Source organism: Rathayibacter sp. AY1F4, assembly GCF_002931775.1.
Lineage (GTDB): Bacteria > Actinomycetota > Actinomycetes > Actinomycetales > Microbacteriaceae > Rathayibacter.
In genome coordinates this window covers 1-55424 of the sequence record NZ_PSVE01000026.1, presented here as the reverse complement: position 1 = coordinate 55424, position 55424 = coordinate 1, and the positions used below count along the sequence as shown (strand labels likewise).

Below are 55424 nucleotides of genomic sequence, written 5' to 3'. Positions count from 1 at the left end.
GGCGAACGCCGCCTGCTCGATCTGCGCGAAGTAGTTCTCGGGGTTCCGGTCGAGCGTCATGGTTCCGACCTCGATCAGCGGGTAGTCGGCGTGGGGCCAGACCTTGGTGAGGTCGAACGGGTTGAACCGGTAGCTCTTCGCGTCCTCGTACGGCATGACCTGCACGGACAGCGTCCACGAGGGGAAGTCGCCGCGGTCGATCGCGGAGGACAGGTCGCGGATGTGGAAGTCCGCGTCCTCACCGGCGATTTGGTCGGCTTGCTCCTGGCTCAGGATCTCGACGCCCTGGTCGGTCGTGAAGTGGTACTTGACCCAGAAGCGCTCGCCGGCGGCGTTGATCCACTGGTAGGTGTGCGAGCCGAAGCCGTCCATGTGCCGCCACGAGGAGGGGAGGCCGCGGTCGCCCATGAGCCACGTGACCTGGTGGGCCGACTCGGGCGAGAGGGTCCAGAAGTCCCACTGCATGTCGTGGTCGCGCAGGTGGCTGCCGGGCAGGCGCTTCTGCGAGCGGATGAAGTCGGGGAACTTGATGCCGTCGCGGATGAAGAAGACGGGGGTGTTGTTGCCGACGAGGTCGTAGTTGCCCTCGCTCGTGTAGAACTTCAGCGCGAAGCCGCGGGGGTCGCGCCAGGTGTCGGGCGAGCCCTGCTCGCCGGCGACCGTGGAGAACCGCGCGAGCATCTCGGTCTCGACTCCGGGCTGGAAGAGCGCGGCACGCGTGTAGGCGCTGACGTCGGCGGTGGTGGTGAAGCGTCCGAAGGCTCCGCCGCCCTTGGCGTGGACGACCCGCTCCGGGATGCGCTCACGGTTGAACTGGGCCAGCTTCTCGACGAGGTAGTGGTCGTGGAGCGCGAGGGGTCCGTCGGCTCCGACGCTCAGCGAGTGGTCGTCACTCGCGACCGGTGCTCCGGAGTTCGTGGTGGTGAATCGTTCCTCGGTCATGTTCCTCCTGTCGGCGAGGGGCACGGAGCCCGCCGCTGCGGTGTAGCGGATGTCGGTCAGTGGGCCAGGGCCAGGCAGTCGGGGCAGGTGCCCCAGAACGTGACGTCGGCGGTGTCCACGGCGAAGCCGCTCGCGGTCTGCGGATGCAGGCACGGCGCCTCCCCGACGACGCAGTCGACGTCGGCCACGTCCCCGCAGCGCCGGCACACCACGTGGTGGTGGTTGTCGCCGACCCGCAGCTCGAACCGGCGGGGGTGGCCCTCCGGCTCGATGCGGCGGACGATCCCGGCGTCGGTGAACGCCGAGAGCACTCCGTAGACCGCCTGGGCCGAAGCCTCGGGGAGGCCCTCGCGCACTCGGGCCAGGACCGCGTCCACCCCGGAGTGCGGGTGCTCCTCGAGAGCGAGGAGCACCGCGCGCCGGGTGGCGGTGACCTTGAGCCCGGAGGCTCGGAGCCGCTCGTCCACTGTCGTCATGCCGAGGACACTACCCGAGTTGTCTTGAGCGGATCAAAACAACGGGCGGCGTGGCGCGCTCATCCGGGTGAACGGCCGGGAACGCTCCGGCGGCCACGCGGAGGCTCCGATCAGGCGACCGGACCCTCGACCAGCACGACCTGGGCGGAGCGGGCGGCGCCCGCGGAGTCGGTCCACGAGATCGTCACCGACTCCCCGGGCTCGCGCTGCGCGAGCGAGGCGGACAGCTGGTCGGCCGAGGCGACGGCGACCCCGTCGACCGCGGTGACGACGTCCCCCGCCTCGAGGCCCGCCTGCGCGGCCGGCCCGCCCTCGACGACTCCGCCGATCACGGCGCCGGACGCGGTGGTCGCGAGCGCGCGCGAAGTCGGCGACGCGGTGCCGGAGGAGAGGGAGACGCCGAGGAAGGCCGGGTAGCCGATCTCGACGGTGGCCGTGTCGGCGCCCGCCTCGATGGTGGCGACGATGTCCAGGGCCTTCGAAATCGGGATCGCGAAGCCGGTGATGTCGGCCGTCCCGCTGGAGGCGGCGGTGTCCATCCCCACGACGCGGCCGGCGGAGTCGACGAGCGGGCCGCCGGAATCGCCCGAGACGATGTCGGCATCGGTCTGGATCAGCCCGGTCAGCGTCTCGGCGGAGATCCCCGACTCGGAGCGGGTGGTGATCTGCTGATCGAGACCCGTGACCGTGCCGGTGGCGGCGACCAGGTCGCCCGTCCCTCCCGCGTTGCCGACGGCGGTCACGGCGTCGCCCAGAGTGACCCCGTCCGTGTCGAGCGAGGCGGGAGTGAGGCCGGAGGCGTCCTCCAGCTGAAGGACGGCGACGTCGTTCGTCGCGTCGGTGCCGACGACGCGGGCGGTGTAGCTGCGGCCCGTCGACTCCACCGTGACCGAGATCGCGGTGGCGCCCTCGACGACGTGGTTGTTGGTGAGGATCATGCCGTCGGAGGTGAGGATCATGCCGGTGCCGGCCGAGCGGGCGCCCTGGTAGGTGAGCTCGGAGGTGATCGTGACGACGCCGGCGGTCTGCGCGGTGCTCGCGGCCACGGCGTCGGTCGCGCCGGTGGCCGGCTCGGAGGCGGAGGAGCCGCCCTGCATCGAGCCGTACGGGGAGGAGCCGCCCTGCGTCGAGCCACCCCAGGAGGGGACGATCACGTACCCGCCGCCGAAGGATCCGCGCGAGCCGCCGGGGTAGGCGATCGTGGTGGCGCCTGCCGAGGCGGAGGAGGCCGCCTCGGTGCGGCCGGCGGTGGCGACTCCGCCTGCTGTCACTCCGATCAGCACGGCGAGGCCGAGGCCGCCGGCGATCAGCGCCCGACGACGACGACGGCGGTCGTCCGCGCGCAGCGCGCGCACCTCGTCGGCGCCCGTGGCCTTGGTGGTGGCGGGCTGGTCGGTGAGCTCTCGCTCGTCGGATTCGTGTCGCTCGTTCATGGTGTCGTCCTCGTGCCGGGGCCGCCCCTGACGGCGACCGGTTCCCATTCCACGCCCGGCCTCCCGGCGCCGCCTGGATGTCGCTTATGCGGTTCCTATGAGCGCTCACCTCCCGAAAGGTTGTAGCTTCAACCAAAAGCAGGTAGCGTCTTTGCCGTGACCACCTCCTCCCCCGACCTGCTCGCTCCCGACACCGCGATGGGCGCGGTGACCCTCCGCGTCGCCGACCTCGACGGGATGATCGCCTACTACCGCGACGCCGTGACGCTCGAGCTGCTCTCGCACGACGGACCGGTCGCGGTGCTCGGCCGCGGCGGAGTGCCGGCCGTGATCCTCCAGCACGCGCCCGAGCTGGTGCACGCCTCGCCGCGCAGCGCCGGCCTCTTCCACACGGCGATCCTCTTCGAATCGGAGGCGGCGCTCGCCGCGGCCGTGTACAGCGTCGCGACCCGGCACCCCGGCTCCTTCACCGGCAGCTCCGACCACCTGGTCAGCAAGGCCTTCTACTTCGACGACCCCGAGCACAATGGCGTCGAGCTCTACTGGGACCGCGACCGCACGCAGTGGTCGTGGACGCACGGGCGGATCGAGATGAGCACGCTCTTCCTCGACCCGAACGCGTTCCTGCAGGAGCACCTCACCGAGGAGTCGATCGCGCAGCCGCGCCTCGGCGGCGCCTCCGTCGGCCACGTGCACCTGAGCGTGGGCGACGTCGCCACCGCGAAGGAGTTCTACGTCGACCGGCTCGGCTTCGAGACGACGATCGCGTACGGCGGGCAGGCGCTCTTCGTCTCGGCGGGCGGCTACCACCACCACATGGCGATGAACACCTGGAACTCGGCGGGCGCCGGACGCCGGCAGCAGGCCCTCGGCCTCGGACAGGTCGAGATCGTGGTGCCCGGCGCCGACGACCTCGGCGCGCTCGGCGAGCGGCTGGCCCGCTCCGGAGTCGCCACCCGCGACGACGGCCGCACCCTCGCCTTCGAGGACCCCTGGGCGAACGCGATCCGCGTCACGACCTCCTGAGCGCCGCCGACCGCGGGGACCCCCGCGGGTACGATGGTCGCGCGGAAGACCGCACTCCCTCGAGACTCCGGAGAACACGGTGCCCACGATCGTCGTTGAAGTCATGCCCAAGGCCGAGCTGCTCGACCCGCAGGGGAAGGCCGTCGCCGGCGCGCTCGCGCGACTGGGCCACTCCGCCCTCCACGGCGTGCGGGTGGGCAAGCGCTTCGAGATCACCGTCGACGAGGTGACCGACGAGGTGCGCGCCTCGGTGCAGCGCATCGCCGACGAGATGCTCTCGAACTCGGTGATCGAGGACGTCGTCGGGATCCACTACCCGGCGGAGGCCGCCCGATGAGGATCGGCGTCATCACCTTCCCCGGCTCGCTCGACGACCGCGACGCCCAGCGCGCAGTCCGGTTCGCGGGTGCGGAGCCGGTCGCGCTGTGGCACGGCGACCACGACCTCGACGGCGTCGACGCGATCGTCCTGCCGGGGGGCTTCTCCTACGGCGACTACCTGCGCTGCGGCGCCATCGCCTCCCACTCCCCGATCATGCGCGAGGTCGTCGACGCGGCGAACGCCGGGACCCCGGTCCTCGGCATCTGCAACGGCTTCCAGATGCTCACCGAGGCGCACCTGCTGCCCGGCGGCCTGATCGCGAACGACATCGGATCCTTCGTCTGCCGCGACCAGCGCCTGATGGTCGCGAGCACCGAGACCGCCTGGACGAACGGCTTCGAGCCCGGCCAGGAGATCACGATCCCGCTGAAGAACGGCGAGGGCGGCTACATCGCCTCGGCCGACACGCTGCTCGAGCTCGAGGCGGAGGGACGCGTCGTCGTCCGCTACCTCGGCCACAACCCGAACGGCTCGATGAACGACATCGCCGGCATCAGCAACCGCCGCGGCAACGTGGTGGGGCTCATGCCGCACCCGGAGCACGCCGTCGAGGAGGGCTTCGGGCCCGACACGGCCGCCGCGATGCGCTCGGGCGTCGACGGGCTGACCTTCTTCACGTCCGCGCTGCGGTCGCTGCTCGCCTCCGCCTGACGCAACCGGTCCGGGCGGCTCCGCCCGCCCGCTACGCACGAGACCCCCGGTTCCGGCCGGGGGTCTCGTGCGTGATGGGCGATGTTCGCGGCGCCGCTCAGGGCCCGGTCAGGACCTCGGGCTCGGGGGTCATCGAGATGGTGGGGATCGAGGCGGTGATCACGGTGCCGTCGGAGCGGCGGGTGCCCTCGATGTCGGACGTGGTCGGCGCGCCGTGCAGGCGGCGGCCCTGGTGCGTGAGCGCGACGCGCACCGGGCTGCCGGCGGCGACGTGCACGCGCTCGTCGCGGACGGTGATCGCGGCGGAGTCGCCGGTCTCGACCGTCAGCAGGACCTCGGTCTGCGTCACCTCGACGCGCACGCGCGTGCCGTGGAGGGTGATGCGGAAGGCGAGGCGGTCCCAGTCGTCGGGCAGGCGCGGATCGAGCGTGATCCGGCCGCCGTGGTCGCGCATCCCGCCGAAGCCGTAGACGAGGGCGCTCCAGACGCCGCCCGTCGAGGCGACGTGGATGCCGTCCGCGGTGTTGCGGTGCAGGTCGGCGAGGTCGACGAACAGCGCCGACAGGAAGTAGTGGCGGGCCAGGTCGCTGTAGCCGACCTCGGCGGCGATGATCGACTGCACGACGGCCGAGAGGGTCGAGTCGCCGGTGGTCAGCGCGTCGTAGTACTCGAAGTCGGCGCGCTTCTGCTCGGCGGTGAACTCGTTGCCCTGCAGCAGCAGCGCGAGCACGACGTCGGCCTGCTTGAGCACCTGGAAGCGGTAGATCACCAGCGGGTGGAAGTGCAGCAGCAGCGGGCGCTTGCTCGCGGGGGTGTTCTCGAGGTCCCACAGCTCCTTCTCGAGGAAGGCCGCGTCCTGCGGGTGGATGCCCGCCCGCGCGTCGAAGGGGATGTGCATCTTCTCGGCGGCGCGCGCCCACTCGAGCACCTCGCCCTCGTCGAGAGCGAGGCGGTCGGCCATCCGCTCGTACGCGGCGGGCTCGACGGCCTTCAGCAGCTCGACGGCGCGGGCGGCCGAGCGGAGGTTCGCCCGGGCCATGACGTTCGTGTACAGGTTGTCGTTGACGACGGTCGTGTACTCGTCCGGCCCCGTCACTCCGTGGATGTGGAAGTGGTCGTCGCCGTTGCTGCGCCAGAAGCCCAGATCGGCCCACATCCGCGCGGTCTCGACGAGGATGTCGATCGCTCCGCGGGCGAGGAAGTCGTCGTCGCCCGTGGCACCCACGTACTGCATGAGCGCGTAGGAGATGTCGGCGTCGATGTGGTACTGAGCGGTGCCTGCGGCGTAGTACGCCGACGACTCCTGACCGTTGATGGTGCGCCAGGGGAAGAGCGCGCCGCGCTGGTTGAGCTCGGAGGCGCGCGCCCGGGCGGCCTCGAGCATGTTCTGCCGGAAGCGCAGGGCGTTCCGGGCCACGAGGGGCGCCGTGTAACTGAGGAACGGGAGGACGTAGACCTCGGTGTCCCAGAAGTAGTGGCCGCCGTAGCCGGAGCCCGAGACGCCCTTCGCCGCGACTCCGCCGCCGTCGGTGCGGGCGGTGGACTGGGCGAGCTGGAAGAGGTTCCAGCGGGTGGCCTGCTGGATCGCGGGCTGGCCGTCCAGCTGCACGTCGGAGCGGGTCCAGAAGTCGTCCAGCCACTCGCGCTGCTTGACGAACTGCTCCTCGACCGGCGTCTCGCGGGCGCGGTCGAGCGTGCGGTCGCAGCGGTCGGCGAGCTCGCGCACGGGCACGCCGCGGGAAGTGTGGTAGGTCAGCGTCTTGACCAGGCGGACCGGCCGGCCGGCCTTGGCCTTCACGCGGTAGACGTGCTTGGCGAGGTCGTCGTCGATCTGGGAGGTCTGGTCCCACTCGTTCTCGGTCTCGAGCTGGTGCTCGGCGCCGCAGGCGACGGTCATCTGGGAGTTGGTGGTCCGGTAGCCGAGGAGGTAGCGGGTGCCGCTGACGCGCTTGAGGCGCGGCTGGAGCACGCGGTCCTCGAACGACTCCGCCTTGCGCGGGTCGAAGCCGGCCCCCTCGCTGCCGGAGGGGGCGTGGTACTCGTCGACGCCGTCCTGGCGGTTGAGGATCTGGCTCGAGATCAGCACGGACGCGTCGTGGTCGAGCATCTCGACCTCGTAGTCGAGGATCGCGAGGTGCCGGTCGGTGAAGGAGACCAGGCGGCGCGAGCGGATCAGGACGCGCTTGCCGGAGGGGGTGCGCCACTCCAGCTCGCGGGTGAGCACGCCGTTCGCGAAGTCGAGGCGGCGCGAGTAGGCGAGGACGTCGGCCTCGCTCAGCACGAAGGGCTCGTCGTCGACGTAGAGGCGGATGATCTTGGCGTCCGGCACGTTGACGATGGTCTGGCCGACGCGGGCGAAGCCGAACGCCTCCTCCGCGTGGCGGATGGGCCAGGTCTCGTGGAACCCGTTGATGAAGGTGCCGTAGGCGTAGCCGTCGCGCCCCTCCTCCACGTTGCCGCGGAGGCCGAGGTAGCCGTTGCCGGTGGCGAAGAGCGTCTCGGTGCGGCCCTGCAGCTCGGAGGCGAACTCGGTCTCGACGAGGGCCCACTCGTCGATCGGGAAGCGGTTCCGGTCGAGCGGGTCGGAGGTGATGGGGTTCATGCGGCGTCCTCGGGGGCGGGAGCGGTGGGGAGGAAGGGGAGCAGCTCGGCCAGGTCGTCCACGACCAGGTCGGCGCCGTGCTCGAGCAGGGTGTCGGCCCCGACTCCGCGGTCGACGCCGACGACGAGGCCGAAGCCGCCCGCGCGGCCTGCCGCGACTCCGGAGTGCGCGTCCTCGAGGACGGCGCACTCGGCGGCCGGGAGGCCGAGGAGCTCGGCCGCGTAGAGGTAGGTGTCGGGCGCGGGCTTGCCGGCGATCGACCGCTCGGCGGCGAGGAGCCCGTCCACGACGACCTCGAAGCGGTCGCGGAGGCCGGCCGCCTCGAGCACCGGCACGCCGTTGCGGGAGGAGGTGACGACGGCGACCTGCACGCCCGCGGCGATCGCGGCGTCGACGAAGCGGAGCGATCCCGGGTAGGGAGCGACGCCGGTCTCGGCGAGGGTGCGGTTGAAGGCGTCGTTCTTGCGGTTGCCGAGCCCGCAGACGGTCTCGAGCGACGGGTCGTCCTCGGGCGCGCCCTCGGGGAGGGTGATGCCGCGCGAGGCGAGGAGCGCCCGGACGCCGTCGTACCGCGGGCGTCCGTCGATGTACCGGAAGTAGTCGGCGTCGGTGTAGCCCTCGGCGATCCCGCGCGAGGAGAGGTACTCCGTGAACAGCCGCGACCAGGCCTGCATGTGGACGTCGGCGGTCGGCGTGAGCACGCCGTCGAGGTCGAACAGGAGCGCGCGGACGCCGCGGAGGGCGGAGGCGTCGGGGCGCGTCGGGGATGCAGTCACGGCGGGGAGGACCTCTGATCGGGGGCAGGCGTTCGGCGGTTCCGCCGATGACGGTCGTCCGCCGCGGACTGCAGGTATCGTATACGCCCCCCGGCCGCCGTGTGGAACCGTTTACACGTCCGTCATCTGCGCGCCGCCGGGGGCGTCGATCCGCTCGGGGGCGAGGCGGTGCCGCCCGAGGGGGAGCATCAGCGGAGTGCCCGAGGTCGGGTCGGTGATGATGCGGCTGTCGAGGCCGAACACGGCGAGCACCGTCTCCTCGGTGAGCACCGCGGCCGGGGTGCCGGAGGCGTGCACCGCGCCGTGCGCGATGGCCACGAGGTGGTCGGCGTAGCGGGCGGCCATGTTGAGGTCGTGCAGCACCATCACCACCGTCGTCCCGCGGGTGCGGTTGAGGTCGACGAGCAGGTCGAGCACCTCGATCTGGTGGCTGACGTCGAGGAAGGTGGTCGGCTCGTCCAGCAGCAGCACGTCGGTCTCCTGCGCGAGGGCCATCGCGATCCAGACGCGCTGGCGCTGCCCGCCGCTGAGCTCGTCGACGGAGCGGTCGGCCAGGGCGGCGGTGTCGGTCGCGTCGAGCGCGGTCGCGACGGCCTCGTCGTCGTGGGCGCTCCAGCGGCTCAGCATCCCCTGGTGCGGATGGCGGCCGCGGCCGACGAGATCCGCGACGGTGATGCCCTCCGGGGCGATCGGCGACTGCGGGAGGAGGCCGAGCGTGCGGGCGAGCTGCTTCGCCGGCGTCCGGTGCACGGCCCTGCCGTCGAGCAGCACGGCGCCGGAGCGGGGCGCGAGCAGGCGCGACATCGAGCGCAGGAGCGTCGACTTGCCGCAGGCGTTCGCTCCGACGATCGCGGTGATGCGGCCGGGCGGGACGACGAGGTCGAGGCCGTCGACGACCGTCCGGTCGCCGTAGCCGAGGGTGACCCCCTCGGCCGTCAGGGTGTGCGCGGTGGTCACAGTGAGCCTCCCGCTCTGTTGCTACGGACGATGAGGTAGACGAGGTACGGCGCCCCGAGGACGCCGGTGACCACTCCGACCGGGTAGCGCAGGCCCAGCCCGAACTGCCCGACGAAGTCGGCGACGAGCACGAGCAGCGCGCCGACGAGGGCCGAGGGGATGAGGAGCGACGCGCCGGGCCCGATCAGGCGGGCGGCGATCGGACCGGAGAGGAAGGCCACGAACGCGATCGGGCCGGCGGCGGCGGTCGCGAAGGCGATCAGCCCGACCGCCGCGACGATCACGACGAGGCGGGTGGCGGTCACGCGGATGCCGAGCGCGGAGGCGGTGTCGTCGCCGAGCTGCGTGGCGGAGAGGTCGCGCGAGCGCGAGAGCAGGACGGGGGTGAGGACGACGACCGCGGCGAGGACCGGCACGACCTCGCTCCAGCTCGCGCCGTTGAGGCTCCCGGTGAGCCAGCGGGACGCCTCCTGCAGGTCCCACGCGGCGGCCTGCGAGAGCACGTAGGCGGTGAGGGAGTCGAGCATCGCGGCGACCCCGATGCCGATCAGGATCAGCCGGGTGCCGGCGACTCCGCTGCGGTAGGACAGGGCGTAGACGAGCAGGGCGACCACGAGTCCCGCGACGATCGCGAGGGCCGAGACCTGCGCGGCCCCGAGCGAGAGCGTCACGATCGCGAAGGCCGCGGCGGCGCTCGCCCCGGCGCTGATCCCGATGATGTCGGGGCTGGCGAGCGGGTTGCGGAGCATGGTCTGGAAGCTCACTCCGCCGAGCCCGAAGCACAGGCCCACCAGCAGGGCGAGGACGGCGCGCGGGAGGCGGAGGCGCCCGACGGTGAAGCTCGCCCCGGGGACCTGCTCGCCGAGGATCACGCGCAGCACCTCGTCGGGCGAGTAGACGGTCTGGCCGACCAGCAGGGAGACGGCGAGGACGGCCGCGATCAGGATCGCGAGCACGGCGACGACGATCCGGCGGCGGGCCCCGCGGCGGCGGCGGCCGGCGGCGACGGCGCGGGCGGTGGCGGAGGGCGCCTCGAGCAGCGCGGTCACAGCTCGCGCACCTTCTGGCGGCGGACGATCGCGATGAACACCGGGGCGCCGACCAGCGCGGTGACGATGCCCACGTCGATCTCGCTCGGGCGCGCGACGACGCGGCCGACGATGTCGGCGCCGATCAGGAGCACGGCGCCGGTCACCGCCGAGAACGGCAGCAGCCAGCGGTGGTCGACGCCGACGAGGAGGCGGCAGGCGTGCGGGACGACCAGGCCGACGAAGCCGATGGGCCCCGTGACCGCGGTCGTCGCTCCGCAGAGCACGACCGCGCCCAGGGCGGCCCCGCCGCGCGCGAGGGCGACCCGCTCCCCCAGGCCCGCCGCGAGCTCGTCGCCGAGCGCGAGGGTGTTGAGGCTCTTGGCCGAGAGCACGCAGAGGACGAGGCCGGCCAGGAGGAAGGGGACCACCTGCGCGATGCTCGCGGACGTCGCGCCGCCCACTCCGCCGATCTGCCAGGAGCGGATGCCGCCCGCGATGTCGGCGCGCGGCAGGACGATCGCGCTGATCACCGAGACCAGCGCGGCCGAGGTGGCGGCCCCGGCCAGGGCGAGCTTGAGCGGAGTCGCGCCGCCGCGCCCGAGCGACCCGACCGTGTAGACGAAGACCGCGGCGACCGCGGCCCCGCCGATCGCGACCCAGACGTAGGCGGCGGAGCTCGTCAGCCCGAAGAAGACGATGCCCGTCACGACCGCGAGCGAGGCTCCGGTGTTCACCCCGAGGATGCCGGGGTCGGCCAGCGGATTGCGGGTCACCCCCTGCATCAGCACGCCGGCGACGCCGAGGGCCGCGCCCGCGATCGCGGCGAGCACGGTGCGCGGGATGCGCTTGGCGACCGCGGCCTGCGCGAACCCGTCCGTGGACCCGCCGAACGCGGCGACCACGTCGCTCCACGCCACCTCCCGCGACCCCACCAGCACCGAGACCACGGCGGCGGCGAGCAGCACGGCCACGGCCGCGACCAGCCAGAGGGCGCGCAGCCGCCTCGGGCGGCGCACGGCGGCGACGCCCGAGGCGGCGGGAGGAGCGGCGAGGGTCACGCGGGTCGGATCCCGGCTCAGGCGGCCGGAGTGCTCTGCGCGGCCTTGGCGGCGGCCTCGTCGAGCAGGTCCAGGTAGTCGTCGAGGACCCACGAGATCGAGAGCGGCGTCGGGTTGGCGGCGGTGCCGAGCGGGGTGGAGGGCAGGCGCACGATGGCGTCGTCGGCGACCGCGGGGATCTGCGAGAGCAGCGGGTCGGCCTTGAGGGTGCTCACGAGCTCGTCGTCGCCGTAGGTGACGATCACGTCGACGTCGCTGAAGGCGTCGGCCTGCTCAGCGCTCTGCGTGAGCGAGAACTTGTCGGTCGCGGCGGAGGCGGTGGCGATGCTGCCCGGGGTCGCCATGCCGAGGTCCTCGAAGAACGCGGGGCGGGTGTCGTGCGAGGTGTAGAAGCTGACCTGGCTGAGGTCCGTCGGGTCGACGTGGGTGAGGAACATCGCCGAGGTGCCGGCCAGCTGCGGGTGCGCGGCGACCTTCTCCTCGATCTCGCCCTCGAGCTCGGTGATCAGGGCGGCGCCCTCGTCGGCCCTGCCCATCGCCTCGCTGTTCAGCGTGATCATGTCGCGCCAGGAGGTGCCCCAGGCGGTCTCGGGGTAGGCGACGACGGGGGCGATCTCGCTCAGGGTGTCGTAGTCCTCCTGCGTGAGGCCGGAGTAGGCGGCGAGGATGACGTCCGGGTCGGTGTCCGAGACGGCCTCGAAGTCGATGCCGTCGGTCTCGTCGAAGAGGACGGGGGTCTCGGCGCCGAGCTCGTCGAGCTTCTCGCTCACCCAGGGGAGGAGCCCGTCGCCGTCGTCGTCGCCGAAGTTGGCGGCGGCCATGCCCACGGGGACGACACCCAGCGCGAGCGGGACCTCGTGGTTGGCCCAGTTGACGGTCGCCACGCGCTCGGGCGCCGACTCGATGGTGGTGGTGCCGAGAGCGTGCTCGATCGTGATCGGCGCGAAGCCGCTGTCGGCGGCGGCGTCGTCTCCGGCGGCCGAGCCGCTGCAGCCGGCGAGGCCGATCGTCAGCGCGGTGGCGGCGAGCAGGGCGAGGGGCGTGGTGGCGCGGTGCATGGGTCCCTTTCGAGAGGCTGTGCGGGAGGCGGCGCAGGGTCCGAGTGGACCGGCACTAAGGACAGCCTAACCAAAGAATGTGCGTGCTCTCAGCCCCGATTCCTCGCCTCCCGAGGTCGGAGGCGCCCCGAGGTGCCGCTCGCGGAGCCCGGAGGCGGCCCCGCCACGGCGGCGAGCGTCACGCCGTCGCGAGCCTCTCGACGGTGCGCAGGTTCCGGGTCGTCGTGGTGGAGCGGTAGGCGGATCGGGCGAGGATCCGTGCGACCGGCGTGTCCGTCGAGGAGCCGCGCGGGCAGCGCCAGTAGAGGACGCCGGCACCCCGGGCGACGAGCTCGACCGCCGGATCCGGCTCGCCGATCGCGGCCTGCGCGGCGTCGAGCGCCTCCTCGTCCGAGCCGAAGACGACGTACGGATGCGCCTCCTCGTCGATCCGCGGGAACGGGTAGGCGGCGAGCGCCGCGGCGAGCGCCTCCTGCGTCACGAGCACGATCCAGGCGTCGTAGCCGAACCGCTCGGCGAGAGCCGCCTCGAGCGCGGGCTTCAGCTCGGCGGCCGGGCGATCGGAGTCGAAGGCCGCGTTGCCGCTCGCGAGGACCGTCCGCACCCGGTCCACGCCGATCCCGGCGACCGTCTCGGCGAGCTCGGCGCTGCGGACGGTGCGGCCGTTGACGTTCACTCCGCGGAGGAGGGCGAGGAACCGGGTCATGCGGCCGACGGTAGCGTGACGGCATGGCGCGCGGAAGCGGACGACGACGACCCCGGCGGACCCTCGAGGAGGAGATCCTGCGGGCGAGCGAGCGCGGACCCGGGGCGAGGACGCGGGCGGAGACCGTCCCTCCCTCCGGACGCCGGCTGGTGGCGCCGCCCGCCTCGGGCACCCTGCTCCACCTCGACGTGGACGCGCTGGTGGCGCTCGCCGCGCGGGAGGACCTGCTGATCGCGCTGGAGCGGCGGATCGGCGAGCACGCGGTGGCCGCGACTCCCGTGCTCTCGTGGTGGTCGGCGACTCCGTCGGTCCCGGGCGAGGAGGAGGAGCGCCGGCTCGACGCGCTCGTGCTGCGGACGGTGGAGCTCGGGGCGGGGCCGGCCGAGGACGTGGACTCGCGGCTGCGGGAGCTGGCGCACGAGGGCGATCTGGACGAGCTGGGCGCCGCGCTGGCGCTGCTCGCCCGGATCCCGGATCCGCCGGCGGCGTTCCAGGATCCGGACGGGTTCCTGCGCGTGACGGTCCCGGAGTCGCCGTTCGAGCGGCGGCTCGAGGTCCTCGCGGAGGCGCAGGGCCGGGCGGGCGAGCTGCTGGTGCTGCTGCGCGACTGCGCGTTCACCGCGACCCTGCCGCGGCGACGCTCGGCGATCGCAGCGATGAGCGGGCGGATCCGGGCGGCCGCGGACCCGGGGCGCCTCGACTCCCGGCGGCTGGACGAGCTCGCGGAGGCGGTGGACGCGGCGCTCGAGAAGCGGTGGACCGTGCTCTGACGGCGGTCCGCGTTACGGGCGCGCCCGTCGCGGTGACCGTTCGCGCACCGGTTCAGCCCCCGCGCACCCCGGGTGAATAGGCTGGACGGATGCCTCTCACCGGTCTCGACCTCCGCCGCTTCCCCGCCGCCCTGAACGACGAGGGCGGTCCCGACGCCGCCACCGCCGCGTGGGCCACCGCGATCAACGCGGGCTTCCACGAGAAGGAGTTCACGCCGGAGAAGCTGCGCGACTGGGCCGAGCACATGGTCGCCGACCAGCGCGTGCTGACCGCGGTCGTCGACTCCTCCGCCCCCGAGGGACTCGACGGCGCGGGCGTGCCGGTCGGCACCTACGCGGCGTTCCCCGGGGCCCTGCAGGTCGGCGGCGGACGCGAGCTGCCGGCGCACCTGGTGTCGCAGGTGACCGTGCGGCCCACGCACCGGCGCCGCGGCATCCTGCGCGCGATGATCACCGAGGACCTGCGCCTGGCGAAGGAGGCCGGCACCCCGGTCGCCGCGCTCACGGCGAGCGAGGCCTCCATCTACCGCCGGTTCGGCTTCGGCCGCTCGGCCTTCACGCGCTCCATCCGCGTCGACACCGGGCCGCGCTTCGGCCTGCAGACCGAGCCCGCCGGCCGCGTCGAGGTGGTCGCGACGAGCTGGCTGCAGCCGCGCATCCCCGCGGTGTTCGCCGCGTTCCAGGCGTCGACCCCCGGCTCGCTCACCCGGCAGTCGCGCTACGAGGCGAACTCCGTCGGCACCGCGTCCGGCGAGACCACGCCCGGCCTCGACGTCCGCTCGGCCGTCCACCTCGACGAGGAGGGGACGCTCGACGGCTTCGTGACCTACCGCGCGGTCGGGCCCGAGGACGACAAGACCCTCGAGATCGTCGACCTCGTCGCCCCCGGCGCCGACGCCTACCTCGCGCTCTGGGGCTACCTCGGCGCGGTCGACCTCGCCTCCGCGGTGACCTGGGACATGGCGCCGGTGGACGATCCGCTGACCTGGGCGCTCCGCGACGCGCGCGTGGTGCAGGTGAGCCACGTGGGCGACCTGATCTGGCTGCGGATCCTCGACGTCGCCGCCGCGTTCTCGGCCCGGCCGTGGACCGCTGACGGCTCGGTCGTGGTCGAGGTGGCCGACGGGCTCGGGCTCGCCGACGGCCGCTACCGCCTCACCGCCTCGGGCGGCTCCGCCACCGTGGAGCGCACCGGGGACGAGGCCGAGCTCGCGCTGGACGTGGCCGACCTGGGCTCGCTGCTGCTGGGTTCGGTGCGGCCGTCGATCCTGGCGAAGGCCGGGCTGGCGCGCGTCACGGGCGAGGCGGGGCGGATGGACCGCCTGTTCGCGCCGATCGCGACGCCGTACTGCATCTCGTTCTTCTAGGGGGCACCGCCCGCTCGGCTGCAGCGCCCGGCCGGCGGCAGCGCGCTGCCGGCGGTGTCCGGCTCCCGCGCCGCCGCCGCCGTCCCGCGCACCTCAGCCGCCGCGGACTGCCAGCCGCCTCCGGGCGTCCGCGCATCCCGCGTCGGTCATGCTGGAGGACCCGTCCCCGACACCGGCAGGAGTTCCGCGTGGGTGCATCCGTGATCGTCGACGTCATCGTCGTGCTGAGCCTCATCGGCGCGCTCGTCGACGGTCTGCGGCGCGGCCTGCTCCGGACCCTCGGCGGTCTCGCGGGGATCGTCGCGGGCGCGATCGGCGCCTCGTTCGCCGTGCCCGCCGTCTCGTCGTGGACGGCCGGCAGCGAGTGGCGCCTGCTCGCCGTGATCGGCACCGCCGTGCTGCTGCTCGGCGTCGGCTACGCGATCGGAGCGACGCTCGGCGCGGTCATCGGCCGCGGAGCCGACCGGGTGAAGCTCGGCCTGCTCGACCGGCTCGCGGGCGGCGTCGCCGGCGTCGCGATCTCCGGCCTGGTCTGGATCGCCGTCACCTCGGCCGCCTCCCTCCTCGGCGTCCCCCTCGTCACGACCTCGGTCGCCGGCTCGACGGTCATCCGCACGATCGACGACCTCACCCCCTCCCCCGTCCGCGCCTTCCTCGCCCAGCTGCAGTCGACCGTGGTCGACGAGGGCACGTCCTGGGTCGTCGAGGCGCTCGACGCACCGACCCAGGCGCCCGCGATCCCGGACGTCTCGACCGACGACCCGGAGGTCGCCGCCGCCACCCGCTCGGTCGTGCGCGTCTCCGGCACGGCCTGGGCCTGCGACGTCGGAGTGACGGGCAGCGGCTTCGTCGTCTCGGACGACCGAGTGATCACCAACGCGCACGTGGTCGGCGGAGTCTCGCAGCCGGTCGTCGAGGCGCCGGGCGAGGCCCCGCGCACCGGCCGAGTCGTCTACCTGGACCCGGCCGCCGACCTCGCCGTGATCGCCGTCGACGGGCTCGACGCCTCCCCGCTCCCGCTCGACGACGCCGTCGCCGCCGGGGACGACGCGGTGGTCGCGGGCTACCCCTTCGGCGGCCCGCTGACCCTCGGCTCGGCCGAGATCTCCTCCGACGCCACGGTCTCGCTGATGGTCGACGGAGCACCGACCTCACGGGAGGTGCTGACCCTCGCCGCCGTCGTCAACCAGGGCAACTCGGGCGGCCCGCTGCTCTCTCTCGAGGGCACCGTGTCGGGCGTCGTCTTCGGCAAGGCCGCCTCCGTCGACAACGTCGGCTACGCCATCCCGCTCTCGGTCCTCACTCCCGTGGTCGAGCAGGCCGCCTCGCTGACGGACGCCGTGGATCCGGGGGCCTGCCGCTCGAAGTGAGCGGTCACGGCAGCGGTCCGTCGACCAGCACGAGGGTGAGGTCGTCGAGCCGCACCGTCTCGGGCCGCGCCGACTCGAGGTAGGCGGACACGCGCGGATCGACGGGGAAGCGCGCCGACCGCTCGATCGCGATGGCGACGATCCCGGCGGACGTCGGATCGGTCGTCACCCGGTCGCCGATGTAGGGCACGTAGACGCCCGAGGACATGCCCTGCGCGAGGACCAGACCGCCGTCGAGGCCGCGCTCGCGCAGCACATCTGCCACCCGCGCGATCCCGGTCGGCCGCTCCTGGGCGATCCCCGCCGAGGTGGCGATCGCGATCACGAGGGAGGCGGCCAGCAGCGCCGCGCCGACGCCGCGGGCGAGGGGCGCGGGCAGCACGATCCCGCCGCGCAGCGCCTCCGCGATGCCGATGCCCGCCAGCGCGCAGAGGAGCCACGCCCACGCCGCGTAGTAGTGCGGCAGCGCGACCGAGCTGATCGCCAGGTGGAACACGAGGAGGAGCAGCGTCGCGGCACCCAGGTAGAGCACCAGCGCGCGGCACCGCGGAGCGAGCAGGGCCAGCAGGGTCCCGAGGAGCAGCACGGCGAGCGCCGCCGGCCCGATGCCGACGAGCATGAACCAGAGGTTCGCCCACCACGGAGGGAAGACGTACGCGGTCCCGGCGACCTCGATCAGGTGGCCGTCGGCGTTGTGCTCGGACTGGAACTCGAGCAGGTACCGGACCGCCTCGACCGGGTGCACCGGCAGGTAGGCGAGCACCCCGGTGACGACGAACGCGACGGAGAGGGCGAGGCCGCCCCGCAGAGCCCGGGCCCTGCTCCCCGACCACAGCAGCGGCAGCAGGAGCACGGGCGCGAGGACCGCGGTGGTCAGCTTCGAGGTGACCGACAGCGCCAGCAGCGCACCGGCCAGTGCGATCAGCCAGCCGCTCCGCCTGCCCGGCGAGGCGCGCGACCAGGTCCACGCCGCCGCCATCGCCGCGACGGCGAAGAGCACCATGAACGGCTCCAGGAGCGCGAGGCGGTCGATCCGGGTGCCGGCGCCCACGGCGGTGCGCGGGAGGAGGAGGAACAGGCCGGCCGGGACGAGCGCGAGGGTCGGGCCGAGCTCGCGCCGGAACCAGAGCCAGAGCATCAGCCCGGTGAGGAACGCGGCCGCGCCGGCGGCGATCCTGCCCGCGAGCAGCCCCTCGCCGAGCAGCACCTGCGCGAGCCCGATCAGGTACTTCGCCGTCGGCGGATGCTCGAGGTTCGCGCTCACGTCGCCGTGCAGGTAGTCCCACCCCGCGGCGAGGTACACGGGCTCGTCCGACGAGATGTTCGCCGCTCCGAGGTTCCCGAAGCACTGGTAGAGCCCCCACAGCACGGTCCCGATCAGAGCCGCCCGCTTCACCCGCCCGATCCTAGGCGCCGGTGCCCGCACCGCTCCACCGGAGGGCCCGGGCCGCGGCGACCGCGGCGGGTAGGATCGACGCGCATCCCGTCCCCCTCCCCTGGAGCCTCCAGCACATGGCAGACAGCCGCACCGCCGTTCCCGACACCACTGCGAACGCGGAGGCGACGCCCGAGCGGGAGCAGCCCTACGCGGCCCTCGGACTCAAGCCCGACGAGTACGCGAGCATCCGCGAGATCCTCGGCCGCCGCCCCACGAGCGGCGAGCTCGCGATGTACTCGGTGATGTGGAGCGAGCACTGCTCCTACAAGTCGTCGAAGATGTACCTCCGCCAGTTCGGGCAGAAGGTCTCCCCCGCCATGAAGAAGAACCTCATGGTCGGCATGGGCGAGAACGCCGGAGTGGTCGACGTCGGCGAGGGCTGGGCCGTGACCTTCAAGATCGAGAGCCACAACCACCCGAGCTACATCGAGCCCTTCCAGGGTGCGGCGACGGGGGTCGGCGGCATCGTCCGCGACATCATCTCGATGGGCGCCCGGCCGGTCGCGGTCATGGACGCGCTGCGCTTCGGGGCGATCGACGACCCCGACACCGCGCGCGTGGTGCACGGCGTCGTGGCCGGCATCTCCTTCTACGGCAACTGCCTCGGCCTGCCGAACATCGGCGGCGAGACCTACTTCGACTCGGTCTACCAGGGCAACCCGCTCGTCAACGCGCTGGCCGTCGGCGTCCTCCGCCACGAGGACCTGCACCTCGCGAACGCCCGCGGCGTCGGCAACAAGGTCGTGCTGTTCGGGGCGCGCACCGGAGGCGACGGCATCGGCGGCGCGTCGATCCTCGCCTCCGACACCTTCGCCGACGGCGGACCGACCAAGCGTCCCGCGGTGCAGGTCGGCGACCCGTTCGCCGAGAAGGTGCTCATCGAGTGCTGCCTCGAGCTGTTCCGCAAGGACCTCGTCGAGGGCATCCAGGACCTGGGCGCCGCGGGCATCTCGTGCGCCACCTCGGAGCTGGCCTCCAACGGCGACGGCGGCATGTTCATCGAGCTCGACTCGGTGCTGCTGCGCGACCCCTCGCTCACGGCGGAGGAGATCCTCATGTCGGAGTCGCAGGAGCGGATGATGGCCGTCGTCACGCCCGAGAAGCTCGACGCGTTCCTCGAGGTCGTCGGCAAGTGGGACGTCGAGACCAGCGTGCTCGGCGAGGTCACCGACTCCGGCCGCCTCATCATCAACTGGCACGGCGAGGAGATCGTCAACGTCGACCCGCGCACCGTCGCGGTCGACGGCCCGGTCTACGAGCGCCCGATCGAGTACCCCTCCTGGCTCGACGCGCTGCAGGCCGACTCCTCCTCCCGCCTGCCCCGCTCGACCGGCGGCGACGCGCTGCGCGCCGAGACCCTGGCGCTGCTGGGCTCGGCGAACCTCGCCGACAAGAGCTGGATCACCTCGCAGTACGACCGCTACGTGCTCGGCAACACCGCGCTCAGCTACCCCGACGACGGGGGCATGGTCCGCGTCGACGAGGAGTCGGGCCTCGGCTTCGCGGTCGCGACCGACGCGAACGGGCGCTGGTGCCAGCTCGACCCGGCGCAGGGCGCCCGCCTGGCGCTGGCCGAGGCGTTCCGCAACGTCGCCGTCACCGGAGCGACCCCGGTCGCCGTCTCGGACTGCCTCAACTTCGGCAGCCCCGAGAACCCCGAGGTGATGTGGCAGTTCCGCGAGGCCGTGGGCGCGCTCGCCGACGCCTGCTTCGAGCTCGAGATCCCCGTCACCGGCGGCAACGTCTCGTTCTACAACCAGACCGGCGACGTGCCGATCTTCCCGACCCCGGTCGTCGGCGTCCTCGGCGTGATCGACGACGTCGCGCGCCGCATCCCCTCCGGCTGGCAGGACGAGGGCGACAACCTCTACCTCCTCGGCACCACCCGCGACGAGCTCGACGGCTCCGCGTGGGCCGGCACCATCCACGACCACCTCGGCGGGCTGCCCCCGCAGCTCGACCTGGCCGCCGAGCGCGCGCTGGCCGAGCTGATCTCGGCGGGCGCGAAGGAGTCGCTCATCGCCTCCGCCCACGACCTCGCCGACGGCGGGCTCGTGGTGGCGCTGGCCGAGTCCGCGCTGCGCTTCGGCGTCGGGGCGCGCATCTGGCTCGACGAGCTGATGGAGCGCGACGGCGTCGACGCGACGGCCGCGCTGTTCTCGGAGTCGACCGGCCGCGTGCTCGTGTCGGTGCCGCGCGAGGACGACGTGAAGTTCCGCGGGCTCTGCGAGGGCCGGGGCTACCCGGTGCTGCGCATCGGCGTGACCGACGCGGCGACCCCCGCGGTCGAGGTGCAGGGCCTCTTCACGCTGCCGCTGGACGAGCTGCGCTCGGTGAACGGCGCCGTGCTGCCGCGCCACTTCGGCTGAGCCTCCGGGCGATCCGAATCCGCAGGAGTCGCGGTGGTCGAGCTGGACCACCGCGACTTCTGCGGTATCGGCTCCGCTCCGAAGTTCCGTGATTACGGAATATTTGCAATAGTGGAGGCATGACATCCTCCCGAGACCTCGCCGGCGAGGTCGACGAGCTCCGAGCGCGGCTGGACCGCCTCGAGCGCGCCGACACCCCCGCCGCGCCCGCCGCCGACGATCCGCTCTGGGCCCTGACCGCTCTCCGCGAGCGCCTGCCCTCTCCCGGCGGAGTCGTCTTCGCCGGCTCGGTCGCCACTCCGGCCGGCCCCGTCGAGTGGCAGTACGGCCTCAGCACCGACGCATTCTTCGAGCGCGACTGGGGAGCGAGCCCCGGGCCGACCGCCCTCGCCGCGGTGGGCAGCCCCGTGCGCCTGCGGTTCCTGCAGGCGGTGGCCGGCGGAGTCGAGACCGTCGCCCAGCTCGCCGAGAGCGAGGGCGCGGGCACCACCGGGCAGATCTACCACCACGTCAACCAGCTGGTCGCCGCCGGCTGGCTGGAGGCGCGCGGCCGCGGCCGCTACGGCGTCCCGCCGGAGCGCCTCGTCCCCCTGCTCGTGATCCTGCTCGCCTCCGAAGGACCCCGATGACCCGCCGCCGCCTCGCCCTCGCCGCCGCCTCCGCCGCGGCCGTCGTCCTGCTCGGCGGAGTGCTGCTCCGCCCCTCCGCTCCCACCCTCTCGACCGAGGTGACGGGCGACGCCGAGATCGCCGAGTGGCTCCGGACCGACGTCGGAGACGGGGCGCGGAACCACCTCGTCGCCGCCGTGATCACGCCCGACGGCGTGCGCTACGGCGGACTCGGAGCCGACGAGCGGACCGAGGTCGAGATCGGATCGGTCACGAAGACGATGACCGCGCTCCTCCTCGCCCGGAGCGCCACCGAGGGGACCATCGGGCTCGAGGACCCCGCCGCGGAGCACGCCGACGTCGGCGGCTTCACCGGGACGCTCGAGGAGCTGGCGACCCATCGCTCCGGCCTGCCGCGACTCCCCACCGGTATCGGCGACCTCGCCTCGACGCTCGTCGCCCAGCTGCGCGGCACGGACCCCTACGCGGGCTGGTCGGCCGACGACGTCCTCCGGCAGGCCGCAGAGGCGGACCAGGGCGAGCACGTGCACGCCTACTCGAACCTCGGTGCAGCGGTGCTGGGCCAGACGCTCGCCCGCGCCGAGGGCCGCGACTACGCCGACCTCCTCCGCGAGCGCGTCCTCGATCCGCTCGGGATGACCGCGACCTCCGTCCCGGAGACCGCGGACGCCCTCCCCGCCGACGCGCCGACCGGCTTCTCGGCGAGCGGGCGGTCCGTCGACGCGTGGACGATGGCGGGATACGCACCGGCGGGCGGCGTCCGCTCCACGGCGGAGGACATGGCCCGCTACGCGCAGGCTCTCCTCACCGACGATCCCGCGCTGGGGGTGCCCGCGGCGAGCGTCCTGGATCCCCGGTTCGACGCCGACGGGGCGCGGATCGGCCTCGGCTGGTTCACCTCGGAGTCGGAGGACGGCGGATCCGTCACCTGGCACAACGGAGGGACCTCCGGCTACTCGACGATGCTCGCGATGGACCGGGAGCGCGGCGTTGCCGTGTTCGTCAACGGGGACACGGCGAGCTCGGTCGACGAGCTCGGCCTGCGCCTGCTGGAGCGCGCCGGGGAGGAGTCGTGATGATCGCCTCGATCCTCGTCCTGCTCGTCGTCGCGTTCACCGTCGGCCGCTTCGCCCTGGGGAGTATCCCCCGGCGCCGGGCGGCCGGGTTCCTCGACCGCGACCGCGTCCGGACGCTCGCCCGCGGCATCGAGGCCGTCGCCGTGCTGCTGCTCGGGCGGGCGCTCGTCGACTGGTCGGCGCTGACGCTGCTCCCCTGGGCCGTGCTGGTGGCTCTCACCGCGGCCGGGGCGGCCGGCGCCGTGCTGCGCTGGGACGGGCTGCCGTGGTTCGAGGACCCGGCGCGCCGCCGCTCGCGGACGACCGGGCTCGCGGCGACCGTCGCCGTGTCCGCGGTCCTGATCGGCGTCCTGGGCTGAGTACCGCGCACGTGCCGTCGGATCCGCGCCTTCCGCGGTGGTCGCGTGCTGCTGCGAGGCGGGAGGAGTGGCGGCGGGCGCGGGCGGAAGCGGCGTCAGCCGGTCTGCGCGGGGAGGTCGTCGGGCTCGGCGTTGTCGAGGACGCGGCCGTTCTGGTCGCCGACGCTCAGGACGGTCGTCGGGCGGAGGTTGAGGGTGTCGCCGCCGTAGAGGCTGTCGAGGTCGACGCCGTCGCGGCGCACCGAGTTCAGCGCGGAGAGGTAGTCGGAGCTGATGCAGAACCGGTCCGCGATCCGCTCGCTGATGTCGCCCGCTGCCACCAGGTAGGAGGCCGGGGCGCCGTCGGAGGCGGTGCTCGCCGTCCCGGTCGCGCCGACGCGGGTGCCGCGGTCGCGCACGCGCTCGAGGTCGACGCCGTCGAGCGTCCCCTCGTCGAGCGCCTGGACGACGCACTCGCCCGAGACGTCCTCGACGGGTGCGGGAGTGGTCGAGACGCTCGGCACCGGCCGCGGCGTGGACTCGGCTCCGGCGGCGGGCGGTGCGGTCGAGGCGGTCGGCTCGGCGGGTGCGGCGGCGGGGCTCGTCGCCTCCGCCGTGCAGCCGGCGAGCAGGACCACGGCGGAGAGGGCGATCACGAGGCGCTGCGTCGTCCGGACCATTCCGCGACTCTAACCCGGCACCCGGGCGGCCGGGCGCCACCGCGCCCAGCGGGCTGCGGGCGATCCGGTCGAGGCCGCTGGACCCGGCCGACGCGCAGGCCCGACCGAGGCGGGGCTCGGGCGGCCCCTGGACGGCGCGCCCCCGATTGACCTCCCCCGTCGATCGCACCCATGCCGAGCACCTGTTGGACACGCGGCCCGAACCGGAGTCGACTGGGACCATGCAGTACACGCACCTCGGTCGCACCGGCCTGTCCGTCTCCCGCACCGTCCTCGGCACCATGAACTTCGGCATGCAGACCGAGGAGTCCGACTCGTTCGCGATCATGGACCGCGCGCACGAGCTCGGCGTCAACTTCTTCGACACCGCCAACGTCTACGGAGGCGAGGCCGGCCGCGGCGCCACCGAGGAGATCGTGGGCCGCTGGTTCGCGCAGGGCGGCGAGCGCCGCGAGCGCACCGTCCTCGCGACCAAGGTCTTCGGCGACATGGGCGAGTTCGCCGCTCCCGGAGCCGAGCGCGGCCGCGACTCCTGGCCCAACGGCGGCCGCCTCTCGGCGCTCACCCTGCGCCGCGCGCTCGACGAGAGCCTCCGCCGCCTGCAGACGGACCACATCGACCTCTACCAGTTCCACCACGTCGACCGGACGACTCCCTGGGACGAGATCTGGCAGGCGATGGAGGTCGCCGTCCAGCAGGGCAAGGTCCTCTACGTCGGCTCCAGCAACTTCGCCGGCTGGCACCTCGCCCAGGCGCAGGAGGCGGCGCGCGCCCGCCACTTCACCGGCCTCGCCTCCGAGCAGTCGATCTACAACCTGCTCGTCCGCGACGTCGAGCGCGAGGTCCTGCCCGCCGCGCTGCACTACGGGCTCGGCGTCATCCCCTGGTCGCCGCTGCAGGGCGGGCTGCTGGGCGGCGTCCTCGAGAAGACCGCGGAGGGCGGGCGCCGCTCCTCCGAGCGCACCCTCGCCGCGATCGAGGAGCACCGTCCCGCGCTGGAGCAGTGGGAGGCGTTCGCCCGCGAGCGCGGCGAGGCGCCCGGCGAGCTGGCGCTGGCGTGGCTCCTCCACCAGCCCGCCGTCACCGGTCCGATCACCGGGCCGCGGACGCTCGAGCAGCTCGAGAGCGCCGTCGCCGCCGTCGACATCACCCTCGACGCCGAGGCCCTCGCGCGCCTCGACGAGATCTTCCCCGGTCACCGGACAGCCCCCGAGGACTACGCCTGGTGACCACCCACCCCACTGCGAAGGAGCATTCATGAAGCAGCGCACTCTCGGCGACCTCCAGGTCGGCGCGATCGGACTCGGCGGCATGCCGATGTCGATCGAGGGCCGCCCGGACCGCGAGCGCTCGATCGCCACGATCCACGCCGCCCTCGACGCCGGCGTGACCCTGATCGACACGGCCGACGCCTACCACCTCGCCACCCAGGACGACCTCGGCCACAACGAGCTGCTGATCGCGGAGGCGCTGCGCAGCTACGGCGGCGACACCTCCGCCGTGCTCGTCGCCACCAAGGGCGGCCACCTGCGCCGCGAGCCCGGCCCCTGGGATCAGGACGGCCGCCCCGAGTACCTCAAGGAGGCGGCTCGCGCGTCCGCGAAGCGCCTCGGCGTCGACGCGATCGGCCTCTACCAGTACCACCGGCCCGACCCGGCGGTCCCCTACGCCGACTCGATCGGAGCGCTGGCCGAGCTGCTCGACGAGGGCGTCGTCCTCCGCGCGGGCATCTCGAACGCCGACCCGGACCAGATCCGCGAGGCGCACGGCATCCTCGGCGAGCGCCTGGTCTCGGTGCAGAACCAGTTCTCGCCGTCGTTCCGCTCCAGCGAGCCGGAGCTCGAGCTCTGCGCCGAGCTCGGACTGGCGTTCCTGCCGTGGAGCCCGCTCGGCGGCATCTCCTCGGCGGGCGAGCTCGGCTCGCGCTACTCCGCGTTCGCGGCGGTCGCCGAGGCCCGCGGCGTGACGCCGCAGGTCGTCTGCCTCGCCTGGGAGCTGGCGAAGGCCCCGGTCGTGCTGCCGATCCCGGGCGCCTCCCGCCCCGAGAGCATCCGCGACTCCGCCACGGCGGCCGACCTGGAGCTCACGCCCGAGGAGCTGGCCTCGCTCGACTGAGCCCGTTCAGGACGGAGGAGGGATCCGGTCGAGGCACCGGTCCGACGCGGATCGCGGGATCTCGGTGCTGGTCCCTCCTCCGTTGCGAGCGCGTTCCGACTCAGACCGCGTCCTGCAGCGGCTGCGGGAGGGCCGAGACGAACGCGCGGGCCGCGGCGCTCGGCCGTTCCGGCACCGCCACCATCGTCCGCCACACCAGGAGCGGATCGGCGAGCGCCACCGCCCGCAGCCCGGCCGGGCGCTTCTCGGCGAAGTGCGCCGGCACGACCGCGATCCCCATGCCGTACTCGACCAGGTCGAGCAGCGTGTGCACGTCGTTCACCTCGAGCTCGACCTCGAACGCGAGGCCGTGCGCCGCGAACGCCCGCGCGGCGAGGTGACTCGCCGCCCAGTGCTCCTGCAGCCCCACGATCGTCTCGCCCGCCAGGTCCGGGATGCGGCAGCCGACGCGGCTCGCGAGCGGGTGACCCGGGCGCACGAGCACCGCGAAGCCCTCGCTCGCCAGCGGCATCGTCCGCACGCCGCCCGGCACGGCTCCGATGTCGGCGACCAGCGCCAGGTCGAGGCGGCCGGCGGCGACGGAGTCGAGCAGCGTGCCGGACCCCTCGTGGATCAGCCGGAGCGCGACTCCCGGGTGCTGCTCGCGGAAGGTCGCGAGCTCGCGCGGCAGGTGCACGCCGCCGAGGCACTCCTCCGTGCCGACCGCGAGGCTCCCGCGGAGCACCCCCTGCACGGCGAGAACCGCGTCGCGGGCGGCGAGCGCGCTGGCGACCGAGCGCTCCGACTCCGCGAGCATCGCCCGGCCGGCCGGCGTCAGCTCGACCCGGCGCGTGCTGCGGGTGAAGAGGGGGCTGCCCAGCTCGCTCTCGAGCGCGCGGATCGACGCTGAGAGGCCCGACTGCGAGATCTGCAGGGCGCTCGCGGCGCGGGTGAAGTGCTGCTCCTTCGCGACGGCGAGGAAGTGTTCGAGCTGTCGCAGTTCCATGGGTCCATCCTCGTCGCGCGGGCGGAGGAGCGGGGACCGGACCCGGCACTCCCCAGCGGCCGCTCGGCCGCCGGGTGCGGAGCCGGCCGTCGGGCACGGCGGCCGCCGTCGCGAGAGCCGGCCCGGCTCAGGCGTCGGCGGACGAGATCGCGAGGACGATCGCCGTCAGCGTCGCCCGGAGGCGCTCGAGCGACTCGGGCTCCGACTCGTCCTCGAGGATCGACTGCTTGACCGCGTCGTCGTAGCCCGCCACCAGCAGGCGCACGGCGGTCGTCGGCTCGAGGGAGAACTCGCGGCGCACCTGGCGCAGCGCCCCGTGCACGATCTGCACGAGCGAGGCGTCGAAGCCGGCGCGGAAGTCGCGGTACTGCGGAGCGATCCGCGGGTCGCGGAGCGCGAGCAGCTCGAACTCCGACTCGACCACGCACCAGCGGCGGTTGTCGGTGGCAGGACCCTGGAGGAAGTCGAGGATGACCACGGCCAGCGTCTCGGCCGTCAGCGGCTCGTCGACCGAGACGACGCGCGGGATCGTGCGGTCCATCTGCTCGACGAGGGCGGTCACCCGGGCGCCGTTCTCCCGCTCCATGAGCGCGAAGAACAGCTCCTCCTTGCTGGAGAAGTTGGAGTAGAAGGCGCCGCGCGAGAACCCGGCGCGCTCGCAGATCTGCTCGACGGACGCGCTGTGCACGCCGGTCTCGGCGAAGACGTCGTAGGCCGCGTCGAGCAGGCGCTCGCGGGTGCGGCCGCGGCGGGAGGTCTCGGGAGGGGTGGAGTCGATCGCCGTCATCACCAGCCTCCTGCCCGCCCTGTCAACACCTTCGACGCCGTTCACCTTATCCGATACATTCACGTATCGAATACGGTCCTGTATCGGATACGCTCGTGTATCGGAGCCCGGCTCCGCCCTGGTACAGAGACGTATCGCCATCCTCCCCACCCATCGTCAGGAGACCGCGTGTCGTCGCTGCTCTACCGTCTCGGTCGTCGCGTGTACCGCGCCCACCGCCTCGTCGCCGTCCTGTGGCTGCTGATCGTGGTCGCGGGCGGAGGAGGGGCGCTGCTGCTCAACCAGGGCACCGACAACACGTTCTCCATCCCGGGCACGCAGTCGCAGACCGCCCTCGACCAGCTCGAGCGCACCTTCCCCCAGGTCAGCGGCACGTCCGCGCGGTACGTGGTCGTCGCGCCCGACGGAGGCAGCGTCCAGGACGCCGACGTGAAGGGCCCCGTCAGTGACGCGGTCGCCGCGCTCGGCGACGTCGACGAGGTCGCGGCCGTCACGGACCCCTACTCCGACAGCGTCTCCGGCACGATCTCCGACGCCGGGAACGCCCTCGTCATCACCGCCCAGATGGACGGCTCCGCCACCACCACGAGCCCCGAGAGCCGCGACGCGCTGAAGGCCGAGGCGACGACCCTCCAGGACGCGCTGCCCGCCGGCTCCGTGGTCTCGCTCGGCGGCGACCTCTTCGCCCAGAACCTCCCCGGCGTGACCATCACGGAGGCGATCGGCCTCGTGGTCGCCCTCGTCGTCCTCGTGCTCACCTTCGGCTCGTTCCTGGCCGCCGGCATGCCGCTGGTCACCGCGCTGCTCGGCGTCGCCCTCTCGATGTCGGCCATCTTCATCGCCACCCGCTTCGCCTCGATCTCCTCGACCACGCCGCTCCTGGCGCTGATGCTGGGCCTGGCGGTCGGCATCGACTACGCCCTCTTCATCATCAGCCGCCACCAGGACCAGCTGAAGCAGGGCATGGACCCGGAGGAGTCGACCGCGCGGGCGACCGCGACCGCGGGCTCCGCCGTCGTCTTCGCGGGCCTGACCGTGATCATCGCGCTCGTCGGCCTCTCGGTCGCGGGCATCCCGTTCCTCACCACGATGGGCGTCGCAGCGGCGGGCGGAGTCGCGATCGCCGTGGTCATCGCGCTCACCCTGACCCCCGCCCTCCTCGGCTTCGCCGGCGCGCGGCTGCGCCCCAAGGAGCGCCGGGCCAAGAAGAAGGCCGCGAAGGCCGCCGCCGCCGCGGGCACCCACGTCGACACCGAGGCGCACGAGGAGGCGGCGACCGCCTCCCCCGGCGGCCACGTGCACGCCGAGGTCCCGCGCGGGTTCTTCCGCGGCTGGGTCCGGGTCGTCACGCGCTTCCCGATCGTGACGATCATCGCGGTGATCGGCGTGCTCGGCGTCGCGAGCATCCCGGCGCTCAGCCTCCGCCTCGCTCTGCCGGACGCCGGCTACCAGGCCGAGGGCACTCCCGCGCGCACCACCTACGACCTGCTCGCCGAGAACTTCGGCGCCGGCTACAACGGCCCGCTCATCGTCACCGGCACGATCATCGGCTCGACCGATCCGCTCGGCCTGATGGACGACCTCAAGGGCGAGATCGAGAAGCTCGACGGAGTCGCCTCGGTGCCGCTCGCGACGCCCAACGAGACCGCCGACACCGGCATCATCCAGGTGATCCCGGAGGGCGGCCCCGATTCCGAGGCCACCAAGGCGCTGGTCGCCGAGATCCGCGACAAGCACGGCTACTTCCAGCAGGAGTACGGCGTCGACCTCGCGGTGACCGGCCAGACCGCGGTCGGGATCGACATCTCGGACACGCTCGCCAAAGCCCTCCTGCCGTTCGGCCTGCTCGTCGTGGGCCTGTCGCTGGTGCTGCTGACGATGGTGTTCCGCTCGCTCTGGGTGCCGATCAAGGCGACGCTGGGCTACCTGCTGTCGGTCGGCGCGTCCTTCGGCGCCGTGGCGGCGGTGTTCGAGTGGGGATGGTTCTCGGACGCTCTGCACGTCGACAAGACGGGCCCGATCATCAGCTTCATGCCGATCATCCTGATGGGCGTGCTCTTCGGCCTCGCGATGGACTACGAGGTGTTCCTCGTCTCGCGGATGCGCGAGGACTACGTGCACGGGAGGCCGGCGCGCGCCGCCGTCGAGTCGGGCTTCGTCGGCTCGGCCAAGGTGGTCACGGCCGCAGCGGTCATCATGTTCTCGGTCTTCGCCGCCTTCGTGCCGGAGGGGGACACCAACATCAAGCCGATCGCGCTCGGGCTCGCCGTGGGCGTCTTCGTCGACGCGTTCATCGTGCGGATGACGCTGGTGCCCGCCGTGCTGCACCTGCTCGGCGACCGCGCCTGGCACATGCCGCGCTGGCTCGACCGCGTCCTGCCGTCCTTCGACGTCGAGGGCGAGGGCCTCACGAAGGAGCTCGCGCTGGCCGACTGGCCGGAGCCCGGATCCACGGACGTGATCGCGGCCGAGGACCTCCGCCTCGACGGACCCGACGGTCCCGTCTACAGCGGCGTCTCGCTGCGGGTCGCTCCCGGCTCCTCCCTCGTGGTCCACGGGCCGCACCGCTCCGGCCGCACCGCGCTGCTGCTGAGCATCGCCGGCCGGCTCGCCCCCGACTCCGGGCGCCTGAAGGTCGCGGGCCTTGTCGTGCCGATCCGCTCCGCCGCCGTGCGCGGCCGGGTCGGGCTGGTGCGCCTCGCCGGAGCCGCCGACCCCGTCGCCGACGTCCGGTCGGCCCTGGAGTCGGCCCCGCCGATCCTGGTGCTCGACGACCTCGACACGGTCACCGACCCGCAGCTGCGCGGCGCGATCCGGGCCGAGCTCGACGCCGCCCGCGCCGCCGACGACGCGTTCACCGTGGTCGCCTCCTCCGTCGACGCCGAGGCGCTCGACGACCTCCTCCCCTCCGACCGCGGCGTGCTCGCGGTCTCGCCCGCGGCCGAGCGCCGCGCGATCGCAAAGGTCCTCTGACAGATGGCTCTCCTCTCCCTCGAACGCCCCCGCGGCGTCAAGAAGGTGTCCTGGCTGACCCTTCTCGGGATCGTCCTGGTCCCCCTCGTCATCGGCGGCCTCCTGGTGTGGGCGCTGTGGAACCCGACCGAGCGACTCGACACGATCACGGCCGCCGTGGTCAACGAGGACACCCCGGTCGAGATCAACGGGCAGACCGTGCCGCTCGGGCGCCAGCTCGCGGCCGGCCTGGTGACGGGTGGCACCGACTCCGCGAGCTCGGACGCCCCCTCCTCCACCCCCTCGGCGAGCGCGACGCCGTCCGCGAGCACGACCCCGGTGCCCAACGTCTCCGGCTCGGACTCGACGGGCAACTTCACCTGGGTCCTCACGGACAAGGACGACGCCGCGAAGGGCCTCGCCGACGGCAGCTACGCGACCGTCGTGACGATCCCCTCCTCCTTCTCCGCCGCCGCCACCTCGTACTCCGGCGACGCCGCGGAGGCGACGAAGGCGACCATCGACATCGCCACCAGCGAGAAGGCCAAGCTCGTCGACGACGCCGTCTCGGCCACCGTGACCAGCACCGCCACCTCGCTGCTCAACACGCAGCTGACGACGGCCTACCTCGAGAACGTCTACGTCGGCTTCAACACCCTCAACGAGCAGATCGGCCAGGCGGCCGAGGGCGCGGGCACGCTCGCCGACGGCGCCGACCAGCTCGGCACCGGCGCCTCCACCCTCGCCGACGGCACGAGCAGCCTCGCCGACGGGATCGACGAGCTCGCCACCGGCGCCTCCTCGCTCTCGGACGGCGTCGGGCAGATCGGCACCGGAGCCTCGTCCCTCGCCGACGGCGTGGGGCAGCTGGGCACCGGGGCCTCCGATCTCTCCGGCGGAGTCGCGCAGCTGGCCACCGGTGCGCGCGGCCTCTCCGGCGGAGTGGGACAGCTCGCGACGGGCGCCCGCGACTCGGCGACCGGGGCGACCGCGCTGCAGGGCGGCGCCTCCGACCTGGCCGACGGACTCGACCAACTGAGGGAGGGAGTGGTGAGGACCGGCGACGGGACCCAGCAGGTCGCCGCCCTCAGCGCCGGCGCCGCCGCCGCCACCGCGGGGACCTTCGAGGCGCTCAGCGCCGCGCTCGAGGGCTGCGAGACGACGCAGTGCCTCGCCGCGCGCGCCGTCATCGCCTCGGCAGACGGACCCACCGGCGCGACCACCCTCGCCACGACGACCGCGGGAGCCGTCGCCGGGATCGACGCAGGCATCCGCCTCGGCGGCGACGGGCAGCCCTCGCTGATCGACGCGGTCGGGCAGTCCGCCACCGGCGCGCGCACTCTCTCGGGGGGCATCGGACAGCTGTCCGGCGGCCTGACGCAGCTCGCCGACGGCGCGGACGACGCCGCGGGCGGAGCGTCCCAGCTCGCCGACGGCCTCGACACCACGGCGGCCGGGTCGGCGCAGCTCGCGACCGGCGCCACCACCGCCGCGGCCGGCGCCCGCGACCTCGCGACCGGCGCGACCACCGCCGCGGGCGGCGCCGCCGACCTCGCCACGGGAGCCTCCTCCGCCGCCGACGGAGCCGACCAGCTCGCCGACGGCGCGAGCGGGGTCTCGGACGGCGCCGTGCAGCTCGCCGACGGCACCCGCACGCTCGCGACCGGCCTCGACGCCGCGGTCGCGCAGCTCCCGACCTACACCGAGTCGGAGTCGACGAACCTCGCCGACGTCGTCTCGGACCCGGTCGAGAACGCGAGCAGCGCGACCGACCTGTTCGGAGCCTCCAGCGTCCCGTTCTTCGCGACGATCGCCCTCTGGCTGGGCGCCCTCGCGACGTTCCTGGTGCTCGCGGCGTTCTCGCACCGCGCGCTCTCCTCGACCCGATCCTCCGCGGCGCTCGCCCTCTCCTCCTACGTGCCGGCGCTCGTGATCGGCGTGGTGCAGGGACTCGCGGTCGCGATCGTGATGAGCGGGGTCGCGGGCCTGGAGCCGGGCCGCTGGGTCGGCTTCGCCCTCCTGGCGATGCTCACCGGCGCCTCGTTCGCCGCGGTGAACCAGGGGCTGGTCGCCCTGCTCGGAGGGATCGGCCGCTTCCTCGCGATGGTCGCGGCGGTGATCGCGCTCGGTGCGGGCATCATCTCGACGGTCCCCGGGCTGTTCGACGACGTGCTCGGGTTCCTGCCGCTCTCGGCGGCGCAGAACGCGCTGTCCGGAGTGGTCGAGGGGACCGACGGCACGGCCGGCGCCGTCGTCGGCCTGGTGATCTGGCTGCTGTTCGGGCTGCTGCTCACCGTCGCCGCGATCGCCCGTCGCCGGGTCGTCTCGGTCCGCGCCCTGCACCGCACCGCGGAGGCGTAAGCCGCGCCTCGCGCCACTCCTCCCCCGAACCGGGGACGGGTGGCGCGAGGATCGCGCCACCGACGCGCCTCTCCGGGCGACCGGCCCCGGCCGGGGCTAGCCTGACGCGATGGAGTCGGAACCGATGGCGATCCGGACGCGACGGGTGTACGGCCCATCGGTCCTGCGGCGCCTCCGCGCCCTCCTCCTGCGGCTCCTCGGCGCCGGCCTCGCGGCCGTGCTCATCCCGTTCGCCGTCCTCGCGGACCGCCGTGGCGTCCTCGACGAGTCGGTGCTCGCGCTCGGGCTCCTCGCCCTCACCGTCGTCATCGGACTGGCCTCGGCGGTCTCGCTCTTCGTCGTCTCCCCCACCCGCGTGATGACGACCGAGACGCAGGTCGTGCTGATGCGCGGCCGCCGCCGCCGCGAGCAGTGGCCCCGCCGGTCGGTCCGCTTCCTCGAGTCAGCCGACGGCGACGGCTTCGTCGCCTGGTGCCGCGGCGACGGAGTCGAAGTGCGCTGCGCGCACTTCCGCCCGGAGGACCTCGCCACCCTGCTCGCCGACCTCGGCGCCGCCGCCCGCGTCCGCGACGCCCTGCCGCCCGCTCTGGCCGGGCCCGCCTCGGCCGTCCGCTTCCGGCCGCACCGCGCCCCGCTCCAGCGCCGGGCGGTCGCCCTGGTCGTCGTCGCCACGGAGGCGTTCGCCGCCGGCGTCCTGGCCGTCGCCCTCGCGGGATCCCCGTCGGGCGACCGCGCGCAGATCGCGCTGGGGGCGGTCGTCGTGGCGCTCTCCCTCCCGCTCGGGCTGGTCGCCGCGCGGCTGGCGCTGCGGCCCGGGCTGCCGGGCTCGATCGTGGTGTCGGAGTCGGCCATCCAGATCGACGGGCTGATCTTCCCGCTCGAGGCCCTGCGCTCGGTGGTCGCCTCGAGCCCGACGGGGAGCCGGAGCCTCCGCCTGACCCTCACCGAGACGAACGGCCGCATCACGGAGGTCCCCCTCGGGCTGCGGGTGCCGACGCTGCGGCGCGACCAGCTCTTCCCCGACTACCCGCTGCTGCTCGGCGTGCTGCGCGAGCGCACGGCGGGGCTGCTGCGGATCGAGGGCTGAGCCTCAGTCCTCGGCGCCGTCGGCGATGCGCTGGTGGTGGTGGATGACCTCGGCGACGATGAACCCGAGGAACTTCTCGGCGAACGCCGGGTCGAGGTGCGACTCCTCGGCGAGCGCCCGCAGCCGCGCGATCTGGCGCGCCTCGCGCTCGAGGTCTGCGGCGGGCAGCCCGTGCGCGGCCTTCAGCCGGCCGACCTTCTGCGTGAACTTGAAGCGCTCGGCGAGCAGGTGGATCAGCGCCGCGTCGATGTTGTCGATGCTCTGACGGATCTGCACGAGCTCGGCCCGCGCCAGGGACTCCTCGTGCGACGGCTCCTCGTGCGACAGCTCCTCGGTCATGCCCCGACCCTAACGGACCGCCCCCGGACACGACGACGGCCCCTGCCCGGAGTCCGGGAGGGGCCGTCGAGAGGGCTCGGTCAGTCGACCAGGTTGATCTGCACGGGGATGTTGCCGCGGGTAGCGTTGGAGTACGGGCAGAGCTGGTGCGCCGCGTCGGCGACCTTCTGCGCGTCCTCGGAGCTCGCCTTCGGCACGTAGACGTCGAGCTCGACCGAGAGGCCGAAGCCGTCGGAGTCGTTCTTCCCGATCGAGACGCTGGCCGAGACGGCCGCGTCGGCCGTGTCGATCTTCAGCTGGCGACCGGCTCCGTGCAGGGCGCTGAGGAAGCAGGCGGAGTAGCCGGCCGCGAACAGCTGCTCGGGGTTGGTCCCCTCGCCGGAGCCGCCGAGCTCCTGCGGGGCGCGGGTGTCGAGGTCGAGACGGTCGTCCTCGGTGCGGACGTGGCCGTCGCGTCCTCCACCGGAGGCGTGGGCGATGGCGGTGTAGAGAGCATCCATCCCCCAATCCCACCACTCGGCCGCCGTGAGTCGGGTGAACGCGGGATGCACGTCCGTGCGTTCTCCCGGGAATCCCCCTCGGGAACGCTCCGGGGAGCGTCAAGCCCCTCCCCCTCGGCGCCCTCCGGGTGTGCGGTGGAGGGACACCGACCCCGACCGGCGCGAGCCGGAGAACGGACACGAGCATGCGAGCACTCACCTGGCAGGGCATCGAGAAGGTCTCGGTCGAGACCGTCCCCGACCCCCGCATCCAGCAGCCGACCGACGCGATCGTCCGGATCACCTCGACCGCGATCTGCGGCTCCGACCTGCACCTCTACCGCCTCCTCGGGCCCTACATCGACCGCGGGGACGTGCTCGGCCACGAGCCGATGGGCGTCGTCGAGGAGGTGGGCTCCGGAGTCACCACCCTGAAGCCCGGCGACCGGGTCGTCGTGCCCTTCACCATCGCCTGCGGCGAGTGCTTCATGTGCCGCCGAGGGCTGCAGTCGCAGTGCGAGACGACGCAGGTCACCGAGTACGGCTCGGGAGCGGCGCTCTTCGGCTACACGAAGATGTACGGCCAGGTCCCCGGCGGGCAGGCCGAGCTGCTCCGCGTTCCGCTGGCCGACTACAACACGATCGTCGTCGGCACGGACCTGCCGGACGAGCGCTACCTCTTCCTCAGTGACATCGTGCCCACCGCGTGGCAGGGCGTGGAGTACGCGCAGGTGCCCGACGGCGGGACCCTGGTCGTCTTCGGACTCGGCCCTGTCGGCCAGTTCGCGGCGCGGATCGGCGCCCACCGCGGCTACCGCGTCCTCGCGGTGGAGCCCGTCGCCGAGCGGCGCGCGATGGCCGAGCGGTACGGCGTGGAGACGTTCGACCTGTCCGACGACATCGCCGCGCAGCTGCGCGACCTCACGGACGGGCGCGGCCCCGACTCCGTCGTCGACGCGGTCGGCATGGAGGCGCACGGCTCGCCGGTCGGCTCGTTCGCTCAGTCGATGGCGGGGCTCCTGCCCGACCCGATCGCCCGCAAGGCGATGGACACGGTCGGCGTCGACCGCCTCGCCGCGGTCCACGCGTCCCTCGACCTGGTCCGCCGCGGCGGCACCGTCTCGCTGAGCGGGGTCTACGGCGGAGAGGCCGACCCGATGCCGCTGAAGTCGATGTTCGACAAGCAGGTGACGGTGCGGATGGGCCAGTGCAACGTGAAGCGCTGGATCGACGATCTGCTGCCGCTGGTGGAGGACTCCTCCGATCCGCTCGGCGTGATGGACCTCGTGACCCACCGGGCGCCGCTCGAGGACGCTCCGGCCCTCTACGAGACCTTCCAGAAGAAGGAGGACGGCTGCATCAAGGTCGTCCTGCACCCTTAGCCGGGGAACAGCGAAGGCGGCGCCCCCCGAGGGGAGCGCCGCCTTCGCGGTACGTCCGAGACCTACTTGAAGACGTCCTTGACGTCCTCGCCGGCCTTCTTGGCCGAGGCCGCGGCCTGGTCCTTCTGGCCTTCGGCCTTCAGGCTGTCGTCGTTCTTGTGCTCGCCCAGGGCTTCCTTCGCCTTGCCGGCGATGTCCTGAGCGGCGTTCTTGATCTTGTCATCGAGCCCCATGGTGGTGCCTCCTTCGCTGATCGTTGGCACGACCGTAGGGCCGGGAACTGCCCGCTTCCTGGGAGCGGGAAGGGGCTTGCCCGGGCGCCCGCTGGACTGCCATGATTCGCGCCCTCGACCGGTGCCGGCCGGTCGCGGGCGCGGGATCAGGTCGCCGGGGTGGCGGACTCGGACGGAGCGGACTGCGAGGGCGCGTTCGTGGGCGTCTGCGACGATCCGTCGTCGGCGCTGGTGGGCACCGCGCTCCCCGACTGGTTCGGCGTCTGGGCGTCGCCGGTGCAGCCGGCCAGCAGGCCGATCGTCAGGGCGGAGGCGCCGAGCGCCCCGAGGACCCGTGCGGCGCTCACTTGCCCGTCACCGCGTCCTTGACGGCCCCCACTGCCTTCTCGACGATGTTCGGCTTCGGGTCGGTGCCGTAGAGGCGCTCGTCGGGCTGCGTGGGCGGGGGCATCGGGACGTTGCCGCCGGGCTCGGCGACCCGGTAGCTGAACTCTCCCTTGCCGTCCGGGGTCGGGCCCGAGGCCCAGCTGCCCTCGGAGGCCGCCGCTCCGTCCGAGAAGTTGATGTACTCGTACGACACGGAGCGCTCCTCCTTCGAGATCGGGAAGTTCGAGGGCACGGGCAGGTCCTCCCGGCCCTCGGCGCGCAGCTCGGCGGCCGCCGCGATCCACTGGTTCTGGTGCATGGTGTCGCGGGCCAGGAGGAACGACAGGAGGTCGCGCACGCCGTGGTCGTCGGTCATGTGGTAGAGCCGGCGACCTGGAGTCGGCCCTGCATCTCCGCGTTCGCGTTGGCGGTGAAGTCGGCCAGCAGGTTGCCGCTGGCGGTGATGTAGGAGCCCTGCCACGGGTTGCCCATGCTGTCGACGGGGAGCGCGCCGGCGCCGGCCACGATGGCGTGCTGCACGTCGGAGCCGCCGATGACCGCCGCGAGCACGGGGTCCTTCTTCATCGCGTCCTCGGACTGCTCGACCGGGGCCTTCTCGAGCAGCTGGGCGATCATCACGGCGATCATCTCGACGTGGCCGAACTCCTCGGCGCCGATGCCGAAGAGCAGGTCCCGGTACTTGCCCGGGTCGTGGGCGTTCCAGGCCTGGAAGCCGTACTGCATCGCCACGGTGATCTCGCCGTACTGGCCGCCGAGCACCTCCTGGAAGCGGCGGGCGAAGACCGCGTCGGGCTTCGAGGGCGTGGACGTGAACTGGAGTTCCTGACGGTGGAAGAACATGACAGGTTGCCTTTCCGGGGTAGCCGGGCGGATCCGGGTGCGGACGTCCGATGTCTGTCCTCTCGACGGTAGGGAGCCCTGTTCGCGGGTCAGAAGGGGCTTGACGCGGTGGCGGAGCAGTCGATCCACGGGCCCTCGGGACCCGCCCTCGTGGGCGCGGGATGCTAGCCCCAACAGGGGGTCAGCCGCTATGCCCTTCCCGGTACTCGAGGGCCCGAACAGACTGGCGACGCCGGCACGCTTTCATTCCCCACTCGATCCTGGAAGGGACAGACGATGTCGAACATCGATCCCGCTTCACCTCCGTTCGGAGACGGCGCCGCGAACTTCGGCGCGACCGAGACCCCCATCGACAGCGGGGCGCACGTCGCCTCCACGGACACCTCCTCCGGCTCCTCCTCGGGCGGCACGGCCGACTCCGCGAAGGAGAAGGCGAGCGCCGCCGCGGGCACCGCCAAGGACCAGGCCGGCGCCGTCGCCGGCGACGCCAAGCAGGCCGCGAGCGAGGTGCTCTCGACCGGCAAGGACGAGGCCGCCAACGTGGTCCAGGAGGCCAAGGTCCAGGTCAAGGACCTCTACGACCAGAGCCGCACCCAGCTCACCGAGCAGGCCCACGCCCAGAAGGAGAACGCCGCCAAGGGCGCCCGCGCCTTCAGCGACGACCTGACCGCGCTGGCCAACGGCGAGGGCGGCAGCGACAACGCGGCGGCGAAGCTCGTCTCCCAGGCGGCCACCCGCGTACAGGGTGTGGCCTCGTGGCTCGAGAACCGCGACCCGTCCGAGCTCCTCGACGACGTCCGCGCGTTCGCCCGCCGCCGCCCGGGTGCCTTCATCCTCATCGCCGCGGCGACGGGACTCGTCGGCGGACGCCTCATCCGCGCCCTCACCGCCGAGGCGAAGGACGAGAAGGAGGCGACGAGCACCCGCACCGACGGGCCCGAGTTCGACGCCCCCTCCTCCACCACCGCGTACTCCGACGCCTCCGCGTACGACGCGCCCGTCGCGTCCGCCTACGGCACCGTCGGCTCGAGCTCCCTCGAGCGCGACTACGCGCCGACCGAGCCCGTCGCCGACCCGCTCGACGGCGGCTTCCCGAACGGCGGCCGGCTGTGACCGACCCGACGGGCGTCCACCGCTCGACGGAGACGCCCGACCAGCGGGCCGGGTCGACGTCGCTGGGCGATCTGCTCGGCGAGGTCTCGCGCGACCTCTCCACGCTGATCCGCCAGGAGATGGCCCTCGCCAAGGCCGAGCTCAAGGAGTCCGCCGGCAAGGCGGGCAAGGGAGCGGGCCTCCTCGGCGGGGCGGGCTACGCCGCGCTGATGGCCGTGCTCTTCCTCTCGATCGCCCTCTGGTGGGGCCTGGGCACTCTGATCGGCAACGGCTGGTCCGGAGTGGTCGTGGCCGTCGTCTGGGCGATCGTGGCCGCGATCCTCTATGCGGTGGGCCGCAAGAGCCTGAAGCAGGTCGACGGCGCTCCCGAGACGATCGACTCCCTCAAGAAGATTCCCGACACCCTCAAGCCGAACGGGGCAGGACGATGACGTACGACGCAGGACAGAACAAGACACCCGAGGAGATCCGGGCGGACATCGAGCGCACGCGCCTCGAGCTCGGCGGAGACGTCGACGCGCTGGCCGAGAAGGTCAGCCCGTCCGCCATCGCGCAGCGTCAGACCGACAAGGTCAAGTCGGCCGTGGGCTCCGTCCGCGACCGCGTGATGGGCTCGGCGCACGACGCCTCCGACTCGCTCTCGAGCGGTGCGGGCTCGGCGAAGGCCAAGGCCGAGGGCAACCCGTTCGCCGTGGGGCTCATCGCCCTCGGCGCCGGACTCCTCGTCGCCTCGCTCATCCCCGCCTCCAGCAAGGAGAAGGAGGCGGCGAGCCGCGTCAAGGAGCGGGCCCAGCCGGTCGTCGACAAGGTGACCGACGCGGCCAAGGAGGCGGCGAGCGAGCTCCGCGAGCCCGCGCAGCAGGCCTTCGCCTCCGTCAAGGAGACCGCGACCGACGCCGCGCAGAACGTCAAGGAGGCGGGCACCTCCGCCACCGACGACGTGAAGGACTCGGCCCGCGAGGCCAAGCACGCCGTCCAGGAGGACGTGCAGCACTGATCCGTCGGCGCTGACAGGGCGGTGGGCCTCCGGGCCCGCCGCCCTTCGTCGTGCCGCCGGGAATACACCGCCGCCCGCGCTCCTTGCCCTCCGTATGCGATCGATCGTCTACTCCCGCACCGGTGACTCCTCCGTCCTCTCCCTCGTCGACCGGGAGGAGCGGGCGCCGGGCGCCGGCGAGGTCCGCGTCCGCGTCCTGGCGTCGGGCGTGAATCCCACCGACTGGAAGGCGCGCGCCGACGGCGACCTCGCGTTCGACGAGGTCGTGCCGAACCAGGACGGCGCCGGTGTCGTCGAGGCGCTGGGCGAGGGCGTCGAGGGCCTGGCCGTCGGCGACCGGGTCTGGATGTACCTCTCCGCGCACCGCCGCCCCACCGGCACCGCGCAGGAGTCGGCGGTGCTCGCCGCCGAGCACGTCGTGCGCCTGCCCGAGGGTGTCGGCACCGACGTCGCCGCGAGCCTCGGCGTCCCCGCGATGACCGCCCACCGCGCCCTCACCGTGCACGAGCACGGCCCCTCCCGCCTCGCGCCCGGCGCCCTCGCCGGCCGCACCGTCCTGGTCCACGGCGGCGCCGGAGCCGTCGGGCACGCCGCGATCCAGCTCGCGGTCTGGGCCGGGGCGACCGTCATCGCGACGGTGAGCAGCGACTCCAAGGAGCGGCTCGCCCGCGCGGCCGGCGCGCAGCACGTGCTGCAGTACCCGGACGACGCGCTCGCCGACCGGATCCGCGAGCTCGCCCCCGAGGGCGTCCAGCACGTGGTCGAGGTCGCCCCGGCTCAGAACGCCGCGCTCGACGTCGAGGTGCTCGCCAACCACGGCAGCATCGGGTACTACGCGAACAACAACGGCGACGAGTTCACCGTGCCGATCGTCGCGAGCTTCGCGAAGAACGCCCGCTGGCAGGGCCTGCTGCTCTACACCGTGGGCGAGGAGGCGCTGCAGGCCGCGGCCGAGGACATCACCGCGGCGCTCGTCGACGGCGCGCTCCCGGTGGGCGAGGAGGCGGGCCTCCCGCTGACCTGGTTCCCGCTCGAGGAGACCGCGGCCGCCCACGACGCGGTCGAGCAGGGCGCGACGGGCAAGGTGCTCATCCGCGTCGCCGACTGACCGGGAGGGCTCGCCTCCGATCGACGACCGGCCGGATCATCCCCGGAGCGGGGGCGAGCCCGGGACGGTCGAGCGGTCGGCCAGGCCGGCCACGAGCTCGGCGAGCGCCTCCTCGGCCGTGCGGGTCGGCGCCCAGCCGAGCTCGGCGCGGGCGCGCTCGGTCGACATCACCGGGACGTTGCCCGCGATGTCGAGCCAGCCCGCGTCGGTGCGCTGCAGGCGCAGGTGCCAGGTCGCGGTGACGACGGAGCGGAGCAGCCCGAACGGCACCGTGACCAGGCGGGCGCCGAAGGCGTGCGCCAGCCGCTCCGGAGTGAGGACCGGCTCGGCCGCGATGTTGAAGGCCCCGCCGGCGCGCCGGTCGAGCGCGCGCCAGAAGGCGTCGGCCACGTCGTCGGCGTGCACGCCCTGGAAGACGATGCTCCGCGGCAGCGGCAGGACCGGGATCCGGACCGCCTTCAGCCACCGCGTCGGGTAGTGGGGACCGGCGAAGAGCCCGGCGATCTCCGTCGCCGCTCCGCGCTGGAAGACGAGCCCCGGGCGCAGGCGTGTGACGACGATCTCGGGGTGCCGCTCCTCGAAGGCGTCGAGCTGCCGCTCGTTCGCGGCCTTGTGGCGGCTGTAGGTCGAGGTGTGCAGACCGCCCGTGGGCCAGTCCTCGGTCACCCGGATCGACTTCGGCGCCGCGCTGTAGGCACCCACGGACGAGGCGACGGCGACCTGGCCGACTCCCGCGGCGGCGACCGCCTCGAGCACGGCCGCGGTGCCTCCGACGTCGACCAGCCGCTGGAACGGCTCGTCGTGGCTGGGCTGCAGCGCCCAGGCGAGGTGCACGACGGCGTCGACGCCGGCGAAGGCCTCGCGGAGCCGCCGCGGGGCGACGCTCGACGCGAGGTCGATCTCGACCCAGCGCACGTCGCGGTACTCCTCCGAGCGGAGCCGAGGGGCCCGGCGGGCGATGCCCACGATCTCCTCCACCCCGGCCTCGCCGTGCAGGCGCCGCAGCAGCGCCGTCCCCAGGTTGCCGGTCGCCCCGACGATCGCGATCCGCATGGCGTCATCCCTCCGGGAGCGGCGCACGCCGACCCCCTCCTCCGAGGCTAGGCAGGGGCGCCGCCGCGGAGGAGCCGCTTGACAGCGGGCACGACCGGACGCTCGGCGGGGACCGCCGGCGGCCGGCGGGGTGAACGCTCCTCCCCAGGGTGGATGCGGCCTAGACCACGGCGGGAGCGGGCGCATCCCCCCCGCGCGGCCGGCCGCCGATCCCTAGCCTGGGACGATGCTGCCGACACCGCCCCGCCGCGTCCTCCCCGTGCGACACGAGGTCGAGGGCGTCACGCTGCGGACGGTCGACACCGGTCCGGCCGGGGCGGGCGCGGTGTTCGTCCTGATCCACGGGATCGGGATGTCGCACCACACCTTCTCGCCGCTCGCCGCCCGCCTGAAGCGGCACGGCCGCGTGATCGGCGTCGACCTCGCCGGCTTCGGCGCGAACGCGCGCCCGCGGCGGAGGGTCGGCCTCGAGGACCACGCGCGGCAGGTCGAGCAGGTCCTCCGCGGACTGGGCGTCTCGCGCGCGGTCGTCGTCGGGCACTCGATGGGGTCGCAGGTGGCGGTCGAGCTGGGGCTGCGCGCGCCCGGCCTGGTCGACGGCGCGGTGCTCATCGGGCCGGTGGTGGATCCGCAGCGGCCCGGAGCGGTCCGCCAGGGGCTCGCGCTGCTGCGGGACTGCCTCGGCGAGCCGGTGGGCGTCGACGCGATCCTGCTGGCCGACTACCTGCGCGGCGGCCTGCGCTGGTACCTGCGCCAGCTGCCCGAGATGCTGCGGCATCCGGTGCAGGAGCGCCTCGCCCGGCTGGAGGTGCCGGTCCTCGTCGCCCGCGGCCGCGACGATCCGATCGCCACCCGCGACTGGTGCGAGCGGCTCACGGCCCATGCGCGCGCGGGGCGGCTCGTCGAATTCGCCGGCTCGCGCCACGTCGTCCCCCGCACCGACCCCGGAGCGCTCGCCCGCGAGATCCTCCGCTTCGCCGCTGCTCTCGGCGAGAGGCCCGCCGCCCCGCTCCCCCTCCGGTCGGAGCCGGCCGCATGAGCCGGCTCCGACGCCTGGTCCGCGACGCCGTCTGGTGGATCCGCGACTACGCCTACGCCGTCGCCTGGCAGGTGCGCGGCGTCCTCTCGCGCCGTGCCCCGGACGACTACCTCGACGGCGACCGGCGGCCCGTCGTGGTCCTCCCGGGGATCTGGGAGACCTGGTCCTTCCTCCGCCCGATCATCGATCCGCTGCACGAGCGCGGGCACCCTCTCCACGTGCTGACGAGCCTCGGCCGCAACGGCCGCCCGGTCGCCCGGACGGCCGAGGACGTGGCCGCCTACCTCGCCGAGCACGGGCTCCGCGACGTGGTGATCGTCGCCCACAGCAAGGGCGGACTGATCGGCAAGTACGTGATGACCGAGCTCGACCCGGACGGCCGGGTCGACCGGATGGTCGCCGTGGCGACCCCGTTCGGCGGCTCCCGCTACGCGCCCTACCTGGTCCTCCGGAGCCTGCGCGCCTTCTCGCCGCGCGACGCCACGACCCTGCTGCTGTCGAGCCGCTCCGGAGCGAACGCGCGGATCACGTCCGTGTTCGGCCTCTTCGATCCGCACATCCCCGAGGGCAGCATGCTCGAGGGCGCGGTCAACGTCCGGATCGAGACCGGCGGGCACTTCCGCATCCTGAGCGACCCCGAGACGCTCACCGCGGTCGTCACGGCGGTCTCGGCGGAGGAGCGCGCCGACGGAGAGGCGCCCTGACGACGGCGGAACCCCTGACGACTCCGCAGCAACCCGCGTCGCCGCGGCGGAACCCCCTGGCGCCTCCGGCCCGCGAGGCGGAGCGTGGAGCCATGCCCGTGAGCGGCGGCGATCACCGTGACCGCGGCGTCGACCTCAGTGCGCGACGTCGGCGACCGAGAACGCCACTCCCGGCGTGATCAGGATCGAGGTCTCGCGGGGCTCGCCCTCGCCCTGGTTCACCGTGATCCAGCGCGACGCAGAGCCGTCCAGGGCGCGGTCGATGCTCTCGCGCACCTCCGCGGCCGACGTCTCGCTCAGGCTGAACGGCGCTCCGCCGTAGATGATCTCGACGCGCTTCACAGCATGCTCTCCTCGCTCTGACGGGCGGTCCCGTGGGGCTCCTCGCTGATCCGCAGCCCGTGCGCCGTGTGCGAGTCGGCGAGCAGCTGTCGGATCCAGTCCGGGTTGATGTTCGGGGCACGGCCGCCGTGGTACTTGAAGCGCAACGGGATGGCGGGGTGCAGCCAGATCGAGGTGCGTCCGTCGCCGACCGCCTGCGAGTCCTTCCACGAGAAGTAGAAGGACTCGTTGCGCGCGAGCTTCGAGCCGATCACGATCTGCAGGTGCGCCAGCAGACGGTCGTCGAAGTCGGCCTCGAGGGTCGAGTCGTAGATCAGTCGCCCCATCAGGCGGTTCTCCGTTCGGGAAGTCGCCCGTCCGCGAAGGATCGGGCGGAGTCGTGAGTGTCGATCCTACCGGCGCCCCGGACGCTCACCAGGAGTCGTCCTCGCCGTGGAAGTGCGGGATCTCGGTGTCGACGGCGGAGAGGGGCCCGGCGCCGCCGTCCTCCTCGGCCACGGGGTGCGAGACGCCCAGGCGGGCCGTCTCGCGGGTGAAGCGCTCGACGAGCTCCTCGTCGAGCAGCTCCTCGGCTCCGTCGTCCTCGGACTCCGAGAACAGCTGGCTCGCCGGTCCGATCAGCAGCGCCGCCCGTCCGGGCCGGCCGGACTCCTGGCGGATCGGGATGTCGACCGTGATCGACCCCTTGGTGAGCGCCAGCGCCTCCGCGTAGGCCAGCAGCGACCGCGCGATGGCGGTACCCGTCAGCACGGAGCTGCCGGCGTAGTGGATGCGTTCCATGCCTTCTTCCTACTCCTCGGGCGGCCGCCCGGTCAGCGGTTGCGCGGTCGAGGGAGGGAGCGCTAGCGCCGCGTCGATCCGGCGGTCGAGCGCGTCGCGGACGGCCGGCCACTCGGCCGCGAGGATCGAGTGGACGGCCGTGTCGCGCCACGAGCCGTCGGCCCGCCGCTGGTCGTGGCGGAGCACCCCCTCGAACACGGCGCCGAGACGGAGGATCGCGGCCCGCGAGCGCGCGTTCACCGCATCCGCCTGGAGCTTCACCCGCTCGTAGCCGCTGTCGAAGGCGAGCCCGAGCACCAGCCGCTTCGCCTCCGGGTTCACGACGGTGCCCCACGTCTCGGGCGCGTAGGCCGTCCAGCCGAGGTGGGCCGCCTCGCGCGTCTCGTCGAAGTCGGCCAGCGAGGTCGTGCCGACGACGCGCCCCTCCTGCAGCACAGCGAACGGCAGGCCCGTGCCCCAGGGGTAGTAGCGGTCGACGAAGGCGCGGAACTCCTCCGGGGTGCCGGGGAGGCCGGAGGGTCCTCCTCCGTAGCCGCCGGCGAACACCTCCGGACGCCCGATCGCCCGCCCGAGCGGCTCGACGTGCTCGGCGGCGAGCGGCTCGAGGACGATCGAGCGGCCGACGAGCGTGACGGGACCGGGGCGGCGGGGACTGCTCATGCGATCAGTGTGGGGCACCGTGCCAGCATGGCTCCATGAGCACCGCCGCGCTGTTCGAGTCCGCCGCCGCCGCCCTCGTCGGCCTGCTCGCGCAGGTGCGGGACGATCAGTGGGAGCAGCCGGGGCTCGGCGTCTGGGACGTCCGCGGCCTCGCGGGCCACGCGTCGCGGGCGGTGCTGACGGTCGAGGCGTACCTCCTCGCTCCGGAGCCGCCCGAGCCGACCATCGAGGATGCTCTCGACTACTACGCCGCGCTGGCCGGGAACGTCGCCGACCCCGCGGCGGTGGCGCGGCGCGGGGTCGAGGCGGGGCTGCTGCTCGGCGACAGGCCGGCTCGGGCACTGGCGGAGGCGGCGGGCCGCGCGGTCGAGCTGATCGCCGCTCAGCGTCCCGGCCGCCTCGTCGCAGTGGGCGGCCACGGGATCGAACTGGACGAGTACCTCCGGACCCGGCTGCTCGAGCTGGTCGTGCACACGCTCGACCTCTCGCGCGCCACCGGGATCCCGCACGTGCTGCCCGGCGAGGCCGTCGAGGCGTGCTGCGCGCTGACCGGCGGGCTGGCCGCTCGAGCGGGACGCGGCGAGGAGCTCCTGCTCGCGCTGAGCGGGCGGGAGCCCCTCGCCGCGGGGTTCTCGGTGGTGTGAGGGCGCCGGCCCCCGGCCGCGGGTTCGGCGCGGCGCCGGCCGTCAGGCCACCGCGAGAGCGGCGACCGGCGACACCTTCGTGGCGCGGCGGGCGGGCAGCACGGCCGAGACGACCGTGATCACGACGCCGACCACGAGCACCGCCACCAGGATCGGCACCGGGACGGTCGGCGGGATCAGTCCGATGCCCGGCAGCGAGCCGAACACCGAGATCGCGCCGCACCAGCCGTACACGACGCCGAGCACGATGCCGAGGACAGCGGCAGCGATGATCATCTGCGCCGCCTCGAGCACCACCATCGACCGCACCTGCGAGCCGGTGAAGCCGAGCGCGCGGAGCAGGCCCAGCTCGCGCCGGCGCTGCAGCACGCTGAGCGACAGCGTGTTGACCATGCCGACGGCGGCCAGGACGACCGAGAAGCCGAGCAGGACGCTCATCACCGCGGTGCTCACCTGGATGAACTGCTCGAACGCCGCGATCACCTCGGGGTTCGTCTCACCCGAGCGCTCCATGATCGTGCCGAAGGTGGCGGCGGCGACCGCGAACATCGTGACCAGCGACACTCCGATGACCAGTCCGATGACGGCGCGGGCACTGCGCGCCGGATTGCGGACGGCGTTGGCGGACGCCAGGCGGGCGACGGGGCCCCGGCCGAAGGCGCGGCCCACGAGGGCCGTGAGCGGAGGGAGCAGGACGGGCGCCCCGAGGATCACGCCGGTGAAGGACGCCATGCCTCCGACCAGCCCGAGGAGGACGCCGCCGGGGTTGGCGAGCCCGAACACCACGCCGCCGGCGAGCAGCAGCGCGCCGACCACGACGAAGACGATCGCCGTGACGTTGCGGGCGGTGCGGCCGCGCAACTCCTCGTAGCGGGGCTCGGCGGACGATCCGGCGGCCTGCGACGGCGCGACCGCGAGCACGCGGCGCGATCCGGACCACGAGGCGATGACCGTCGAGGCGACCACGGCGATCAGCGGCAGCACGAGGCCGGGCGAGACGAGCGGGTAGTCGAAGCGGGGCAGGGTGCCGCTCCGGATGGCGAGCTCCGCGGCGAGCGCCACGAGAGCGACGCCGGCGACCAGGCCGATCGCCGCTCCGAGGAGCCCCTGCAGGAGGCCCGTGCGGACGATCCCGCTGCGCAGCGACCGGCCGGAGGCGCCGAGCAGGCGCAGCAGGGCGATCTCGCGGGTGCGCCCGGCGACGACGGTCGAGACCGCGTTCGCCGTGACGATCCCGCCCACGAACACCGCGATGCCGAAGAAGACGGCGCCGACCATCCCGAGCATGAGGGCGACCTGGCCGATGCCGTCGATGCCCGCTGCCGCGAAGGCCGCGACCATGTCGGCGATGACCTGCACCAGCACGGCGCCGAACGCCGCGGCGAGTGCGGCGACGGTGACGATGGCGCCCCCGCCCTGGCTCGAGCCCGTGCGCACGCCGCTCACGCCGCGCCCTCCATCGTGAGCATCGCGCGCGAGATCTCCTCGGCGCTCATCCCGCGGCGGTCGTCGACGACGGCCCCGTCGCGGAGGAAGACGATGCGGTCGGCGTAGGCCGCCGCGATCGGGTCGTGGGTGACCATCGCGATCGACTGGCCGTACTCGCGGGTGGAGGCGCGGAGCAGGCTGAGGACCTCGCGACCGGTACGGGAGTCCAGGTTGCCGGTGGGCTCGTCGGCGAAGATCAGCTGCGGCCGGGTGGCGAGGGCGCGGGCGATCGCCACACGCTGCTGCTGCCCGCCCGAGAGCTCGTGGGGCCGGTGCGTGAGACGCTCGCGGAGCCCGAGGGACTCGATCAGCCGGGCGATCCACTGCTCCTCGTCGCCGGTCACGGAGCGGCCGTCGAGCTCGAACGGGAGGCGGATGTTGCCGCGCACGTCGAGCGTGGGGACGAGGTTGAAGGCCTGGAAGACGAAGCCGACGCTGCGGCGGCGGAGCACGGTCAGCTCGGCGTCGCTCATCGAGGTGATCTCGGCGTCCCCGAGGAACACGCGGCCGGAGGAGGCGGTGTCGAGGCCTGCGAGGACGTGCATGAGCGTCGACTTACCGGATCCGCTGGGGCCCATCACCGCGGTGAACTCGCCCCGCTCGATCGAGAGGGTGACGTCGTCGAGGGCGACGACGGGCGGCGTGCTGCCGTAGAGCTTGCGCACGCCCTCGACGCGCGCCACGACGGAGGAGGTCTGGTTCTGCATGTCCTCGACGCTACGGAGGCACCCGTGTCGCCGGCGTCGTCCGCAGTGGCTCGCGGCGTCATCCCTCCGGCGGACCCGCAGTGGTCCTGCGGGGTCAGCGGGGCCGGAGCCCCGCCCGGCGGAGGGCGAGGGCCGCCAGCGCGGCGGTGACGGCGGGGTCGCCGGTCCGCCAGCCCGCGGCGGCCTCCGGGTGCGCGGCGAGGATGTCGCGGGGGGACGCCTGGGTGAGCGCGCGCAGGGCCAGCAGCTCGGTTCCGCCGCCCGTCGAGCCGAGGGCGCGCAGCTCGGCGGTCCGGCGGGCGAAGCGGAGCCGGGGCCGGAGCCAGAGCACGGCCAGGAGCAGGAGCGGGAGGCCCCCGACGGCGAGCCCGGCGACCACGGCCAGGGCGCTCGCGAGCTGCTGCTGGTCGCGTCCGGCGGCGGCCAGCACGGAGCCGGCCCCGCTCGCCTCGTCGAACGGGGCGCGCACGGCGTCGCCGAGCAGGGGGATGCCGCCGAGGGTGGTCCCGGCGTCGCTCATGGTCGAGCCGAAGCCGCTGCCGGCGCTCTCGAGCCGACGGCCGATCTCGGCCAGGCCGGCGATCAGCGTGCCGACCGCGATCCCCGCGGCGATCGCCACGACGGCTACGCCGAGAGCGAGGGCGTCGGCCAGGATCTGCCGCGCGCGGACGGCCGGGAGGTCGGCGTAGATCTGCATGGGCCGATTATCCGGCGCGCTCGGCAGCGGTCGTGTTCACATCTCAGGAGGAATTCGTTCGGACCCGCCCCGATCCGCATGAATCCCTCGGCCCGAGGGCGTTCGTCCTGAGTTGTGAACACGATCGCCGGTCGTCGAGGCTTGCGACGTCCCTCCACAGTCGAATCGGATGGCCCGGTCGTCCCGGCACGGGCAGGAGGCCCTCCCCGAACGGCGGTCGGGCGCCAGGCTCGCCGTGTGGATCTCGATCGCCTGCTGTCCCTCCACGGCGGAGTCTCCTCGCGGCCGGTCCTGCTCGCCGCCGGCGCGACTGCTCGCGGCCTCACGGCAGCGGTCGCGGACGGCCGCTTGGTCCGTGGCCGGAGCGGCCGGTACGCCTCGCCGAACCTTCCTCCGGAGGCCCTCACCGCCTTCCGGCTCGGAGGCCGCCTCGCCGCGACCGATGCGGCTCGCTCCCACGGGCTCTGGGTTCTGCGCTCGCCTCGGCTGCACGTGCACGTCGGGCCGAACGCCGGTCGGCTCACCGTTCCCCGCGGCGTCCGCCTGCACTGGGACCCGGCCTGGCCCGACGACGAGCCGCTGCGGGTGTCCGTCCCGCACGCACTGCTGCAGCTGGGTCGCACCCTCGGCGACGAGGACCTGCTGGTCGCGCTCGAGTCGGCGCTCGAGAAGCGCCTCCTCGGGCCCGACGACCTCGCCGAGCTGCGGGCGGCCTGCCCGCAGCGGCTCCAGGCGCTCCTCGCGTTCGCCCGCGACGACTCGGGCAGCGGCGTCGAGACCCTGGCCCGGTGGCGCCTGCATTCGATCGGGGTCGAGTGCTCGACCCAGGTCCGGATCCCCGGGGTCGGGCGCGTCGATCTGCTGATCGGCTCGAGCCTGATCGTCGAGCTCGACGGCAGATCGACGCACGACTTCGAGAACGATCGCCGCCGCGATCTGTTCGCCACGGTCGACGGCTGCGTCACCCTCCGCTTCTCGGCGACCCAGGTGCTCACGCAGTGGACGGAGGTCGAGCGGGCGATCCTCGTGGCGATCGACCGCGGGCTGCACCGCCTCTAGTCGAGGAGGTCGTGCAGCACGACGACCTGCTCGCGCTCCGGCCCGACGCCGATCGCCGAGAACCGGGCGCCGCTCATCGCCTCGAGCGCGCGCACGTAGTCCTGCGCGGTCTGCGGCAGGTCCGAGAACTCGCGGCAGCCGGAGATGTCCTCCTGCCAGCTGGGGAACTCCTCGTAGATCGGCTTCGCGTGGTGGAAGTCGCTCTGCGAGACCGGGACCTCGTCGTGGCGCACGCCGTCGACGTCGTAGGCGACGCAGACGGGGATGGTCTCGAGGCCCGAGAGCACGTCGAGCTTGGTGAGGACGAAGTCGGTGACCCCGTTGATCCGCGCCGAGTAGCGGGCGATCGGGGCGTCGTACCAGCCGCAGCGGCGCGGGCGGCCGGTCGTGGTGCCGAACTCGAAGCCCTGCCGGCGGAGGTACTCGCCCCACTCGTCGAAGAGCTCGGTCGGGAACGGGCCGGCCCCGACGCGGGTCGTGTACGCCTTGATGACCGCGATGACGCGGTCGATGCGGTTCGGCGCGACTCCGGAGCCGGTGGCCGCTCCTCCCGAGGTCGCGTTGGAGGAGGTGACGAACGGATAGGTGCCGTGGTCGACGTCGAGCATCGTGGCCTGGCCGGCCTCGAACAGCACCGTCCTGCCGGCGTCGAGCGCCTGCGAGAGGATCAGCGACGTGTCGGCGACCATCGGGCGGAGGCGCTCGGTGTACTGCAGCAGGTCCTCCAGCACCTGCTCGACCAGGATCGCGCGGCGGTTGTAGACCTTCACCAGCAGGTGGTTCTTCTGGTCGAGGGCGCCCTCGACCTTCTGGCGGAGGATGTTCTCGTCGAAGAGGTCCTGGATGCGGATGCCGACGCGGTTGATCTTGTCGGCATACGCCGGGCCGATGCCGCGGCCGGTGGTGCCGATCTGGCGCTTGCCGAGAAAGCGCTCCGTCACCTTGTCGAGGGTGCGGTGGTAGCTGGTGATGACGTGTGCGTTGGCGCTGACGAGCAGCTTCGACACGTCGACCCCGCGCGCGCTCAGCGCCTCGAGCTCGTGGAACAGCACCTCGATGTCGACGACGACGCCGTTCGCGATGACCGGGACGACGCCCGGGGTGAGGATGCCGGAGGGGAGCAGGTGCAGGGCGTACTTCTCGTCGCCCACCACGACCGTGTGCCCGGCGTTGTTGCCGCCGTTGAACTTCACGACGTAGTCGACGCGGCTGCCGAGGAGGTCGGTGGCGCGTCCCTTGCCCTCGTCGCCCCACTGGGCGCCGGTGATGACGATTGCTGGCATGGCGTGTCCTTCTCGACGGGAGGGGCGGGGGTGGGCGGGTGCGGCGCGGCAGTCGTGCCGCCTCCGCGCGACCAGCCGCTCGATTCTAGCGGAGGGGCCGGAGGACGGCTCCTGCGCTCGGGGTCGGCACCGCGGACTCCCCCGGCTCCGGACCGGCGCCGCCGACGCATCGCCGAGCAATGCTCTCGATCCCGTCATGCGCAGTTCACACGCGGCGCATAGATTCGAGGACGTTCACACTCCACTCATCACGCGAACAGGACCACGATGCGCAGACTCCGCGCCGCAAGCCTCCTCGCCGTCGTCGCACTCGGAGCCGCCACCGCCGCTCCGATCGCCTCGGCCGCCCCTCTCGACGACGGCGTCGAGCTCACCCTGGTGTCGACGACCGACACGCACGGGCACGTCTACGACTGGGACTACTTCGCGAACGCGCCGTACCCGGCCGACGGTGCGCTCGGCCTCACCCGCGTCGCGACCGAGGTCGACCGCCTCCGCGCCGAGAAGGGCGAGGAGTCCGTGCTCGTCATGGACAACGGCGACGCGATCCAGGGCACGCCGCTCACCTACTACTACGGCCTCGGCGACGGCGCCGCGGGCGTCCTCTCCGGCGAGACGACGCACCCGATGGCCACCGCGTTCAACACCATCGGCTACGACGCGCAGGTCGTCGGCAACCACGAGTACAACTACGGGCTCGACATGCTCAGCGCGTACGAGGGCGACCTGAACGCCCCGCTGCTGGGCGCGAACGTCGTCGACGTCGCCACCGGCAAGCCGTACCACGACCCCTACACGCTGATCGAGCGCGAGATCGACGGGAAGACGGTCACCGTCGGCGTCCTCGGCCTCGTCACCCCCGGCGTCCGCGTCTGGGACAAGCAGTACGTCGACGGCGTCCTCGAGTTCCAGGACATGGTCGCCGCCGCGAAGCAGTGGGTCCCGATCGTGCAGGAGCAGGCGGACGTGGTCGTCGTCCTCGCGCACACCGGCCAGGGCACGGTGCCGGACGCCGAGTACGACGCCGCCGACCTCAACGAGGACGTCGTCAACAACATCGCGACGCAGGTCCCCGGGATCGACGTGGTCGTCGCCGGCCACAGCCACAAGGACCTGCCGCAGACGCTGTTCACCAACGTCGCCGGCGAGCAGGTGCTCGTCACCCAGCCGAAGTTCTGGGCGCAGGGCCTCACCGAGGTCACCCTGAACCTGGTGCCGGACGCCGCGGGCGGCCTCGAGGTCGACTGGTCGGCCGGGAACGCGCCCGTCACGCAGCCCGTCTACGCGAAGGACATCGCCGAGGAGTCGCCCGCACTGGTCGACGCCCTCGCCGAGCAGCACGCCGCCACGATCGAGTACGTGAACACCCCCGTCGCCGACTCGGTCGAGGAGCTCTCGGCCGCGACCTCGCGCTACGAGGACACCCCGATCATCGACTTCATCAACACCGTCCAGGCCGAGACCGTCGAGACGGCGCTCGAGGGCACCGAGTGGGCGGACCTGCCGGTGATCTCGCAGGCGTCGCCGTTCTCGCGCACCGCCGTCTTCCCGAAGGGACAGGTCAGCATCCGCGACATCGCGGGCTTGTACATCTACGAGAACACCCTCCGCGGAGTGGAGCTGACCGGAGCCGAGGTGCGCGACTACCTCGAGTTCTCGGCCCGCTACTTCGTGCAGACCGCCGAGGGCGCCGTGTTCGACCCCGAGACCGGCACCAACGCGACGACCGAGGACCGCCCCGACGGCATCCCGGACTACAACTACGACGCGATCTCGGGCCTGGACTACGTGATCGACGTCTCCCAGCCCGCTGGCTCGCGGATCCGCGGTCTCGCCCACGCCGACGGCACCCCCGTCGCCGACGACGAGCGCTTCGTGATGGCGGTCAACAACTACCGCCAGAGCGGCGGAGGCGCCTACCCGGCCGTCGCGCAGGCACCGCTCGTCTACGACGAGCGTCTCGAGATCCGCCAGCTCCTCATCGACTGGTCGACCGCCCGCGGCGTGATCGACCAGGCCGACTTCTACGACCCCAACTGGTCGCTGACGACGGAGCCCGCCGCCGAGGTCCCGGTCACCCCGGCGCCGACCGAGCCCGGCACCCCGACGGAGCAGCCCACCACCGCTCCGTCACCGCATCCCACCACCACGGCGGCCCCCGTCGCGGGAGGCTCCGGCCCGGGCTCGCTCGCGAACACCGGCGCCGACGCGGCCGGCCTGATCGGCGGAGCCCTCGTGCTGCTGCTGTCGGGTCTCGCGCTGGTCGTCGCGCGACGCCGCCTCGCGGCCTAGCCGAGCAGGGCACGGGCGGCGGTCGGCGGGGTCTCCCGCCGGCCGCCGTTCGCCGTTCCGGAGGATCGCGGGACGATCGGGCCGCGGACCGGCGGCTCAGTCCCCGCGGCGTCGCGACCGGCGGGCCCGCCAGGCCGAGAACGCCCCGGTGGACCAGAGCGCCCAGATCACCAGCAGGGGCTGGAAGACGAGCCGCACCGCGCGCGCCGCGTCCGTCTCGAGGCCGAACGCCGGCGTCCGCGTCACCAGCTGCGAGATGTTCCCCGGGAAGACCGCGACGAAGAACGCGGCCACTACGACTCCCACGATCACCCGCCACCGCACGAGCACGACGAGCGCGAGCCCGAGCGCGATCTCGACGACGCCCGACGCGACGACCACCAGGTCCGGGTCGGCCGGCAGCCACGGCGGGACCTGCGCCTGGAAGGCCTGACGCGCGACCGTCAGGTGCGCCGTGCCGGCCGTGACGAGCAGCAGGCCCAGGAGGATGCGGGCGAGAGTGCGCGGGAGGGAGCGGCGTCCTCCGTCGTGCGCTGTGGCGGCGGTCATGCCCCCAGTCTGCGCTCGGAGCCCGCTCGCGCCGACCGCGCGCGCGTTCCGGCGGCGCCCCGTATCCTCGTTACCGCCCCGTCCGCAGACCGTGAAACGAGTTCCATGAGCACCCTGCCCCGCCTGATGGCCTTCGACCTCGACGACACCCTCGCCGCCTCGAAGTCCCCCGTCGACCCGGCGATGGCCGACCTCTTCGTGAAGCTGCTCCAGGCCACCGAGGTGTGCATCATCTCGGGCGGCCAGATCGGCCAGTTCCGGATGCAGGTGCTCGACCGCCTCGAGGGCGCCGACCCCGAGGTCCTCGCGAAGCTGCACCTCATGCCCACCTGCGGCACGCAGTACTACCGGTACGAGAACGGCGACTGGGCGCAGATCTACGCCGAGAACCTCACCGAGGACGAGAAGTCGCGCGCGCTCGCCGCCGTCGAGGAGAAGGCGAAGGAGCTCGGCTACTGGGAGTCCGAGACCTGGGGCCCGATCCTCGAGGACCGCGACTCGCAGATCACCTTCTCGGCCCTCGGCCAGTCCGCGCCCGTCGAGGTCAAGCAGGCCTGGGACCCGGACGGCGAGAAGAAGAACACCCTCCGCGAGGCCGTGCAGGCCGTGCTCCCCGACCTCGAGGTCCGCTCCGGCGGCTCGACGTCGGTCGACATCACCCGCAAGGGCATCGACAAGGCGTACGGGATGAACAAGCTCACCGAGCTGACGGGCATCCCTCTCGACGACATGATCTTCGTCGGCGACCGCCTCGACCCGGACGGCAACGACTACCCCGTCAAGGCGATGGGCGTCGAGTGCTTCGCCGTCGAGGGCTGGCACGACACCGCCGCGTACCTCCGCTCCTACGGCCTGTAGCCGCTCCGCGCGCGAGACGTTCCGGGATCCCCTGCTGCGGCGGGGGATTCCGTGCATCCAGGGGTCGTCGCAGGCCTCGGGCGGTGGACGTCGTGGGCGGTGCGCGTCCAGCTGCCGTCAGGCGTCGGCGCCCCCTCGCGGGTCCTGTGCACCCGCGCGTCCAGGCGCTGCGCAGGCGGGCACCGTCAGGCGTCCGGTGCTCCGTCGGGGCCTCGGGCGCAGCGCGTCCGGGCTCAGCCGGTTCGGGGGTCTGCGCGTGCGGGCCCTGCGCGTCCCGGCCGCTGTCAGACGTCCTCGTTCAACGATCCGGACGCCGTGCCGTCGAGGGCGAGGCGGAGCCGTTTCGGCAGGTTCGCGACCACGATCGCGTGCGACTCCTCGATGAGCTCGAGCACCAGCTCGGGCTCGACGGTCCCGCCGGCGTCGACGGTCACCCAGTGCTTCTTGTTCAGGTGGTAGCCGGGCTCGATCCCGTCGACCCCCGCGACCAGGTGCACCACGTTCTCGGGCAGCGCCTTCACACTCACGACCGGCCGCCCGAACCGCTCCGACTCGAGCGCGAACACCTTCCCCGCGACCTTCCACACCCGGATCCCCTCCCCGAACGGGAACCCCGCCTCCGCTCCCGGAAGCCCCTCGAGAAGCCGCTCCACCACCCCGCCGTCCATCCCCCCATCCTGCCGCAGCCCTCACGCGCCGCCTCGATCACCCGCCACCCGAGGCCGGCCTCGCGCCGAACGCACGTCCCACGTCCAGGGCCCGAAGCGGCTCGCGCCGAAGGCGCGGCCCGACCCTCCAGCACCCGCACCACGCTCGTGCCGCAACCACGGCCCGACTCCTCCACCCCGACCCGGCTCGTGCCGCAGGCACTGCCCCCGTACTCCCCCCGACCAGGCTCGTGCCGCAGGCACGGCCCCCCGCACTCCCGCGCGAGCAGGCTCGTGCCGCAGGCACGGCCCCCCGCTCAAGC

At 73.3% G+C, this 55424-nt stretch carries 55 protein-coding genes and 1 pseudogene (1 of these 56 running past the window's edge); 26 read left to right on the top strand and 30 right to left on the bottom strand.

Annotation, left to right across the window (positions count from 1 at the left end; genetic code table 11):
* The 3 genes from C5C59_RS14710 to C5C59_RS14700 form a co-directional block, all read right to left on the bottom strand.
* On the bottom strand, nt 1-942 hold the 5' portion of the coding sequence (locus C5C59_RS14710; RefSeq protein WP_104239373.1) for a catalase. Its footprint begins 558 nt before the window's first position; 942 of the gene's 1500 nt are visible here — the first part of the coding sequence; it begins with the start codon at nt 940-942; its stop codon lies off the left edge, out of view.
* 56 nt (nt 943-998) lie between these two features.
* Complete coding sequence (locus C5C59_RS14705) at nt 999-1418, bottom strand: Fur family transcriptional regulator (protein WP_104239372.1); 420 nt, start codon at nt 1416-1418, stop codon at nt 999-1001.
* A gap of 110 nt (nt 1419-1528) precedes the next feature.
* Nucleotides 1529-2851: a S1C family serine protease gene (locus tag C5C59_RS14700; protein ID WP_104239371.1), complete on the bottom strand. Its 1323-nt coding sequence runs from the start codon at nt 2849-2851 to the stop codon at nt 1529-1531.
* A gap of 198 nt (nt 2852-3049) precedes the next feature.
* Between C5C59_RS14700 and C5C59_RS14695 the strand changes: the two genes are divergently transcribed.
* From C5C59_RS14695 to purQ, 3 genes are all read left to right on the top strand, one after another.
* Complete coding sequence (locus C5C59_RS14695) at nt 3050-3877, top strand: VOC family protein (protein ID WP_104239376.1); 828 nt, start codon at nt 3050-3052, stop codon at nt 3875-3877.
* A gap of 79 nt (nt 3878-3956) precedes the next feature.
* Nucleotides 3957-4214 (top strand): phosphoribosylformylglycinamidine synthase subunit PurS, encoded by a 258-nt coding sequence (gene purS, locus C5C59_RS14690; protein ID WP_104222736.1) that lies wholly within the window; start codon nt 3957-3959, stop codon nt 4212-4214.
* Complete coding sequence (purQ, locus tag C5C59_RS14685; RefSeq protein ID WP_104234257.1) at nt 4211-4909, top strand: phosphoribosylformylglycinamidine synthase subunit PurQ; 699 nt, start codon at nt 4211-4213, stop codon at nt 4907-4909. Before purS ends, purQ begins: the two co-directional genes overlap by 4 nt.
* Before the next feature lie 97 nt (nt 4910-5006).
* Here purQ and C5C59_RS14680 read toward each other — a convergent pair whose 3' ends face one another.
* From C5C59_RS14680 to C5C59_RS14650, 7 genes are all read right to left on the bottom strand, one after another.
* The gene (locus C5C59_RS14680; protein WP_104239370.1) at nt 5007-7511 is read right to left on the bottom strand and encodes a glycoside hydrolase family 65 protein; all 2505 of its coding nucleotides are present in this window, start codon (nt 7509-7511) and stop codon (nt 5007-5009) included.
* Nucleotides 7508-8287: an HAD family phosphatase gene (locus C5C59_RS14675; protein ID WP_104222739.1), complete on the bottom strand. Its 780-nt coding sequence runs from the start codon at nt 8285-8287 to the stop codon at nt 7508-7510. Before C5C59_RS14675 ends, C5C59_RS14680 begins: the two co-directional genes overlap by 4 nt.
* 111 nt (nt 8288-8398) lie before the next feature.
* Nucleotides 8399-9244, bottom strand: a complete 846-nt coding sequence (locus C5C59_RS14670) for an ABC transporter ATP-binding protein (RefSeq protein WP_104222740.1) — start codon at nt 9242-9244, stop codon at nt 8399-8401.
* Nucleotides 9241-10293 (bottom strand): iron ABC transporter permease, encoded by a 1053-nt coding sequence (locus tag C5C59_RS14665; protein WP_258062790.1) that lies wholly within the window; start codon nt 10291-10293, stop codon nt 9241-9243. Before C5C59_RS14665 ends, C5C59_RS14670 begins: the two co-directional genes overlap by 4 nt.
* On the bottom strand, nt 10290-11333 hold the full coding sequence (locus tag C5C59_RS14660) for an iron ABC transporter permease (RefSeq protein ID WP_104239369.1): 1044 nt from the start codon (nt 11331-11333) through the stop codon (nt 10290-10292). Before C5C59_RS14660 ends, C5C59_RS14665 begins: the two co-directional genes overlap by 4 nt.
* A 17-nt stretch (nt 11334-11350) precedes the next feature.
* Nucleotides 11351-12391: an iron-siderophore ABC transporter substrate-binding protein gene (locus tag C5C59_RS14655; protein WP_104239368.1), complete on the bottom strand. Its 1041-nt coding sequence runs from the start codon at nt 12389-12391 to the stop codon at nt 11351-11353.
* 178 nt (nt 12392-12569) lie between these two features.
* A complete protein-coding gene (locus C5C59_RS14650) occupies nt 12570-13097 on the bottom strand; it encodes a DUF1697 domain-containing protein (protein ID WP_104239367.1) in 528 nt (175 codons plus the stop codon).
* 23 nt (nt 13098-13120) lie between these two features.
* On the opposite strand from C5C59_RS14650, the gene C5C59_RS14645 reads away from it, so the two are divergent.
* From C5C59_RS14645 to C5C59_RS14635, 3 genes are all read left to right on the top strand, one after another.
* On the top strand, nt 13121-13867 hold the full coding sequence (locus tag C5C59_RS14645) for a DUF2254 family protein (protein WP_104239366.1): 747 nt from the start codon (nt 13121-13123) through the stop codon (nt 13865-13867).
* 89 nt (nt 13868-13956) lie between these two features.
* On the top strand, nt 13957-15234 hold the full coding sequence (locus C5C59_RS14640; protein WP_104222746.1) for a GNAT family N-acetyltransferase: 1278 nt from the start codon (nt 13957-13959) through the stop codon (nt 15232-15234).
* Between the two features lie 188 nt (nt 15235-15422).
* A complete protein-coding gene (locus C5C59_RS14635) occupies nt 15423-16604 on the top strand; it encodes a MarP family serine protease (RefSeq protein ID WP_258062789.1) in 1182 nt (393 codons plus the stop codon).
* Between the two features lie 4 nt (nt 16605-16608).
* Here the strand turns inward: C5C59_RS14635 and C5C59_RS14630 are convergent, their stop codons facing one another.
* Nucleotides 16609-18000, bottom strand: a complete 1392-nt coding sequence (locus C5C59_RS14630) for a glycosyltransferase family 39 protein (RefSeq protein ID WP_181134913.1) — start codon at nt 17998-18000, stop codon at nt 16609-16611.
* Between the two features lie 116 nt (nt 18001-18116).
* Between C5C59_RS14630 and purL the strand changes: the two genes are divergently transcribed.
* The 4 genes from purL to C5C59_RS14610 all read left to right on the top strand — a co-directional run bounded on the left by purL (nt 18117) and on the right by C5C59_RS14610 (nt 22475).
* Nucleotides 18117-20411 (top strand): phosphoribosylformylglycinamidine synthase subunit PurL, encoded by a 2295-nt coding sequence (gene purL / locus C5C59_RS14625; protein WP_104239451.1) that lies wholly within the window; start codon nt 18117-18119, stop codon nt 20409-20411.
* A gap of 119 nt (nt 20412-20530) precedes the next feature.
* Nucleotides 20531-21040, top strand: a complete 510-nt coding sequence (locus C5C59_RS14620) for a winged helix-turn-helix domain-containing protein (protein WP_104239450.1) — start codon at nt 20531-20533, stop codon at nt 21038-21040.
* Complete coding sequence (locus tag C5C59_RS14615) at nt 21037-22116, top strand: serine hydrolase (RefSeq protein ID WP_104239449.1); 1080 nt, start codon at nt 21037-21039, stop codon at nt 22114-22116. Before C5C59_RS14620 ends, C5C59_RS14615 begins: the two co-directional genes overlap by 4 nt.
* On the top strand, nt 22116-22475 hold the full coding sequence (locus C5C59_RS14610) for a hypothetical protein (RefSeq protein ID WP_104239448.1): 360 nt from the start codon (nt 22116-22118) through the stop codon (nt 22473-22475). Before C5C59_RS14615 ends, C5C59_RS14610 begins: the two co-directional genes overlap by 1 nt.
* A gap of 95 nt (nt 22476-22570) precedes the next feature.
* On the opposite strand, the gene C5C59_RS14605 is transcribed toward C5C59_RS14610, so the two are convergent.
* Complete coding sequence (locus tag C5C59_RS14605) at nt 22571-23134, bottom strand: hypothetical protein (protein WP_104239447.1); 564 nt, start codon at nt 23132-23134, stop codon at nt 22571-22573.
* 221 nt (nt 23135-23355) lie between these two features.
* Between C5C59_RS14605 and C5C59_RS14600 the strand changes: the two genes are divergently transcribed.
* Entirely contained in the window at nt 23356-24363 is a 1008-nt protein-coding gene (locus C5C59_RS14600) for an aldo/keto reductase (protein ID WP_104222753.1), read from the top strand.
* Between the two features lie 28 nt (nt 24364-24391).
* Nucleotides 24392-25249 (top strand): aldo/keto reductase, encoded by an 858-nt coding sequence (locus C5C59_RS14595; RefSeq protein WP_104239446.1) that lies wholly within the window; start codon nt 24392-24394, stop codon nt 25247-25249.
* Between the two features lie 100 nt (nt 25250-25349).
* On the opposite strand, the gene C5C59_RS14590 is transcribed toward C5C59_RS14595, so the two are convergent.
* Both C5C59_RS14590 and C5C59_RS14585 read right to left on the bottom strand, forming a co-directional pair.
* Entirely contained in the window at nt 25350-26234 is an 885-nt protein-coding gene (locus tag C5C59_RS14590; RefSeq protein ID WP_104222755.1) for a LysR family transcriptional regulator, read from the bottom strand.
* A 127-nt stretch (nt 26235-26361) separates the two neighbouring features.
* Entirely contained in the window at nt 26362-27021 is a 660-nt protein-coding gene (locus C5C59_RS14585) for a TetR/AcrR family transcriptional regulator (protein ID WP_181127774.1), read from the bottom strand.
* Between the two features lie 168 nt (nt 27022-27189).
* On the opposite strand from C5C59_RS14585, the gene C5C59_RS14580 reads away from it, so the two are divergent.
* From C5C59_RS14580 to C5C59_RS14570, 3 genes are all read left to right on the top strand, one after another.
* Nucleotides 27190-29994, top strand: coding sequence for an MMPL family transporter (locus C5C59_RS14580; RefSeq protein ID WP_104239444.1), 2805 nt, complete (start codon nt 27190-27192; stop codon nt 29992-29994).
* A 3-nt stretch (nt 29995-29997) separates the two neighbouring features.
* A complete protein-coding gene (locus C5C59_RS14575; protein WP_104251302.1) occupies nt 29998-32334 on the top strand; it encodes a YhgE/Pip domain-containing protein in 2337 nt (778 codons plus the stop codon).
* Nucleotides 32335-32443: 109 nt separating this feature from the next.
* Complete coding sequence (locus C5C59_RS14570) at nt 32444-33421, top strand: hypothetical protein (protein ID WP_146082879.1); 978 nt, start codon at nt 32444-32446, stop codon at nt 33419-33421.
* Nucleotides 33422-33424: 3 nt separating this feature from the next.
* On the opposite strand, the gene C5C59_RS14565 is transcribed toward C5C59_RS14570, so the two are convergent.
* Nucleotides 33425-33760 carry a chorismate mutase gene (locus C5C59_RS14565; RefSeq protein WP_104222760.1) on the bottom strand — a complete coding sequence of 112 codons (336 nt, stop codon included), beginning with the start codon at nt 33758-33760 and terminating at the stop codon, nt 33425-33427.
* 80 nt (nt 33761-33840) lie between these two features.
* On the bottom strand, nt 33841-34260 hold the full coding sequence (locus C5C59_RS14560; protein WP_104239332.1) for an organic hydroperoxide resistance protein: 420 nt from the start codon (nt 34258-34260) through the stop codon (nt 33841-33843).
* Nucleotides 34261-34445: 185 nt separating this feature from the next.
* Here C5C59_RS14560 and C5C59_RS14555 point away from each other — a divergent pair, with 185 nt between their 5' ends.
* Nucleotides 34446-35621, top strand: coding sequence for a zinc-dependent alcohol dehydrogenase (locus tag C5C59_RS14555; RefSeq protein ID WP_104222762.1), 1176 nt, complete (start codon nt 34446-34448; stop codon nt 35619-35621).
* A gap of 62 nt (nt 35622-35683) precedes the next feature.
* Here C5C59_RS14555 and C5C59_RS14550 read toward each other — a convergent pair whose 3' ends face one another.
* The 3 genes and pseudogenes from C5C59_RS14550 to C5C59_RS14540 form a co-directional block, all read right to left on the bottom strand.
* Nucleotides 35684-35854, bottom strand: a complete 171-nt coding sequence (locus C5C59_RS14550) for a CsbD family protein (protein ID WP_104239331.1) — start codon at nt 35852-35854, stop codon at nt 35684-35686.
* A 146-nt stretch (nt 35855-36000) separates the two neighbouring features.
* Nucleotides 36001-36201 carry a hypothetical protein gene (locus C5C59_RS14545; protein WP_104239330.1) on the bottom strand — a complete coding sequence of 67 codons (201 nt, stop codon included), beginning with the start codon at nt 36199-36201 and terminating at the stop codon, nt 36001-36003.
* Nucleotides 36198-37081: pseudogene (locus C5C59_RS14540) on the bottom strand (manganese catalase family protein). Before C5C59_RS14540 ends, C5C59_RS14545 begins: the two are co-directional and overlap by 4 nt.
* A gap of 276 nt (nt 37082-37357) precedes the next feature.
* On the opposite strand from C5C59_RS14540, the gene C5C59_RS17635 reads away from it, so the two are divergent.
* The 4 genes from C5C59_RS17635 to C5C59_RS14520 all read left to right on the top strand — a co-directional run bounded on the left by C5C59_RS17635 (nt 37358) and on the right by C5C59_RS14520 (nt 40299).
* On the top strand, nt 37358-38194 hold the full coding sequence (locus C5C59_RS17635) for a hypothetical protein (protein ID WP_104239329.1): 837 nt from the start codon (nt 37358-37360) through the stop codon (nt 38192-38194).
* Complete coding sequence (locus tag C5C59_RS17630) at nt 38191-38625, top strand: phage holin family protein (RefSeq protein ID WP_104239328.1); 435 nt, start codon at nt 38191-38193, stop codon at nt 38623-38625. The genes C5C59_RS17635 and C5C59_RS17630 overlap by 4 nt, the downstream gene beginning before the upstream one ends.
* Nucleotides 38622-39191 carry a DUF3618 domain-containing protein gene (locus tag C5C59_RS14525; protein ID WP_104239327.1) on the top strand — a complete coding sequence of 190 codons (570 nt, stop codon included), beginning with the start codon at nt 38622-38624 and terminating at the stop codon, nt 39189-39191. Before C5C59_RS17630 ends, C5C59_RS14525 begins: the two co-directional genes overlap by 4 nt.
* A 94-nt stretch (nt 39192-39285) precedes the next feature.
* Nucleotides 39286-40299 (top strand): NADPH:quinone reductase, encoded by a 1014-nt coding sequence (locus C5C59_RS14520; RefSeq protein WP_104239326.1) that lies wholly within the window; start codon nt 39286-39288, stop codon nt 40297-40299.
* A 36-nt stretch (nt 40300-40335) separates the two neighbouring features.
* Here the strand turns inward: C5C59_RS14520 and C5C59_RS14515 are convergent, their stop codons facing one another.
* Nucleotides 40336-41352, bottom strand: coding sequence for an NAD-dependent epimerase/dehydratase family protein (locus C5C59_RS14515; protein WP_104222770.1), 1017 nt, complete (start codon nt 41350-41352; stop codon nt 40336-40338).
* A gap of 226 nt (nt 41353-41578) precedes the next feature.
* Between C5C59_RS14515 and C5C59_RS14510 the strand changes: the two genes are divergently transcribed.
* Both C5C59_RS14510 and C5C59_RS14505 read left to right on the top strand, forming a co-directional pair.
* Nucleotides 41579-42391, top strand: a complete 813-nt coding sequence (locus C5C59_RS14510) for an alpha/beta fold hydrolase (protein ID WP_104239325.1) — start codon at nt 41579-41581, stop codon at nt 42389-42391.
* On the top strand, nt 42388-43095 hold the full coding sequence (locus C5C59_RS14505; protein ID WP_104239324.1) for a triacylglycerol lipase: 708 nt from the start codon (nt 42388-42390) through the stop codon (nt 43093-43095). Before C5C59_RS14510 ends, C5C59_RS14505 begins: the two co-directional genes overlap by 4 nt.
* Nucleotides 43096-43230: 135 nt before the next feature.
* Here C5C59_RS14505 and C5C59_RS14500 read toward each other — a convergent pair whose 3' ends face one another.
* The 4 genes from C5C59_RS14500 to C5C59_RS14485 all read right to left on the bottom strand — a co-directional run bounded on the left by C5C59_RS14500 (nt 43231) and on the right by C5C59_RS14485 (nt 44877).
* Nucleotides 43231-43437 (bottom strand): hypothetical protein, encoded by a 207-nt coding sequence (locus C5C59_RS14500; RefSeq protein ID WP_104222775.1) that lies wholly within the window; start codon nt 43435-43437, stop codon nt 43231-43233.
* Nucleotides 43434-43763 carry an ATP-dependent DNA ligase gene (locus C5C59_RS14495; protein WP_104222776.1) on the bottom strand — a complete coding sequence of 110 codons (330 nt, stop codon included), beginning with the start codon at nt 43761-43763 and terminating at the stop codon, nt 43434-43436. The genes C5C59_RS14500 and C5C59_RS14495 overlap by 4 nt, the downstream gene beginning before the upstream one ends.
* A gap of 85 nt (nt 43764-43848) precedes the next feature.
* Nucleotides 43849-44217: a hypothetical protein gene (locus C5C59_RS14490; protein WP_104222777.1), complete on the bottom strand. Its 369-nt coding sequence runs from the start codon at nt 44215-44217 to the stop codon at nt 43849-43851.
* Between the two features lie 9 nt (nt 44218-44226).
* Nucleotides 44227-44877 carry a GNAT family N-acetyltransferase gene (locus C5C59_RS14485; RefSeq protein ID WP_104239323.1) on the bottom strand — a complete coding sequence of 217 codons (651 nt, stop codon included), beginning with the start codon at nt 44875-44877 and terminating at the stop codon, nt 44227-44229.
* A gap of 35 nt (nt 44878-44912) precedes the next feature.
* Here C5C59_RS14485 and C5C59_RS14480 point away from each other — a divergent pair, with 35 nt between their 5' ends.
* A complete protein-coding gene (locus C5C59_RS14480; RefSeq protein WP_104239322.1) occupies nt 44913-45521 on the top strand; it encodes a maleylpyruvate isomerase N-terminal domain-containing protein in 609 nt (202 codons plus the stop codon).
* 42 nt (nt 45522-45563) lie between these two features.
* On the opposite strand, the gene C5C59_RS14475 is transcribed toward C5C59_RS14480, so the two are convergent.
* The 3 genes from C5C59_RS14475 to C5C59_RS14465 all read right to left on the bottom strand — a co-directional run bounded on the left by C5C59_RS14475 (nt 45564) and on the right by C5C59_RS14465 (nt 48413).
* Nucleotides 45564-46967, bottom strand: coding sequence for an FtsX-like permease family protein (locus C5C59_RS14475; RefSeq protein WP_104239321.1), 1404 nt, complete (start codon nt 46965-46967; stop codon nt 45564-45566).
* Entirely contained in the window at nt 46964-47716 is a 753-nt protein-coding gene (locus tag C5C59_RS14470) for an ABC transporter ATP-binding protein (RefSeq protein WP_104222781.1), read from the bottom strand. Before C5C59_RS14470 ends, C5C59_RS14475 begins: the two co-directional genes overlap by 4 nt.
* Nucleotides 47717-47810: 94 nt before the next feature.
* A complete protein-coding gene (locus tag C5C59_RS14465; RefSeq protein WP_104239320.1) occupies nt 47811-48413 on the bottom strand; it encodes a hypothetical protein in 603 nt (200 codons plus the stop codon).
* Between the two features lie 237 nt (nt 48414-48650).
* Here C5C59_RS14465 and C5C59_RS14460 point away from each other — a divergent pair, with 237 nt between their 5' ends.
* Nucleotides 48651-49472, top strand: coding sequence for a DUF559 domain-containing protein (locus C5C59_RS14460; RefSeq protein WP_104239319.1), 822 nt, complete (start codon nt 48651-48653; stop codon nt 49470-49472).
* On the opposite strand, the gene C5C59_RS14455 is transcribed toward C5C59_RS14460, so the two are convergent.
* Nucleotides 49469-50755, bottom strand: coding sequence for an adenylosuccinate synthase (locus C5C59_RS14455; protein WP_104239318.1), 1287 nt, complete (start codon nt 50753-50755; stop codon nt 49469-49471). The two genes, C5C59_RS14460 and C5C59_RS14455, sit on opposite strands and share 4 nt — an antisense overlap.
* Nucleotides 50756-51022: 267 nt before the next feature.
* On the opposite strand from C5C59_RS14455, the gene C5C59_RS14450 reads away from it, so the two are divergent.
* Nucleotides 51023-53047 carry a bifunctional UDP-sugar hydrolase/5'-nucleotidase gene (locus tag C5C59_RS14450; protein ID WP_104239679.1) on the top strand — a complete coding sequence of 675 codons (2025 nt, stop codon included), beginning with the start codon at nt 51023-51025 and terminating at the stop codon, nt 53045-53047.
* A 96-nt stretch (nt 53048-53143) separates the two neighbouring features.
* On the opposite strand, the gene C5C59_RS14445 is transcribed toward C5C59_RS14450, so the two are convergent.
* Nucleotides 53144-53596, bottom strand: a complete 453-nt coding sequence (locus tag C5C59_RS14445) for a DoxX family membrane protein (RefSeq protein WP_104239678.1) — start codon at nt 53594-53596, stop codon at nt 53144-53146.
* Between the two features lie 105 nt (nt 53597-53701).
* On the opposite strand from C5C59_RS14445, the gene C5C59_RS14440 reads away from it, so the two are divergent.
* Nucleotides 53702-54454 (top strand): HAD-IIB family hydrolase, encoded by a 753-nt coding sequence (locus C5C59_RS14440; RefSeq protein WP_104222786.1) that lies wholly within the window; start codon nt 53702-53704, stop codon nt 54452-54454.
* Between the two features lie 284 nt (nt 54455-54738).
* On the opposite strand, the gene C5C59_RS14435 is transcribed toward C5C59_RS14440, so the two are convergent.
* Nucleotides 54739-55122 (bottom strand): MmcQ/YjbR family DNA-binding protein, encoded by a 384-nt coding sequence (locus C5C59_RS14435; protein WP_104239677.1) that lies wholly within the window; start codon nt 55120-55122, stop codon nt 54739-54741.
* Nucleotides 55123-55424: the final 302 nt, after the last annotated feature.

Bases quoted from the DNA above. Each gene is read 5' to 3' on its own strand.
- purQ (WP_104234257.1), top strand. From the start codon at position 4,211: ATGAGGATCGGCGTCATCACCTTCCCCGGCTCGCTCGACGACCGCGAC.
- C5C59_RS14585 (WP_181127774.1), bottom strand. From the start codon at position 27,021: ATGACGGCGATCGACTCCACCCCTCCCGAGACCTCCCGCCGCGGCCGC.
- C5C59_RS14490 (WP_104222777.1), bottom strand. From the start codon at position 44,217: ATGGAACGCATCCACTACGCCGGCAGCTCCGTGCTGACGGGTACCGCC.
- C5C59_RS14600 (WP_104222753.1), top strand. From the start codon at position 23,356: ATGCAGTACACGCACCTCGGTCGCACCGGCCTGTCCGTCTCCCGCACC.
- C5C59_RS17635 (WP_104239329.1), top strand. From the start codon at position 37,358: ATGTCGAACATCGATCCCGCTTCACCTCCGTTCGGAGACGGCGCCGCG.
- C5C59_RS14590 (WP_104222755.1), bottom strand. From the start codon at position 26,234: ATGGAACTGCGACAGCTCGAACACTTCCTCGCCGTCGCGAAGGAGCAG.
- C5C59_RS14480 (WP_104239322.1), top strand. From the start codon at position 44,913: ATGAGCACCGCCGCGCTGTTCGAGTCCGCCGCCGCCGCCCTCGTCGGC.
- C5C59_RS14565 (WP_104222760.1), bottom strand. From the start codon at position 33,760: ATGACCGAGGAGCTGTCGCACGAGGAGCCGTCGCACGAGGAGTCCCTG.
- C5C59_RS14470 (WP_104222781.1), bottom strand. From the start codon at position 47,716: ATGCAGAACCAGACCTCCTCCGTCGTGGCGCGCGTCGAGGGCGTGCGC.
- C5C59_RS14610 (WP_104239448.1), top strand. From the start codon at position 22,116: ATGATCGCCTCGATCCTCGTCCTGCTCGTCGTCGCGTTCACCGTCGGC.
- C5C59_RS14505 (WP_104239324.1), top strand. From the start codon at position 42,388: ATGAGCCGGCTCCGACGCCTGGTCCGCGACGCCGTCTGGTGGATCCGC.
- C5C59_RS14640 (WP_104222746.1), top strand. From the start codon at position 13,957: ATGCCTCTCACCGGTCTCGACCTCCGCCGCTTCCCCGCCGCCCTGAAC.
- C5C59_RS14510 (WP_104239325.1), top strand. From the start codon at position 41,579: ATGCTGCCGACACCGCCCCGCCGCGTCCTCCCCGTGCGACACGAGGTC.
- C5C59_RS14605 (WP_104239447.1), bottom strand. From the start codon at position 23,134: ATGGTCCGGACGACGCAGCGCCTCGTGATCGCCCTCTCCGCCGTGGTC.
- C5C59_RS14705 (WP_104239372.1), bottom strand. From the start codon at position 1,418: ATGACGACAGTGGACGAGCGGCTCCGAGCCTCCGGGCTCAAGGTCACC.
- C5C59_RS14570 (WP_146082879.1), top strand. From the start codon at position 32,444: ATGGAGTCGGAACCGATGGCGATCCGGACGCGACGGGTGTACGGCCCA.
- C5C59_RS14620 (WP_104239450.1), top strand. From the start codon at position 20,531: ATGACATCCTCCCGAGACCTCGCCGGCGAGGTCGACGAGCTCCGAGCG.
- C5C59_RS14450 (WP_104239679.1), top strand. From the start codon at position 51,023: ATGCGCAGACTCCGCGCCGCAAGCCTCCTCGCCGTCGTCGCACTCGGA.
- C5C59_RS14555 (WP_104222762.1), top strand. From the start codon at position 34,446: ATGCGAGCACTCACCTGGCAGGGCATCGAGAAGGTCTCGGTCGAGACC.
- C5C59_RS14560 (WP_104239332.1), bottom strand. From the start codon at position 34,260: ATGGATGCTCTCTACACCGCCATCGCCCACGCCTCCGGTGGAGGACGC.
- C5C59_RS14655 (WP_104239368.1), bottom strand. From the start codon at position 12,391: ATGCACCGCGCCACCACGCCCCTCGCCCTGCTCGCCGCCACCGCGCTG.
- C5C59_RS14485 (WP_104239323.1), bottom strand. From the start codon at position 44,877: ATGAGCAGTCCCCGCCGCCCCGGTCCCGTCACGCTCGTCGGCCGCTCG.
- C5C59_RS14495 (WP_104222776.1), bottom strand. From the start codon at position 43,763: ATGGGGCGACTGATCTACGACTCGACCCTCGAGGCCGACTTCGACGAC.
- C5C59_RS14645 (WP_104239366.1), top strand. From the start codon at position 13,121: ATGGCGCGCGGAAGCGGACGACGACGACCCCGGCGGACCCTCGAGGAG.
- C5C59_RS14680 (WP_104239370.1), bottom strand. From the start codon at position 7,511: ATGAACCCCATCACCTCCGACCCGCTCGACCGGAACCGCTTCCCGATC.
- C5C59_RS14445 (WP_104239678.1), bottom strand. From the start codon at position 53,596: ATGACCGCCGCCACAGCGCACGACGGAGGACGCCGCTCCCTCCCGCGC.
- C5C59_RS14650 (WP_104239367.1), bottom strand. From the start codon at position 13,097: ATGACCCGGTTCCTCGCCCTCCTCCGCGGAGTGAACGTCAACGGCCGC.
- C5C59_RS14700 (WP_104239371.1), bottom strand. From the start codon at position 2,851: ATGAACGAGCGACACGAATCCGACGAGCGAGAGCTCACCGACCAGCCC.
- C5C59_RS14615 (WP_104239449.1), top strand. From the start codon at position 21,037: ATGACCCGCCGCCGCCTCGCCCTCGCCGCCGCCTCCGCCGCGGCCGTC.
- C5C59_RS14515 (WP_104222770.1), bottom strand. From the start codon at position 41,352: ATGCGGATCGCGATCGTCGGGGCGACCGGCAACCTGGGGACGGCGCTG.
- C5C59_RS14525 (WP_104239327.1), top strand. From the start codon at position 38,622: ATGACGTACGACGCAGGACAGAACAAGACACCCGAGGAGATCCGGGCG.
- C5C59_RS14550 (WP_104239331.1), bottom strand. From the start codon at position 35,854: ATGGGGCTCGATGACAAGATCAAGAACGCCGCTCAGGACATCGCCGGC.
- C5C59_RS14465 (WP_104239320.1), bottom strand. From the start codon at position 48,413: ATGCAGATCTACGCCGACCTCCCGGCCGTCCGCGCGCGGCAGATCCTG.
- C5C59_RS14520 (WP_104239326.1), top strand. From the start codon at position 39,286: ATGCGATCGATCGTCTACTCCCGCACCGGTGACTCCTCCGTCCTCTCC.
- C5C59_RS14595 (WP_104239446.1), top strand. From the start codon at position 24,392: ATGAAGCAGCGCACTCTCGGCGACCTCCAGGTCGGCGCGATCGGACTC.
- C5C59_RS14440 (WP_104222786.1), top strand. From the start codon at position 53,702: ATGAGCACCCTGCCCCGCCTGATGGCCTTCGACCTCGACGACACCCTC.
- C5C59_RS14455 (WP_104239318.1), bottom strand. From the start codon at position 50,755: ATGCCAGCAATCGTCATCACCGGCGCCCAGTGGGGCGACGAGGGCAAG.
- C5C59_RS14435 (WP_104239677.1), bottom strand. From the start codon at position 55,122: ATGGACGGCGGGGTGGTGGAGCGGCTTCTCGAGGGGCTTCCGGGAGCG.
- C5C59_RS14695 (WP_104239376.1), top strand. From the start codon at position 3,050: ATGGGCGCGGTGACCCTCCGCGTCGCCGACCTCGACGGGATGATCGCC.
- purL (WP_104239451.1), top strand. From the start codon at position 18,117: ATGGCAGACAGCCGCACCGCCGTTCCCGACACCACTGCGAACGCGGAG.
- C5C59_RS14575 (WP_104251302.1), top strand. From the start codon at position 29,998: ATGGCTCTCCTCTCCCTCGAACGCCCCCGCGGCGTCAAGAAGGTGTCC.